The organism is Paraburkholderia sp. GW821-FHT02A12 (assembly GCF_059422005.1).
The window spans coordinates 913,642-971,312 of sequence record NZ_JBWKWA010000002.1 but is presented as its reverse complement, the minus strand read 5'-3'; the positions used below and the strand labels follow the sequence as shown (position 1 = coordinate 971,312).

At 61.0% G+C, this 57,671-nt stretch carries 47 protein-coding genes (1 of these 47 running past the window's edge); 33 read left to right on the top strand and 14 right to left on the bottom strand.

Features of this window, described 5'->3' with window-relative positions; genetic code table 11:
- Positions 1-41: 41 nt before the first annotated feature.
- The 3 genes from tssE to AC07WT_RS25705 form a co-directional block, all read right to left on the bottom strand.
- Positions 42-527 (bottom strand): type VI secretion system baseplate subunit TssE, encoded by a 486-nt coding sequence (tssE, locus tag AC07WT_RS25715; RefSeq protein ID WP_494949102.1) that lies wholly within the window; start codon positions 525-527, stop codon positions 42-44.
- Between the two features lie 94 nt (positions 528-621).
- Positions 622-1,488 carry a type VI secretion system accessory protein TagJ gene (locus tag AC07WT_RS25710; protein ID WP_494951043.1) on the bottom strand — a complete coding sequence of 289 codons (867 nt, stop codon included), beginning with the start codon at positions 1,486-1,488 and terminating at the stop codon, positions 622-624.
- 71 nt (positions 1,489-1,559) lie between these two features.
- Positions 1,560-2,276, bottom strand: a complete 717-nt coding sequence (locus AC07WT_RS25705) for a TagK domain-containing protein (protein ID WP_494949101.1) — start codon at positions 2,274-2,276, stop codon at positions 1,560-1,562.
- Between the two features lie 537 nt (positions 2,277-2,813).
- Between AC07WT_RS25705 and tssH the strand changes: the two genes are divergently transcribed.
- From tssH to AC07WT_RS25610, 19 genes are all read left to right on the top strand, one after another.
- Positions 2,814-5,501, top strand: a complete 2,688-nt coding sequence (gene tssH / locus AC07WT_RS25700; protein ID WP_494949100.1) for a type VI secretion system ATPase TssH — start codon at positions 2,814-2,816, stop codon at positions 5,499-5,501.
- Positions 5,502-5,594: 93 nt separating this feature from the next.
- Complete coding sequence (gene tssB, locus AC07WT_RS25695) at positions 5,595-6,143, top strand: type VI secretion system contractile sheath small subunit (protein WP_494949099.1); 549 nt, start codon at positions 5,595-5,597, stop codon at positions 6,141-6,143.
- A gap of 34 nt (positions 6,144-6,177) precedes the next feature.
- Positions 6,178-7,671 carry a type VI secretion system contractile sheath large subunit gene (gene tssC, locus AC07WT_RS25690; protein ID WP_494949098.1) on the top strand — a complete coding sequence of 498 codons (1,494 nt, stop codon included), beginning with the start codon at positions 6,178-6,180 and terminating at the stop codon, positions 7,669-7,671.
- Positions 7,672-7,767: 96 nt separating this feature from the next.
- Entirely contained in the window at positions 7,768-8,247 is a 480-nt protein-coding gene (locus AC07WT_RS25685; RefSeq protein ID WP_494949097.1) for an Hcp family type VI secretion system effector, read from the top strand.
- 100 nt (positions 8,248-8,347) lie between these two features.
- The gene (tssJ, locus tag AC07WT_RS25680; protein ID WP_494949096.1) at positions 8,348-8,851 is read left to right on the top strand and encodes a type VI secretion system lipoprotein TssJ; all 504 of its coding nucleotides are present in this window, start codon (positions 8,348-8,350) and stop codon (positions 8,849-8,851) included.
- Between the two features lie 43 nt (positions 8,852-8,894).
- On the top strand, positions 8,895-10,241 hold the full coding sequence (tssK, locus tag AC07WT_RS25675; RefSeq protein WP_494949095.1) for a type VI secretion system baseplate subunit TssK: 1,347 nt from the start codon (positions 8,895-8,897) through the stop codon (positions 10,239-10,241).
- Positions 10,242-10,320: 79 nt separating this feature from the next.
- Positions 10,321-10,572: a PAAR domain-containing protein gene (locus tag AC07WT_RS25670; RefSeq protein ID WP_494949094.1), complete on the top strand. Its 252-nt coding sequence runs from the start codon at positions 10,321-10,323 to the stop codon at positions 10,570-10,572.
- A 20-nt stretch (positions 10,573-10,592) separates the two neighbouring features.
- On the top strand, positions 10,593-13,106 hold the full coding sequence (locus tag AC07WT_RS25665) for a type VI secretion system Vgr family protein (protein WP_494949093.1): 2,514 nt from the start codon (positions 10,593-10,595) through the stop codon (positions 13,104-13,106).
- A 19-nt stretch (positions 13,107-13,125) separates the two neighbouring features.
- Positions 13,126-15,498: a hypothetical protein gene (locus AC07WT_RS25660; protein ID WP_494949092.1), complete on the top strand. Its 2,373-nt coding sequence runs from the start codon at positions 13,126-13,128 to the stop codon at positions 15,496-15,498.
- Positions 15,461-16,180, top strand: a complete 720-nt coding sequence (locus AC07WT_RS25655) for a hypothetical protein (protein ID WP_494949091.1) — start codon at positions 15,461-15,463, stop codon at positions 16,178-16,180. The genes AC07WT_RS25660 and AC07WT_RS25655 overlap by 38 nt, the downstream gene beginning before the upstream one ends.
- A 6-nt stretch (positions 16,181-16,186) precedes the next feature.
- Complete coding sequence (locus tag AC07WT_RS25650) at positions 16,187-16,843, top strand: hypothetical protein (RefSeq protein WP_494949090.1); 657 nt, start codon at positions 16,187-16,189, stop codon at positions 16,841-16,843.
- A gap of 190 nt (positions 16,844-17,033) precedes the next feature.
- The gene (locus AC07WT_RS25645; RefSeq protein ID WP_494949089.1) at positions 17,034-19,220 is read left to right on the top strand and encodes a M23 family metallopeptidase; all 2,187 of its coding nucleotides are present in this window, start codon (positions 17,034-17,036) and stop codon (positions 19,218-19,220) included.
- A gap of 583 nt (positions 19,221-19,803) precedes the next feature.
- On the top strand, positions 19,804-20,367 hold the full coding sequence (locus AC07WT_RS25640) for a hypothetical protein (protein ID WP_494949088.1): 564 nt from the start codon (positions 19,804-19,806) through the stop codon (positions 20,365-20,367).
- Positions 20,352-21,038 carry a hypothetical protein gene (locus tag AC07WT_RS25635; protein ID WP_494949087.1) on the top strand — a complete coding sequence of 229 codons (687 nt, stop codon included), beginning with the start codon at positions 20,352-20,354 and terminating at the stop codon, positions 21,036-21,038. Before AC07WT_RS25640 ends, AC07WT_RS25635 begins: the two co-directional genes overlap by 16 nt.
- A 125-nt stretch (positions 21,039-21,163) precedes the next feature.
- A complete protein-coding gene (gene tssL / locus AC07WT_RS25630) occupies positions 21,164-22,396 on the top strand; it encodes a type VI secretion system protein TssL, long form (protein ID WP_494949086.1) in 1,233 nt (410 codons plus the stop codon).
- 30 nt (positions 22,397-22,426) lie between these two features.
- Positions 22,427-26,545 carry a type VI secretion system membrane subunit TssM gene (tssM, locus tag AC07WT_RS25625; RefSeq protein ID WP_494949085.1) on the top strand — a complete coding sequence of 1,373 codons (4,119 nt, stop codon included), beginning with the start codon at positions 22,427-22,429 and terminating at the stop codon, positions 26,543-26,545.
- A 271-nt stretch (positions 26,546-26,816) separates the two neighbouring features.
- Complete coding sequence (locus AC07WT_RS25620; RefSeq protein WP_492592991.1) at positions 26,817-27,098, top strand: DUF3303 domain-containing protein; 282 nt, start codon at positions 26,817-26,819, stop codon at positions 27,096-27,098.
- A 33-nt stretch (positions 27,099-27,131) separates the two neighbouring features.
- Positions 27,132-27,866 carry a hypothetical protein gene (locus tag AC07WT_RS25615; RefSeq protein WP_494949084.1) on the top strand — a complete coding sequence of 245 codons (735 nt, stop codon included), beginning with the start codon at positions 27,132-27,134 and terminating at the stop codon, positions 27,864-27,866.
- Between the two features lie 190 nt (positions 27,867-28,056).
- Positions 28,057-28,935 carry a hypothetical protein gene (locus AC07WT_RS25610; protein WP_494949083.1) on the top strand — a complete coding sequence of 293 codons (879 nt, stop codon included), beginning with the start codon at positions 28,057-28,059 and terminating at the stop codon, positions 28,933-28,935.
- A 31-nt stretch (positions 28,936-28,966) separates the two neighbouring features.
- On the opposite strand, the gene prpF is transcribed toward AC07WT_RS25610, so the two are convergent.
- The 3 genes from prpF to prpC form a co-directional block, all read right to left on the bottom strand.
- The gene (gene prpF / locus AC07WT_RS25605) at positions 28,967-30,166 is read right to left on the bottom strand and encodes a 2-methylaconitate cis-trans isomerase PrpF (protein ID WP_494949082.1); all 1,200 of its coding nucleotides are present in this window, start codon (positions 30,164-30,166) and stop codon (positions 28,967-28,969) included.
- Positions 30,167-30,311: 145 nt separating this feature from the next.
- On the bottom strand, positions 30,312-32,909 hold the full coding sequence (gene acnD, locus AC07WT_RS25600) for a Fe/S-dependent 2-methylisocitrate dehydratase AcnD (RefSeq protein WP_494949081.1): 2,598 nt from the start codon (positions 32,907-32,909) through the stop codon (positions 30,312-30,314).
- 281 nt (positions 32,910-33,190) lie between these two features.
- Positions 33,191-34,360, bottom strand: coding sequence for a bifunctional 2-methylcitrate synthase/citrate synthase (gene prpC, locus AC07WT_RS25595; protein WP_494949080.1), 1,170 nt, complete (start codon positions 34,358-34,360; stop codon positions 33,191-33,193).
- A 351-nt stretch (positions 34,361-34,711) separates the two neighbouring features.
- Between prpC and prpR the strand changes: the two genes are divergently transcribed.
- The 7 genes from prpR to hpaB all read left to right on the top strand — a co-directional run bounded on the left by prpR (position 34,712) and on the right by hpaB (position 42,781).
- Positions 34,712-36,664: a propionate catabolism operon regulatory protein PrpR gene (prpR, locus tag AC07WT_RS25590; protein ID WP_494949079.1), complete on the top strand. Its 1,953-nt coding sequence runs from the start codon at positions 34,712-34,714 to the stop codon at positions 36,662-36,664.
- Positions 36,665-37,319: 655 nt separating this feature from the next.
- Entirely contained in the window at positions 37,320-38,015 is a 696-nt protein-coding gene (locus AC07WT_RS25585; protein ID WP_494949078.1) for a UCP032817 domain-containing protein, read from the top strand.
- Between the two features lie 85 nt (positions 38,016-38,100).
- Positions 38,101-39,780, top strand: a complete 1,680-nt coding sequence (locus tag AC07WT_RS25580) for an ATP-binding cassette domain-containing protein (protein WP_494949077.1) — start codon at positions 38,101-38,103, stop codon at positions 39,778-39,780.
- Positions 39,774-40,646 carry a JmjC domain-containing protein gene (locus AC07WT_RS25575; protein ID WP_494949076.1) on the top strand — a complete coding sequence of 291 codons (873 nt, stop codon included), beginning with the start codon at positions 39,774-39,776 and terminating at the stop codon, positions 40,644-40,646. The genes AC07WT_RS25580 and AC07WT_RS25575 overlap by 7 nt, the downstream gene beginning before the upstream one ends.
- A gap of 8 nt (positions 40,647-40,654) precedes the next feature.
- Positions 40,655-40,888, top strand: coding sequence for a DUF2164 family protein (locus tag AC07WT_RS25570; RefSeq protein ID WP_494949075.1), 234 nt, complete (start codon positions 40,655-40,657; stop codon positions 40,886-40,888).
- Entirely contained in the window at positions 40,881-41,279 is a 399-nt protein-coding gene (locus AC07WT_RS25565) for a hypothetical protein (protein ID WP_494949074.1), read from the top strand. The genes AC07WT_RS25570 and AC07WT_RS25565 overlap by 8 nt, the downstream gene beginning before the upstream one ends.
- Positions 41,276-42,781 carry a 4-hydroxyphenylacetate 3-monooxygenase, oxygenase component gene (gene hpaB, locus AC07WT_RS25560; protein ID WP_494949073.1) on the top strand — a complete coding sequence of 502 codons (1,506 nt, stop codon included), beginning with the start codon at positions 41,276-41,278 and terminating at the stop codon, positions 42,779-42,781. Before AC07WT_RS25565 ends, hpaB begins: the two co-directional genes overlap by 4 nt.
- Before the next feature lie 202 nt (positions 42,782-42,983).
- Here the strand turns inward: hpaB and glnA are convergent, their stop codons facing one another.
- The 6 genes from glnA to AC07WT_RS25530 all read right to left on the bottom strand — a co-directional run bounded on the left by glnA (position 42,984) and on the right by AC07WT_RS25530 (position 50,024).
- Entirely contained in the window at positions 42,984-44,489 is a 1,506-nt protein-coding gene (gene glnA / locus AC07WT_RS25555; RefSeq protein ID WP_494949072.1) for a type I glutamate--ammonia ligase, read from the bottom strand.
- 30 nt (positions 44,490-44,519) lie between these two features.
- Complete coding sequence (locus AC07WT_RS25550; protein ID WP_492592983.1) at positions 44,520-44,723, bottom strand: hypothetical protein; 204 nt, start codon at positions 44,721-44,723, stop codon at positions 44,520-44,522.
- A gap of 58 nt (positions 44,724-44,781) precedes the next feature.
- Complete coding sequence (locus tag AC07WT_RS25545; protein WP_494949071.1) at positions 44,782-45,075, bottom strand: GYD domain-containing protein; 294 nt, start codon at positions 45,073-45,075, stop codon at positions 44,782-44,784.
- 217 nt (positions 45,076-45,292) lie between these two features.
- Complete coding sequence (locus tag AC07WT_RS25540) at positions 45,293-45,601, bottom strand: hypothetical protein (protein ID WP_494951042.1); 309 nt, start codon at positions 45,599-45,601, stop codon at positions 45,293-45,295.
- 35 nt (positions 45,602-45,636) lie between these two features.
- On the bottom strand, positions 45,637-48,390 hold the full coding sequence (locus AC07WT_RS25535; RefSeq protein WP_494949070.1) for a UPF0182 family membrane protein: 2,754 nt from the start codon (positions 48,388-48,390) through the stop codon (positions 45,637-45,639).
- A 131-nt stretch (positions 48,391-48,521) separates the two neighbouring features.
- A complete protein-coding gene (locus AC07WT_RS25530) occupies positions 48,522-50,024 on the bottom strand; it encodes an MEDS domain-containing protein (RefSeq protein WP_494949069.1) in 1,503 nt (500 codons plus the stop codon).
- 435 nt (positions 50,025-50,459) lie between these two features.
- On the opposite strand from AC07WT_RS25530, the gene AC07WT_RS25525 reads away from it, so the two are divergent.
- The 3 genes from AC07WT_RS25525 (at position 50,460) to AC07WT_RS25515 (ending at position 53,577) form a co-directional block, all read left to right on the top strand.
- Positions 50,460-51,968 carry an MFS transporter gene (locus AC07WT_RS25525; protein ID WP_494951041.1) on the top strand — a complete coding sequence of 503 codons (1,509 nt, stop codon included), beginning with the start codon at positions 50,460-50,462 and terminating at the stop codon, positions 51,966-51,968.
- Between the two features lie 181 nt (positions 51,969-52,149).
- Positions 52,150-52,995 (top strand): alpha/beta hydrolase, encoded by an 846-nt coding sequence (locus AC07WT_RS25520; RefSeq protein ID WP_492592978.1) that lies wholly within the window; start codon positions 52,150-52,152, stop codon positions 52,993-52,995.
- A gap of 72 nt (positions 52,996-53,067) precedes the next feature.
- Positions 53,068-53,577, top strand: a complete 510-nt coding sequence (locus AC07WT_RS25515; protein ID WP_494949068.1) for a DUF1697 domain-containing protein — start codon at positions 53,068-53,070, stop codon at positions 53,575-53,577.
- A 30-nt stretch (positions 53,578-53,607) separates the two neighbouring features.
- Here the strand turns inward: AC07WT_RS25515 and AC07WT_RS25510 are convergent, their stop codons facing one another.
- Positions 53,608-53,970 carry a winged helix-turn-helix transcriptional regulator gene (locus tag AC07WT_RS25510; protein ID WP_494949067.1) on the bottom strand — a complete coding sequence of 121 codons (363 nt, stop codon included), beginning with the start codon at positions 53,968-53,970 and terminating at the stop codon, positions 53,608-53,610.
- Between the two features lie 164 nt (positions 53,971-54,134).
- Between AC07WT_RS25510 and gstA the strand changes: the two genes are divergently transcribed.
- The gene (gstA, locus tag AC07WT_RS25505; RefSeq protein WP_494949066.1) at positions 54,135-54,755 is read left to right on the top strand and encodes a glutathione transferase GstA; all 621 of its coding nucleotides are present in this window, start codon (positions 54,135-54,137) and stop codon (positions 54,753-54,755) included.
- A gap of 68 nt (positions 54,756-54,823) precedes the next feature.
- On the top strand, positions 54,824-55,225 hold the full coding sequence (locus AC07WT_RS25500; protein ID WP_494949065.1) for an OsmC family protein: 402 nt from the start codon (positions 54,824-54,826) through the stop codon (positions 55,223-55,225).
- 90 nt (positions 55,226-55,315) lie between these two features.
- Here the strand turns inward: AC07WT_RS25500 and AC07WT_RS25495 are convergent, their stop codons facing one another.
- The gene (locus AC07WT_RS25495) at positions 55,316-55,747 is read right to left on the bottom strand and encodes an Lrp/AsnC family transcriptional regulator (RefSeq protein WP_492592973.1); all 432 of its coding nucleotides are present in this window, start codon (positions 55,745-55,747) and stop codon (positions 55,316-55,318) included.
- A 193-nt stretch (positions 55,748-55,940) separates the two neighbouring features.
- Between AC07WT_RS25495 and ocd the strand changes: the two genes are divergently transcribed.
- Positions 55,941-57,026 carry an ornithine cyclodeaminase gene (ocd, locus tag AC07WT_RS25490; RefSeq protein WP_494949064.1) on the top strand — a complete coding sequence of 362 codons (1,086 nt, stop codon included), beginning with the start codon at positions 55,941-55,943 and terminating at the stop codon, positions 57,024-57,026.
- Positions 57,027-57,088: 62 nt separating this feature from the next.
- Positions 57,089-57,671, top strand: the 5' portion of a protein-coding gene (gene ctlX / locus AC07WT_RS25485) for a citrulline utilization hydrolase CtlX (protein ID WP_494949063.1). 356 nt of this gene lie beyond the right edge of the window; 583 of the gene's 939 nt are visible here — the first part of the coding sequence; the start codon lies at positions 57,089-57,091; its stop codon lies beyond the right edge, outside the window.

Genomic DNA, 57,671 nt, shown 5'->3' with positions numbered 1-57,671 from the left:
GTTGCTTTTCTTGCAGCTTTTTTGTTGTGCAGCGGCGGCCTTCAGCCGGTGCGCATCCCGGTGATGTTGACCTGACTGGTTTCCAGATCGAGCGAACTCTGCACCATGAACTCGAGCGGGTACGGATCCATGCGAATCATGCCGCGTACCTCGAACGACAGGATGTTGTAGTCGTTCGCATCGAGCGCTGTCAACGGCGATACGGTCAGTGAGTCAGGAATCAGGCGCGGCTCGAAATCCCCGATCGCGCGGCGGACGATCCGCTCGATCTCCGCCCACTTGCGCGACGCCATGAAAGCGCCGGCCAGCGGCGGCACCCCGAAGTTCACCGTTGACGCCGCAGCGTGCGGATTGCGTTCGCGGTCAATCTGGTCCTCGATGCTGGTCGTGTTGAGCAGGTACGCGAGATCGCGCTGGACGATGTCGCGCATCTGAGTACGTGTCACCGCGTACTCGCCGGGCGCTTCGGTTTGGCGTTGCGGCGCGTCGTCGCACAGGCGGTCAAGCAGCGTTGGCAGCAGATGCATGTTCGCGCGTCGAGGGGGCGTGGCACCGCCCACGCCATCATGGGCAGGACGTCTGTCGGGACGGTTGACCCGATGGTTATCCTGAGGGGCCGACTTAGACCGGTCCATCGCCGCCGTCCTGTTGCGCCGATGCGCCATGCGGCGCGGTCTGCGTCGCGCCGATGCCAAACTCGCACGCTTCCAGCTCGAACAGGCCGAAGTCCCCCGCACTGGTCATCCATGTTTTCTGGCCAAGCGCGATCACACCGGTCCGGCCCACTTCCTGCCAGAGCGTCTTTCGGCCAAGGCGCAACGCATCGCGTTCGTCACCGCGCTCGCCACCACCTGCCCCGGCTTCCCCGGAACCTGCGGCTTCGGAACCTGGATATCGCGCCGGCATGAAACCGCGCACTGCAGTGCCATCGACCAGCGTCAGCACACAGGGTGTCCACACGAGATCGATGAGCTTTGTTGGGGGCGCGACCTGCCACGCGGCAATATCGGAGAACGGCAGCCACCGGTAGTGCCCCGCTGTCACAATCTCGCACACCGGACCAAAACGCGAATCGCTGTCGGCAATCCAGTCGGACAGAAAGCGCGACGTGCGCGCATTGACGAACGGCGCCTGATCAAGCGCGCCCTCGCGCGCCAGATCGGCCTCGTTGACGTGGCCTTCGGCCGACAGGCGCAGCGCCTCGACGAGTCCTTCAATCCACAACGGCGGTTCGAATACAAACCCGGGCCGCTCACGGCCCGCGACTACCCTCGCGCGCCAGCGCTCGGCACGAATCAGGTCGCGGTATGCCTGAGCGGCCTTCGCCTGATCGGGGCTGAGCTGCGCGTACACCTGGAGCTGCTGGATGGCGCGTGCCCATTGCTCCATCGCGCACAGCACCTGAAACAATGCCCAGCGGTGAGCTGCCGTCGTGGGCTGCGCACGCACGCGTGCTTCGATGCGCGCAAGCCTTGCCTCGAGCGGCATGTCGTCCAGTGAACCGGCCGGAGCCTCCTGGGAGGCGTCTGACAGCGGCAGCGCGGCGGAAGAAGAGGCTGTCATGGTGCGTCGTGGCGTGGATTCGAATCGGGCGCAGGCATCGGGCTGTCGATGCCGAGCGCATGGTGCTCGCGCCGCGCAAGTGCGGGCGGCAAGGCGGTTGGGCGACGCGAAGCCGCGGCGTGGTATTCAGCGGGCGCAAAGAGCCGCAGTATTTCCGGGACCGGCTCGACATCGGCCAACCCGGCCATCCCGCCTTCGCCCAGTGGCCCGAAGACGTCTGTCAGGGCGCGTGCGCCCGACAGGAGCACTTCAATTGATTCCCCGTCTGTGAACTCCCTCCCCGTCGGCGGTTCGTGCCAGCCGGGGTGATCTTCATGCGCATCCATCGAAGAGTCTCCCGCGACCGGGGTAGCCCACTGTGCGGCCCAGTTACCGGCAAGCGATGCCTGCGGATCGTCAAGTGCCCGGCAATACTGCTCGTGCAGAATCTGGATCACGTCGTGCGCGCCAGTCATCGCAGCGTTGTCAGGGTCGTGCGCGCGCTGGGCTGCACCGTCGTCGTCCGTTACAGCCGAGCCGATCAGGCCGAATACGGCGTTGGCGCCGCGCAGATCTTCCCCGGCGTCGTAGCCCATTGCGATGTGCGATTCACCATCAACCGATACCTCTGCGCCGCGATCGTGGTCACCGGATTCATCCGCGTGCAACAGCCCCACTGGTTCGGAGTACGTCGCGATCGGCTGGCGGCGCCGGAGCAGCGTGAATGTGCACATGACCGTATGGGGTTAATCAGGAAAGGTGCATTTTAAACACGATTGGCGACCGTTCGTCCATCGACATCTTGGCTGATTGACGCATTAAGTTGACGGCAATAATTTTGAGATAAAAATCATTAACTATTTGCAATAGTAAAACTTCACAAATATTCACAAATCAACTTGTCCTGATTGCGGATTGTCATCGTAAATTTTGAGATTTATCCTATTGACATAATCAGCTGCATCACGCTAAACGCGTGCAATGCAAGGGCATACGACGAATTTCGTGCACTGTCGAGTGACTTGATGGCGGCCCCGACATTCTCTGATGATTTAGAGCAGGTTTACTAGTTGACGAATGCAGTCCATTCGTGAGATTAATTCGGTCCCGATCAGATTGCTTCGTTTAAAACGTCGAATGCGGCCGATGCCATGCATCGAACGACCGCTTACGATCTGACTTGGCATGAGAGGACTCCAAACCAGTAGCGACGGGCGATGGAAGCCAGCAGTGCAGTACCGCGGTGAACAACAAGACACAGGGTATTTTCAATGACGATTTCGCGCCAGGCGCTGTTCGGCAAGCTCGGGGCCACGCTCTACCGCAGCGTTGAGTCGGCCACGTCCTTTTGCAAGCTGCGTGGTAATCCCTACGTCGAGCTGGTCCACTGGTTGCACCAGCTGCTGCAGATAACCGACAGCGACCTGCACCGGATTATCCGGCACGCCGGCATTGAGCGTGACGCGCTCGATCGCGACGTGGCGCGCGCGCTCTCGGCGTTGCCGGCCGGCGCGAGTTCGATCAGCGATTTTTCGCATCACGTCGAACTGGCGATCGAGCGCGCCTGGGTACTCGCGACCCTGACCTACAACGACCGGCGCGTGCGCGGTGCGTGGCTCACGGCTGCGCTCGTGAAGACGCCGGAACTCAGGCGCGTACTGCTTTCGATCTCACCTTTGTTCGGCAAAATTCCTGTCGAGGCGCTCGACGACTCGCTGCCCGCGTGGATCGATGGCTCGCCTGAAGCGGCCGATGCACCGTACGACCACAGCGACTTCTATCCCGCCGTGCCGGGCGAAGCGTCGTCTGCCCTCCCCGCGACCGTGAAGGGCTCGTCGCTCGACCAGTTCTGCTCCGACCTGACCGCAAGGGCGCGCGACGGAGACATCGATCCGGTGGTCGGTCGGGAACTCGAAATCCGCACGATGATCGACGTGCTGCTGCGCCGGCGGCAGAACAATCCGTTGCTGACCGGTGAAGCGGGTGTCGGCAAGACCGCTGTCGTCGAGGGCCTGGCGCTCGCGATCGCCAACCGGGACGTGCCGCCGAGACTCACCGATGTGCGGCTCATGAGTCTCGATGTCGGGGCGCTCCTCGCCGGTGCGAGCATGAAGGGCGAGTTTGAAGCGCGCCTGAAAGGCGTGCTCGAAGCCGCGGCGAAGTCGCCGGTCCCGGTCATCCTGTTCGTCGACGAAATCCATACGCTGATCGGCGCGGGCGGCCAGGCCGGTACCGGCGACGCGGCGAACCTCCTGAAACCCGCGCTCGCGCGCGGCACGATCCGCACGATCGGTGCGACCACGTGGTCGGAGTACAAGCGACACATTGAAAAGGATCCGGCGTTGACCCGCCGGTTCCAGGTGCTGCAGGTACCGGAGCCGGAAGAACCCGCCGCGATCGACATGGTCCGCGGGCTCGCACAAACGTTCTCACGGCACCACGGCGTCGTTGTGCTGGACGAGGCGATCCGCGCTGCGGTCACGCTGTCGCACCGCTACATTCCGTCGCGCCAGTTGCCGGACAAGGCAATCAGCCTCCTCGATACCGCGTGCGCGCGCGTCGCGCTTTCGCAGCACGCCGCACCGCGCGAGTTGCAGGACGTACGCCAGCGCCTTCAGGCAAGCCGCGTCGAACTCGATCTGCTTGGGCAGGAAGCGCGTATCGGCCTCGATGCGGACAAGGCCCTGACTGCCGCGCACGCCCGGATTGATGCGCTGATGACCGAAGAAGCCGCCATTGAGGCGAGGTGGAAGGAACAGGTGGCCGCAGCCCACGCGCTGCTCAGTGCACGCGAAGCTGCTACAGCAGCAGACCCCGGCGCGGCGGACACCGACATCGCGGCATCGATCGATCGGTTGCGCGAACTTGAGCGTTCGCTCGCGAGCCTGCAAGGCGACCGGTCGCTCGTCTTTCCGGAAGTCAACGACGCGATTGTCGCGGACATCGTCTCCGACTGGACCGGTATTCCGGTCGGCCGCATGGTCACGGACGAAGTGGCAGCCGTGCGAACGCTCCCCGACACGCTTGAGGCACGCGTAATCGGTCAGTCCGATGCGCTGCGTCAGATCGGCGAGCGGGTGCAGACCGCACGCGCGGGTCTGACCGATCCGAAGAAACCCCTTGGCGTGTTTTTTCTTGCCGGCCCCTCGGGCGTGGGCAAGACCGAAACCGCGCTTGCGCTGGCAGAGGCGCTCTACGGCGGCGAACAGAACCTGATCACGATCAACATGAGCGAGTATCAGGAAGCCCACACGGTCTCGGGCCTTAAGGGTGCCCCGCCCGGCTATGTCGGTTACGGCGAAGGTGGGGTGCTCACCGAAGCCGTGCGGCGGCGTCCGTACTCGGTGGTGCTGCTTGACGAGATCGAGAAGGCGCACCGCGACGTCCACGAGATGTTCTTCCAGGTGTTCGACAAGGGCTACATGGAGGACGGCGATGGCCGCTACATCGATTTCCGCAACACGACGATCCTGCTCACCAGCAACGTCGGCTCGGAGCTGACCGCGAGCCTGTGTGCTGACGCGTCGCTCGCGCCGGACGCAGAAGGCCTGCGCGAGGCGCTCACGCCCGAACTGCTGAAAGTCTTCCCCGCCGCATTTCTCGGACGCGTCACCGTTGTGCCTTACCGGCCGCTCGCGTACGCGGCGCTTTCCCGCATCGTCCGCCTGCACCTCGATCGCGTCGTTCGACGCATGGCCGACGGCCATCAGATCGCGCTCGCCTACGACGAGGCCGTTGTGAACTACATCGTCGGGCGCTGCCTCGTGCAGGAAACCGGTGCCCGGGTGCTGATCGGCTTCATCGAACAGCATGTGCTGCCGCGCCTCTCGGCGCTGTGGCTCGATGCGTTTTCGTCGAAACAACCGCTCACGCACATCGGCATCGATGTCGTCGATGGAACCGCTCCACCCGCCGCGGCGCTCGCGTTCCGGGCAGTCCAGACGGATAACCCGGCATGAAACGGCATAAAGCGGCAGCAATCGCATGTCCCCTTCCCGTCGAGCAGGTTGACTGAACCCTGCCGACCTTCACCACCGTCCACGGAGCCATCCATGTCCGCTTCCAGCAGTTCGCAGAAATTCATCGCGCGCAATCGTGCGCCGCGTGTGCAGATCGAGTACGACGTCGAGGTCTACGGCTCGGAAAAGAAGGTCGAGCTGCCGTTCGTGATGGGCGTGCTCGCCGACCTGTCGGGCAAGTCCGTCGAGCCGCTGCCGGCAGTGGCGGACCGCAGCTTCCTTGATATTGATATTGACAATTTCGATGAACGAATGAAAGCCACCAGGCCGCGTGTCGCGTTCGCGGTAGCAAACACGCTGACGGGCGACGGCCAGATGATGGTCGACATGACTTTCGAGAGCATCGAGGACTTCTCGCCGGCGGCGATCGCCCGCAAGGTTGAACCGTTGCGGAAACTACTCGAAGCACGCACGCAGCTTGCGAACCTGCAGACCTACATGGACGGCAAGTCGGGCGCCGAAACGCTCGTGAACCAGTTGCTCCAGGACCCGGCGTTGCTCAAGTCGCTGGCGGCGGCGCCAAAGCCGAAGCTGCACGACGCAGCGGATGACGCATCTGACAATGAAGCCACCGCGAACTGACCGCCGAACAGTCCACACCCGAGGATAGCAGACCATGGCAAAACAGCAGACACAGACAGGCGCCCCGCAGGCGCAGACGCATTCCGACTTCACGCAACTGCTGACGCAGGAATTCCGGCCGAAGACCGAGCAGGCCCGCGAAGCCGTCGAGTTCGCGGTGCAGACCCTCGCCGAACAGGCCCTGCAGCAGTCGGCCACGATCAGCGACGACGCGTACAAGAGCATCGCCGCCATCATCTCGCAGATCGATCACAAGCTCTCCGAGCAGATCAACCTGATCCTGCATCACGAGGACTACCAGAAGCTCGAATCCGCATGGCGCGGGCTGCATCACCTCGTATCGAACACCGAGACCGACGAGCACCTCAAGATCCGCTTCATGGACGTGTCGAAGGACGAGCTGCGCCGCACGATGCGGCGCTACAAGGGCCAGGCCTGGGACCAGAGCCCGCTCTTCAAGCAGATCTACGAGGAAGAATATGGTCAGCTGGGTGGCGAGCCGTACGGGTGTCTCGTCGCCGACTATTACTTCGACCATACGCCGCCGGACGTGGACTTGCTCGCGTCGATCGCGAAGGTTTCCGCTGCCGCACACACGCCGTTTATCTCCGGTGCGGCGCCTTCGGTGCTGCAGATGGAGTCGTGGCAGGAACTGGCGAACCCGCGCGACCTCACGAAGATCTTCACGCAGAACCTCGAGTACGCGTCATGGAATTCGCTGCGTAATACCGACGATGCCCGCTACGTGGGTCTCGCGATGCCGCGCTTCCTGTCGCGTCTGCCGTATGGCGCGAAGACCAACCCGGTCGACGAGTTCGATTTCGAGGAAGACACGCAGGGTTCTGACCACCGCCGCTATGCGTGGGCCAACGCGGCCTTTGCGATGGGCGTGAACGTCAACCGCTCGTTCAAGCTGTACGGCTGGTGTTCGCTGATCCGCGGCGTCGAATCGGGCGGCACCGTCGAGAACCTGCCGTGTCATACCTTCCCGACCGATGACGGCGGTGTCGACATGAAGTGCCCGACCGAGATCGCGATTTCGGACCGGCGCGAGGCGGAACTCTCGAAGAACGGCTTCATTCCGCTGATTCATCGCAAGAACACCGACCACGCGACTTTCATCGGTGCGCAATCGCTGCAGAAGCCCGCCGAATATCACGATGCGGATGCAACGGCGAACGCGAACCTCTCTGCACGCCTGCCGTACCTGTTCGCCTGCTCACGCTTCGCGCACTACCTGAAGTGCATCGTGCGCGACAAGATCGGCGCGTTCAAGGAGCGCGAGGACATGCAGCGCTGGCTGAACGAATGGATCATGCATTACGTCGATGCGGACCCGGTCAATTCGTCGCAGGACACCAAGGCGCGCCGGCCGCTCGCGGCCGCCGAAGTCGTGGTCGAGGAAGTGGAAGGTAACCCCGGTTACTACCAGGCAAAGTTCTTCCTGCGTCCGCACTTCCAGCTCGAAGGCCTGACCGTGTCGCTGCGCCTCGTCGCGAAGCTGCCGTCGATCAAGGAAGCCGCCTAAGCCACTGCAGGCTGGCGTCCCCGTTTGGCCGGAGGCGCGGCGCACCGTGCTTCGCGCCCCCGGTTGTTTCATTCATCAACTGTAAGGAGCAGGTAGATGGCTCAGGATATTTTTCTGAAGATTGACGGCATCAACGGCGAGTCGCTGGACGACAAGCACAAGGACGAAATCGAAGTCCTGAACTGGGATTGGGAAATCAGCCAGGAGTCGTCGATGCACGCTGGCAGCGGCGGCGGCGCAGGCAAGGCAACCGTCGCGGATCTGACGTTTGAACACGGGATCGACCGCGCGAGCCCGAACCTGATGAAGTACGCATTGACCGGCAAGCACATCGACCAGGCCGTGCTCGTCATGCGCAAGGCTGGCGGCAACCCGCTCGAATACCTGAAGCTCACGATGAGCGACGTGATCGTCACCCGCGTGAAGCCGTCGGGCAGCAAGAACGACGCGGAGAAGAGCCGCGAGTTCGTCTCGCTGTCGTTCGCGAAGGTCAAGCAGGAATACGTCGTGCAGAACGCGCAGGGCGGCAGCGGCGGCGCCGTGACGGCCAGCTTCGACATCAAGGGTAACAAGTAAGCGTAAGGCCCTTTGTCGTCCAGCCCGGTGCAGGCGTGTTCGCGTGGCCACACCGGGCTTCCACAGTCTGCTAACCCTGCTCCCGTATTGCATGCTCCGAATGCGCCTCATCACCTCCGTCACTGCTGCCGCATTAGCGCTCGTGCTTGCTGCATGCGCGAGCGGCGATCCGAAGCCGAAGGAACCCCTCCGGCTCGGCCTGACGGTCAACGCGGCCACCACCGTCAACCCCGACGAGCAGAAGCGCTCGGCGCCGATCGTGGTGCGCATCTACGAACTGAAGACCGACGGCGCGTTCAACGCGGCCGACTTTTTCACGCTGCAGGACAAGGACAAGACCGTACTTGCCGATGACATCGTCAAACGCGACCAGTTCCAGTTGCGCCCCGGCGAACACGTGACGATCACCAGAAACACCGATCCGTCGACCACGATGCTGGGAATACTGGCTGCGTACCGGGATCTGCCGAATTCCGTGTGGCGCGCGGTCTACGCGCTGCCCGTCACGCCCGACAAGGCGTGGTATCGCTTCTCGACGCCGAAGCTGAAACTGACGATCACGCTTGACGCCAACGCGATCAAGGTCACCGAGACTCCCAAATGAAACAAAACGCGGAACAAACCGTGCAACTCATGGAAAAGCGCGCATGAGCTGGTATAACAAGGTCACGTGGTGCGATGGCGTGCTATTTCGCACGCCGCAGTTCCAGCAGCAGGAACGCTATCTGGAGCACTACGCACACAAGCGTGCGGCGCCGCTTTCGCCGTTCTTTTTCGGCTTCAGCCACTACGGCCTTGATATCGAGGCGCTCGCGCTCGGCAAGGTCATCGTGAAGTCGGTTGCCGGCGTCTTCGCCGACGGCACACCCTTCGATGCACCGGGCAGCACGCCCCCGCCGTCCCCGCTCACAATCCGGCCAGAACACCTGGACCAGGTGATCTATCTTGCGGTACCGGTGCGTGTGCCGAATGGCGAAGAGACGACCTTTGATGAGGCGTCGGACTCGCTGGCCCGCTATTCTGTTTTCGATGTCGAACTGCGTGACACGAACTCGATTGGCATCGGAGCGCAGGACATCCAGTTGTCGCGGCTGCGACTGCGGCTCGTTCCGGAGAAGGAACTGACAGGCGCCTGGATCGGGCTGGCGCTCACGCGCGTGAAGACGATCCGCGCCGACGGAAGCATCGAACTGGATGACACGCTGGTGCCGCCGGTGTCGGGGTATGGCGCGAGCGACCTGCTCGCGAGCTGGCTCGCGAAAATTCATGACCTCACCCGCCTGCGCGCGAATGCGCTCGCGCAGCGCCTGACCGGCGGCGATGGCACGGCCGGCATGGCAGCCGAAGTCTCCGACTACCTGCTGCTGCAGACGCTGAACCGCTACGAGCCGCTGCTTCAACACCTGCGCCAGGTACCGACCACCTCCCCTGCCGACGTGTACGCATTGCTCCTCAGCATGGCCGGGGAGCTGTCGACGTATGTACGCACCGATACGCGCCGGCCGCTCGAATCCCATCCCGTCTACCAGCACACGACACCCCATCTGTGCCTGAAGCCCGTGGTCGAGGACACGCACCGGCTGCTCAATGCGGTGCTCGTGCGCAGCGCGCAGAGCATCGCGTTCAACGATCTCGGGCACGGGATGCGCAACGCGGTGGTCGACCCGGTCGAGATGCAGGGCTTCACGGCCGTGGTTCTTGCAGTACATGCGGCAATGCCGCCCGACGTGCTGCAACAGCAGTTCGTGGCACAGGCGAAGGCGGGGCCTTCCGACAAGCTGCCGAACCTGGTGCGCGGCCATCTGCCTGGGCTTGCAATGCAAGCGCTGCCGGTACCGCCGCGGCAGATTCCGTTCAACGCGGGCTATGTCTATTACGAACTGACGCGCAGCGGCCCCCTGTGGGACGAGATCGCGCGGCACGGCGGCCTCGCCCTGCATGTGGCGGGTGAGTTTCCGTCGCTAAAGCTCGAGCTGTGGGGTGTGCGCGGATAACCGCCAGGTGTGCGGACTGACCGTGCGTCAGCATGAACCGAAGCCACTGACGATCGAACCACTGTATCCGGAGAAACTCATGATAGACGAACAGGGACGCGAAGCAGCAAAACTGGGCGATACCACCGACCACGGCGGCAGGGTGGTCGAGGCGGCGCCGACGCTGACCGTCACGGGGATTCCTGTTGCGCTCGACGGCCACATGGTCGAGTGCCCAAAGTGTGGTGGCAGGTATCCGATTATCGCGACTGGCCGGCGGACTCACCACGGCATTCGCGTCGGTTATCTCGGCGACAAAACCGCTTGCGGCGCAACGCTGATGCGCGGCTAATTCTCTGCAAGGACTCACTGATGCTTAACCCTCTCCAGTCCCGCACACTGGCCGTGGCCGGTGCCGCATTGCCGACCTTCAACGATGCGCCGGTTCTCGTCCCGGCACGTCTTTCCGGCGGCGAAAAGCTCGGTGAACTGTTCGAGTACACGCTTGAGCTGAAGACGGCCGACGCGTTGGCGTTCTCGCCGAGCATTGCGGCGAACGTTGAGCTCGACAAGCTGATCGGCACCGAAGTCACAGTCTCGATCGAGATCGAGGGTACCGGGCACTTCATTCCCGGGCTCGCCGGCGAAGCCGGTATGGCGAACGTCGGTGCCGGTACCCGCGAGATCACGGGGCTTGTTACGGCGGCATGCATCGCGCGTGAAGACGGCCGCTCGATCGTCTATGCGCTCACGTTGCGCCCGTGGCTGTGGCTTGCGACGAAGAACCGGAACTGTCGGAATTTCCAGGACATGTCGGTGGTGGAAATTACCGACGAAGTGCTTTCCGCGTACCCGTTTCCTGTCGACAAGCAGCTCACCACGCCGCGCCCGAACAGGGCGTGGCCGAAGCGTGACATCCAGCGCCAGCACTGGGAAAGCGACTGGACCTTCCTGCAGCGGCTTTGGGAAGAATGGGGCATTTTCTATTTCTTCGAGCATAGTGAGGGCAAGCACCGGCTCGTGCTGTGCGACTCGATGGGGGCGCTCAAGTCGCTTGGCGAGGCGTACAGCAAGATCCGCTACGAAGCTCCCACCGGCCGGCGCATCGACGAAGAACATATCCACGCGCTGTCGGTCACGAATGCGCTGACGACGGGCGCTGTATCGAGCGTCGACTACGACCACACCTGGCCGCGTGCCGATCTTTCGGCGAAACGCGAGGATCCGCGCAATACCGGTCTCGCGCATCAGGAGCATTACACGTGGGGTGACTACGCCCAGCCGCAGGCCGGCGCAGCAGGTTTGTCGGGCGACCACAACGAGCCACAGACTGAAGCCGAATATCTGACACTTGTGCAGATGCAGGCGCTGCGCAGTCAGGGGCTGAGGGCTACCGGCGAGGGTAGCCTGCGCGGACTCATCACTGGCCGGACGTTTGCGCTCACGCAATATCCGCAGACGGCCGCGAACCGCGAGTACGCGGTCATTTCCTGCAAGTTGACGATCGAGGAGGTCGGCGAAGCATCCGGTACCGGCCAGCGCTACCAGTGCAAGGCGGAGTTCGAAATCCAGCCGACCAACGAACCGTTCCGCCTGCTGCGCACGATCGAGAAGCCGCGCATCGGCGGGACCGAATATGCGGTCGTGGTGTGTCCCGAGAATCAGGAGATCTGGACCGATGCCTACGGGCGCGTGAAGGTGCAGTTCATCTGGGACCGGCTCGGCAATAACGACGAGCGCTCGAGCTGCTGGGTGCGCGTGGCCGGGGCGTGGCGCGGTGACCAGTTCGGCGGAATCTTCCTGCCGCGCCGGGATCACGAAGTCACGGTCAGCTTCGTCAACGGCGACCCGGATCTGCCGGTCATAACCGGCAGTGCTGCGAACGCGTACAACATGCCGCCGTTCCAGCTGCCGCAGAACCAGGCACTGGCGGGCTATCGCAGTCGTGAGGAGGGTGGCAGACGCGCCAATACCCTCGCCTTCGATGACACCAACGGCAAGATTCAGGCGCACCTATCGAGCGACGAAGGTGCCTCGCAGCTGAGTCTGGGCTACATCACGCGCATCGCCGGCAACGCCGGACGGCAGGACGAGCGCGGCAGGGGGTTTGACCTGCGTACTGATGGCGACGGCGTGGCACGTGCCGCGCGAGGAATGCTCATCACAACCGAGGCCCGCCCCAACGCGCAGTCCCACGCAAAGGACATGGGCGAAACGATCCAGCGTCTGACGCAGGCGCGTGATCTGCAGGAAAGCCTGACAGACCTTGCCCAGCAGCACAACGCACAGGACGCGAAGGCCGACCAGAGCGACGTGACGAAGGCCATCAAGGCGCAAAACGATGCCATCCGCGGTGGCGCGAAAACCGAGGGCAACCCGTTCCCCGAATTCTCGGAACCACATCTGACGCTGGCAAGTCCCGTGGGTATTCAGACCACCACTGCGGGCAGCACGCATATCGCGAGCGACGAGAATTTCGCGCTGACCACGGGCGGCAATGTCGGCGTCGCAACCGGCAAGTCGTTCCTCGCGAGCGTGCGCAACAGTTTTTCCGTGTTCGTACACAAGCTCGGCATCAAGCTCATTGCGGCTTCCGGCAAGGTCCGGGTCGAGGCACAGAGCGATAACGTGGAGATCGTCGCGCAGAAGGTGCTGGAACTGATGAGCACAACCGACTGGATCAACATCAAGGCGAAAAAGGGCGTCACGATCAACGGCGGGGGCACCGCTCTCATCATCAGCCCGGACGGCGTCACGGGCTTTACGGACGGCACGGTGCAGTTTCATTGCGCTTCGCTGGGCGAAGCTTCACCGCAGGCCAAGCCGCTTGATTTTCCGTCGTTCCCGACCGGGAAGATGAATGATGCATTTCCGTTTTCGCTGTGACCACTGAAGGACCTCACCGATGATCATCAGCCCCCCGTTCCTGCCATCGCAGCCGTCTCAGACGGGACACGAAATGGACTCCGCGGACGCCGGCAATACCGTCGTCCCGGATCACGACGTCTGCGCGGCCGGCATGCAGGAATGCGCGCCGGGCAACGGCGCGTATCCGGTCAGCTACAGTCTCGGCTGGCACGGCGGACCACACCTCATTGCGCCGACGGCCGCAAATGGCCACACCGAACCGGTGCGTGCGATCGCCGACGGCAAGGTGGTGTATGTGCGTCATACGTCGCCCGACGGGACGGTCGCGCTGCAGTACCGCAATGTGCGCACCGACGATGGCTGCGTCGTGATCAGGCACACCACCGCGATTGGCGAGGGCGACAGTGCAAAGGTCACCTTCTTCTCGATCTACATGCATCTGCAAAGCGTTGTTGGCGCGATCGTGGTCGGGAAGGACGTCTATCGCAAGGATCAGCTCGGCACGGCTGGACAGATTTATGGGCAACCGGGACAGATCCATTTCGAGATCGTATGTAACGCCGCCAACCTGGAGAAGCTTGTCGGTCGGCGCACCGGGACGCTGACGGCCGCCCAGGGGCGCACCGACGCAATCTACGGGGATATCTGGTTCAAGGTGCCGAAGGGCACGAAGATTTTTGCGAACGAACCCCACCCGTACCGGCGCGACGACAGTGAGCCACCCCTCGGCCCCCATCCATCGGTTCAGTCGCAGCAGCCTGTCGGCGTGACCGCTTCCGATCTGGTGATCCGCATGCACTTTGGGCCCAAAAATGGCGAATGTACGCTGACGACGTTCAGGCTGGAAAATGACGGCCGCTGCACCCAGGTGGGCGAACCGCAGTCCGCTCACGATTACGAATACGATCTGTACAAGCAGGCCACGCGCCTGAACGCGAAGTACACCGACGGCAGTACCGCGCCAGCCAACCCGTCACCGCGTACGCCATCACCCAGCCTGATCTATGAAATGCTGCGCTTCGGTCGGCCGGTCGGTGAAACGATGCCATCAGACGTGAAGTTCGGTCACTGGCGCAGAATTGCGACCCCGGAGGGTACCGGCTGGGTCAACCTGAACCAGCCGACGACAGGCGTGTATAGCGACGCAGATTTCCCGCATTGGGCAGGCTGGTGCGTAATCGATGACGACAGCACGCCGGAAAGCCTGTGCAATTCGTCAACCATCAGGAAGTGGCTCGACCTCGATGGAGACGGTCATGTTACGCATGCCGAAGCAGTACAGGCGCTGCATAACGAGGATGTGAAAAAGCGGACGGCCAAGGCCATCTGCAGGTTTCCGCTCGAATGGAGCAAACAGGGTATAGACACTCGTTGGGGTTGGCTGAAAACACCGCACGAAGCCTTGTCCGTGCCGCTCTCAGGCGACGACTTCACGAAACTTGAAGCTCACATCAAGGCGATCGCCTTCTGGGAGGATGTGCAGAGCGATCCAGACTTGCCTTCCGTTGACGAATGCTGGCATTTCCCGCCAAAAGCGTTTATCGAGAATTTCAGAAAGTGCGGATGGCTCAACCTCGACGAAATCACACAACTCATACCTCGTCGATATGGCCTTAATCATGCCGGCACCACGCTTAGTTGGGACATCGCGCGCGGAAGACTAAATGGCGGGACGATTCAATACTCTGATCTGTGTAAGGTTTTTCGGAAGTATGGCTTTTCAACCGCAGAGAGGCAGATCGCACTCTTGTCACAAAGCTATATTGAAACAGGCCTCTTGAGAACTGCCATTGAGGATGGCAAAGGACAAGGCTCAACGGGGAACGCACCATACTACACTGCGTTTTATGGTCGAGGTCTTATGCAATTGACGTGGCCCACGCTATATGACGGCTACGGGAAATTCAGGGCTTTTCCGAGAAACGGATCGGGTCACTACAACGATCCTCGAATTACAGCGACGTCTCGTCACCATTGGTCGGGCCCGCCCACGGTTGACGCTCATGGTCACCAGCACTCAGACGTGAGACAGTGGGCTCCGCGGTACGATCCAGACATCGTTGGATCGATCAGTTGGAATGCGTGCGATAGCGCTGGTTTCTTTTGGTTCTGGAAGCATTTCATGGGAACCACAAACATCCTACGCATCGCCGATGAGGGAATTACGACTACGACGATAGGAAGAATATCAGTGTTAGTCAATGGCGGCGGAAACGGATACGACGACAGGCAGCAGTACGCCGCGTTTCTCCAGCGATACAGGGGAGATTCCATCGAGACGGCCGCGAATGCTACGTTGACATATGCCCGACAGAGGATCATCTCACATCCGCATCATCCGCCTGAGTGGGGTGAGGCGACAGCAGTGTCCCATGTATACGTTGATTTCACACCTCAGCGCAGATCATAAAGAGAACAACTTAATCATGAAACGTATCCTGGCGTTCCTGTTTTTCGGCATATTGGTGACCTCAGCTGCTCAGGCTTCGCCCGATTCAGTCCGAATCGGACCGGCACCTGTTCTACAAGGCACGTCTCCAACTTTACAAAGATCGCTTCGCACTCTGCGAACGCAAGTTGAGCGAGACGCACGGGAATGCATGGAGAACGCCCGATGGATGGATTCCAATGGAACATATAAGGCCGTGCTGAAGAAGGCAATCGAAACGCCCAAAGCTGTAGTCATCCTAGTCTCAGGAACCAAGATGTGTGACGGCGTGCACTCGTCTTCCTACAAATATGCGGTCGCGTACGAGGCGACTAGTGGAAAGCGTATCGATCTCAACAGCATCTATAACATTGGTGTTCGCCAAGACGACCACGTATTCCTTCGACCTGAGTTGGCTGATTCGGCTAAGGAGAGCTACCAGCGGGTAAATGTAAATAACAAGTCGTGTCTCGATGGAGCCGATTGGCAGGATGGTTTAACAAGCTTTCCCATTACGTTCTCTCCGCAATCCGACGGCAGTGTTGCACTGTATTACGCGACACCAGATGTATCCGCAGCTTGCTTTCCGACGCTCAGGATATCGCCGCAGTACGTTGCTCCATATCGGGACACAAAACGTGCAGCGGAATACGCTTTGCCTTGAGGCGCTATGCGACGCAGTCTAAAACTGATCACTGTTCTCGCGTGCGTTGTCAGTCGGGCTGACGCGGCGCAGGAATGCAATGACGAGCAACAAGCCGATGCACGCCTTTCTGAAGTTCTTAGCGGAAGCGTCCATGCGACCGCATGCAGCCAGTCTGACACGGCTGGCACCGTCACGATTGATGTTTCGCGTGGTGACACGCAAATCGCGCGATTGACGACAGATTATGAAAGTTCTGCGTATGTGCTGACACTTGATACATCGGTCTCGTTCGACTCGGGCACTACGCAAGGGCTTGGCGTGTCGACCGGAAAAGGCCGTGACGGCACCGGCATGCATTACTGGAAGATCCCGAAAACTAACGAGCCAATTGTCGATCTTGGTGATGCACCAAATTTATCACCAGATCGGTTCATGAGAGGGACCTTCTCTACACTGGTGACAAGCTCAGGACGCTATCAATCCATTCGGTATTTTTACGAAGTGAAGCATGATCATCTCGTGGTTGCGAAGGCCGTGGGGTTTGAAGTTGCAGACTCAGGCAACTTTGTAGCTACGCTGATGAACGTGTCGCCCGGTGGGGAACTTGTCGACGTGCGAAAGCGAAAGATACCCGTTAAGACTGCAAACGAATGTATGAACGGGAAGGTCAAATGTTGGTGAGACAAGTCGAGCGAAAAGTGGGTTCGAGTGCTCGCGAGAGAAAGCTCACATGCGGGCATATCGAAGGGCGGGCCACGACAATCGAACTTCACGCTTTCCCTTCGATGGGCGCTGTGACCACTGAAGGGTTTAACCGATGATCATCAGCCCACCGTTTCTGCCGTCCCGACCGTCCGGAGCCGGACACGAAATGGACTCCGCGGACGCCGGCAATACCGTCGTCCCGGATCACGACGTCTGCGCGGCCGGCATGCAGGAATGCACGCCGGGCAACGGAGCGTATCCGGTCAGCTACAGTCTCGGCTGGCACGGCGGTCCCCATCTCATCGCGCCGATGGCTGCAAACGGCCATACTGAACCGGTCCGTGCCATCGCCGACGGCAAGGTCGTTTACGTGCGCCACACGTCGCCTGACGGGACGGTCGCGCTGCAATACCGCAATGTGCGCACCGACGACGGCTGTGTGGTGATCAAACATGCGACCGAGATCGGCGAAGGCGATAACGCGAAAGTCACGTTCTTCTCGATCTACATGCATCTGCAAAGCGTCACCGGATCGGTCGCGCCCGGCAAGCCTGTCTACCGCAAGGACCTCCTTGGCATGCCCGGACAGATCTATGGCCAGCGCGGCCAGATGCATTTCGAAATCGTCTGCGACACGGCGAACCTGAAGAAGCTGGCCGGACGTGCGACCGGGCCACTGACCGCGAGGCAGGGACGCACCGACGCGATCTACGGGGATATCTGGTTCAAGGTGCCGAAGGGGCTCAAGTTTTTTACGAACCAGCCGCACCCGTACCGGCGCGACGACAGCGAGCCGCCTCTCGGGCCACACCCATCGGTGCAGTTGCAGGCCGCTGCCGGAACGACTGCGGTCGATCTGCTCATCCAGATGCATTACGAAAAAGGGAGTTGCACGCTGACGACGTTCAGGCCGGACAGCGATGGCAGTTGCGTCCAGGTCGGTGAGCCGGTGAAGACGAACGACTACGAGTACGGCCTGTATGCGGAAGCCATGCGCCTGAACAGACAATATCGCGACGGCAGCACGGCCCCGGCCGTGCACGCGCCCACCGCACCGTCGCCCAGCGTGATTTACGAAATACTGCGCTTTGGCCGTGTGGTCGGCGAGCCCATCCCGGCAGATGTGAAGTTCGGGCACTGGCGCAAGGTCGCCACGCCTGACGGCATCGGCTGGATCAACCTGAATGCGCCAAAGAACGAGGGCTACTACGGCGCCACACCGTATGCGGGAATCAGCATCTACAGCGACGCGGATTTTCCGCACTGGGCGGGCTGGAGCCTGATCGACGACGATGCGACACCCGACAGCCTGTGCGAGTCGCCAACGATCAGACTCTGGCTCGACCTGGACGGCGACGGCCACGTTACCCATTCGGAAGCGAAAGACGCGCTGCGTAACGGTGACGTGCAGAAACGCATGGCGCGGGCGATCTGCCGCTTCCCGATCGAGTGGAGCAAACAGAATATCGGGGAGCGCTGGGGATGGCTAATGGCTCAGCACGAGGCGCTGTCAGCGCCCCTGTCACAGGAAGACTTCGCTGCCCTGAAGACGCACATCGAGGCGCTGGCGTTCTGGGAGGACATCGACGATGCCAATATGCCACCTGCCGCCGAGTGCTGGCATTTTCCGCCGAAGGCATTTGTCGAGCATTTCAGAAAGTGCAAGTGGCTTGCAAAAGAGGAATTTGCGCGGGTCTATCCGAATACATACGTCCAGAGTTCCGCAGGACAACTGCATCAAGCCGCTAACGCGTTGTCTGAACAGGTTCGAGAACGATACCGATCAATACTGAATCGATCAATGGAATTGCATTCAATTACCCAGGACGCAATCCGAATGTCTCATTTTTTAGGGCAAGGCGCGGAGGAGTCTCGGACACTTACGTGGCTTGATGAACGAAGGGGCGAAGCTGCTTGTAATAGCGCATACGGCGGCCGTCTTGGGAATGACCTCCCCGGGGACGGTTACAGATTTCGTGGACGCGGGCTTAAGCAACTTACCGGGAAATATAACTACACCGAGTACTGGGTCTATCGCGGCTGGATATCACGCAATAGCTTTACCGCGTCTTGGTGGACAAGGCCAAATCCGACTCGACCAAGCATCGCTGAACCCGACAGCCTGATCCGAGTTCCGTACAACGTTGTCGACGCGGGCGCATGGTATTGGGAAGCGTCACCCCATCGCGGATTGCCGCATGCGCGCAGCACCATAAACGTCACCGCCAGTGACGGAATGACGGCTGAAATTGTCGAGAACGTGACAAGAGCGATTAACGGATCAGTCAATGGCCTCGAAAACCGACGCTACCACTCATTCCGGATCTACGGCCTTCTTGGGGACGCGATATGAATATACTGATGCGCTTCACAGTCCTAACCTTGTACGTGTGTATTTCCGCGTCGGGTGCGGTGGGTAAGACGGCTGATCCCGTCACCCTCTATCGCGATGCGTACATTAGCTTTAGGTATCCGTCCGACCTATACAAAAAGGTTAAGTCGCCCAGCGACTCCACTTCTGTCGGAAAGTTGCGTTTTTACGATTTGCCGCGGCGTGGTAACGACATTGTCGATTCGATAACCGTCTGCGGAGAATCGCTGTCTACCTGTGCTAGCACTGAAAATCAGACTAGGCCTTATTGGCTCGACGCCGACACCGGTAGCTTAGCCATATTTGACACAACCTCGGCGGTAACGCATCGAAAAGTCCAGGACGGAGACGTTTATGAAGCCTTCCCGCTCTGTCCATCAACGGGCAAGGATGGCAGATCCGACCCATATGGCGGGGAATGCTACGTAGCAGTTAAGGCAGCTTGGAATAAAACTTACTCACTTACGTATTGGCTGGGCGCGAGTGGGAACGCCAGGACTGGGCAGGTACGTATACAAGCGATCGATCGCGCTCGGAAGATTCTCGATTCACTTGGCCAGTCGAAATGAACGAGTCGCAGCCCCTCAGATTCTTCAGTGGCGTGCATGGGCGCGGTTTCCTGCAACTGACCGCGCCCAACGGTAACCTTAATCAGGGAAACAACAACTATTACAACTACTTCCGATGGCGTGGACGCTTACCAGAATCTGCGGGAGCGGCTCAGATTCTTCAATGGCGTGACGATGTGGCTGCAAAGCCTGATGACGCCGCGCAAAGCGCAGGCTTTTACTGGATCAAGCTTCAGTTCGGCTCGTCCTCGCCCCATGCGAGGGAAACTGCGTTGCAGTATGCGGACGAACTGAACCCTAACGTGCGCCACAGCGTGTCGGTGGTACATGGTCAACAGGTGTACTACAGCAACGAAACCGCACGTAGGACGGCCGCGATGGTTAACATTCCGGGTGCGGTCTATGGCAACTACTCTGTCAACGGACTTACCGAGCGTTACAGCGCCTATGCGAACGCGCTCGTGGTGCTAACCGATACGCCATCATTCGAAGACGATCACGGCGTCGCAAAAGAATGGCCGGATAACTTCCAAAGGAGAGCACCGTGGCCAATGGATTGAAACTACTTGTATTCGTTGGTGCCCTCGTTGTCACTGCTCTATCGGCCGCTCAGCCAGAACAGCAGATGCGATCGTCGCGCGAGCAGACTGCAAAAGTAGCTATTTGCGAATTCAGGCTTACGGACTTTAGTGGTAGTGGCCGCTTTACTGAGGATAGTGATGAACCTCCTCCGGTTATGCCTTTCATTTACTACAAGATTGCCTTGAATAGGGCCATCAACCCGAAAACGGTTTCTATTGCATTCTATTGTGCCGATTCAGGCAGTGATCCTGTACAGGTATGTCGCAATATGATCGGAGTTGACCGGACGCCTAGCGGCTGGCGCGCATGGAATAATCTTCTTGAAACGAAGCCACAAAAAACGGAGCTGGTGAAAGTTGCAGGGCTACAAAGTGTGAATGGATCGGGGGCGGTTCGTCTACAGAACCATACTTACACGTTTCAGGGGGTTCCCTACTTTCATAGGGACTTAGGGTTTTGCTTAACGTCACCCCATGGAGTTACTTTGTACGGAGGTGGTTCAGTAGATGACCTCTATGGTGCGCATAAAAGCGCCGAACCTGAAGTCATGCAACTGCTACGTAGTATTGAATTTATCGACACCCCTGACGACGCCGTTAGAACGGCGCCGGCTGAGGGGGCATCACCGGCAGTCATCCCGCGTCAATGACCATCGGGCAAACGCGGCCTGCGTCGCGCTTCTTCCGGAGCGTTTCAACAAACCGTAACGGTCGCCCGCGCTGCGTGCCTGACCGCACCCGGCGCGGTTTCTTTAACTGAAAAATTTCCCTGCCCATGATTGACCAATCCAGCGCTAACCTGGAACCGCAGCACGTACCGAAGCGGACTCCTCCCCCCGAGCCTTTCAGCGAGCGCCTGGCGGCGGTTCGCGCCCACCGGAATCCGCTCATGGAAGCCGCCCGCCCTCTCCTGCGTGCACTGACCGACATGCCGGAATACCTCGAGGCGGACGCCATTGTTCTGCTGCGCTCAATGCTCGAGCAGGAATTGCGCATGTTCCAGAAACTGTGCGAACAGGCGAACATCCGCCGCGACCACATGATCGGCGCACGCTACTGCCTGTGTACGGCGCTGGACGAAGCGGCCATGCAGACCGCCTGGGGCAAGGGCGGCGACAGCGGCGTGGAATGGATCACCAACGGCCTCGCGACGATCTTCCATGAGGACCGCCAGGGCGGCGACAAGGTCTATCTGCTGATCGGCCGGTTGATGACCGAGCCACAGGAACACCTCAACCTGCTCGAGGTAATCTACCGGATCCTGAGCCTTGGCTTCGAGGGCCGCTACCGGTACGAAACCGGCGGTTCCCGAAAACACGAAACCGTGCGCCAGCGACTCTACAACGAGATCACGTCGCAGCGCGGGCCCGTGCCGGTTGTCCTGTCGCCCCACTGGCAATCCGACGTGAAGGGCAAGCGCGCATCGTTCTATGACTTCCCCGTCTGGATCACGGTCGTCGTGCTCTCGCTGATCCTGCTCGGCCAGTTCAGTTACTACAAGTACGAACTGCTAAACCGCAGCGCGGCAGTCCAGAAGCAGATCGCCGACATCGCACACATGACGCCGCCCCCTGCTCCGCCGGTCCTGCACCTCAAGGAACTGCTGAAAAGCGAAATCGCCGCCGGCACCGTCAGCGTCGACGAGGATGCACACCACAGTTCGGTCACGTTCCGCGGCGATGCGATGTTCCCGCCGGGTGGCGCGTCAGCGAAGAAGACGATGGGTCCGCTGATCACGAAGATCGCCGGTGAAGTCGCAAAGGTGCCGGGCAAGGTGACGGTACTGGGATACACGGATAACGTGCCGATCCGAAGCCGCCAGTTTGCCTCGAACGAGGCGCTGTCTGAGGAGCGCGCCACCCAGGTCATGCAGATGCTGCAGTCCGCCGGTGTGCCGGCGAGCCGCCTTGAGGCCGTCGGCAAGGGCGACGCCGATCCGGTTGGCGACAACAACACCATACAGGGCCGTGCGCAGAACCGGCGTGTCGAAATCACGGTCGCGCAGTAACGGACGAACCAGACCCATCGGGATTAAAGCATGAAGAAGTTGTCATTTCTGGTGTCGCGCCAGTTCCTCGCCCTCCTCGCGTTGGTGGTTATTGCGCTCGTTATCTGGTTTGTCGGACCACTAGTTGCGTTCGGCGGCCTGAAGCCGCTCGCGGGTGTCGGCATGCGGGTCCTCGTCATCGCGTTGCTGCTCGCCGGGGTGCTGCTAAGGCTCTCAGGCTGGTCGACGAGCGTCGTGTTCGTCGCGTTGCTGTGCCTGCTGATCTGGTACGCGGCGCCGCTTATCGCCTTTGGCTACGACGAACCTTTCGCGCCGACGTCTGCCCGGCTGACCGCGATCGCGGTCGTGCTGACCGTGTTCATCATCTACTGGGTTATCCAGCTCTGGCTGCGGATGCGAAGCGACGAGCAGTTCCTCAACAACCTGCTCGAATTCGGCGGCAAAAAAGAGGAATCGCCCGCGGCCAGCCAGTTGAAGAAAGTCAACGCGGTTGTCATTGGCGCACTGGCGCGCCTGAAGGCGATGCGCACAGGCGCGCACGGGCTGGGCAAGCTGTTTCAGGGCAAGCGCTACCTGTATGAACTGCCGTGGTACATCACACTCGGCTCGAAAGCGTCGGGCAAGACCAGCGCGCTGCTGAACGCGGGGCTGTCCTTTCCCGTGGCCGAGCAGATGCAACGGGCGACCAGCGCGCTGGCAGGCGAAGCCGGGTCCGTCGACTGGTGGATGACCAATGATGCCGTGCTGATCGACACGGCAGGCCATTACACGCGTCACGGGACGTCGCAGCACGAGTTGCCCGCACCGGTTGATGCTGCGACCGGAAAATCGCCAGCCGGCGAGTCGCAGGCAGACGGAAATCGCGATGAGTCGAAGCAGGAGCCAGGCGACAGTGTCGGTACCGCTGACGCAGCAGAATCGAAGGCGACCGCGTCGACGGGCGCGGTCACGGCGACTGTCGTTCCCCTTCGTCGCGCTGGGGACGAAAAGCGGGACGGGCAACGCAAGGTCGTTGACGAAGCCGAATGGCTTGGCTTTCTGGGGATCTTGCGCCAGCACCGACCGCGCGCGCCGATCAACGGCGCGCTGCTCACGGTCGATCTCGCTGAACTGACGCGTTTTGACGAGAACGCGCGCATCGCTGAGGCCGCGGCGCTACGCGCACGCCTGGCCGAACTGCGCACGGAGCTGGGCATCCGCTTCCCGGTCTACCTGCTGGTCACGAAGATGGACCGGCTGACGGGTTTCACCGAATACTTCGGTTCCCTGACCGCCGAAGGCCGCGCGCAAACCTGGGGCTTTACCCTCCCGTACGGCAAGGAAACGATCGCGAAGGAAGGTGTCCGCGCCCGCTGCAACCAGGAACTGGGCCAACTGGCCGCGCGTCTTGCCGATGGTGTCGACACACGCCTGCAGGACGAGTACGACGCGGGCAAACGCCGCCGGCTTGCCGCGCTTTCGGAAGAATTCGCCGCCCTCACCCGCCCGCTCGGCGACCTGATCGAGCGCGTGTTCCTCGATTCGCGCTATGACGACACGCAGCTCCACGCGACCCTGCGCGGCGTGTACTTCACGAGCGCCACGCAGGCCGGCGACGAAATCGTGGCCGAACGGCGCACGGTTGTGCAGCGTCTCGCGGCTACCCTAGGACGCACGCCGGGTGCGCGCACACCACCGCAGGAAGGCAACCAGGGCTTCTTCCTGCATGACCTGCTGACCAAGGTGGTGTTTCCTGAGGCGCACCTGGTGCGGCCTAACCTTCGGTGGGAATACCGTTTCCGCCTGCTGCGCCTGATCGGCCACGCGCTCGCGCTGCTGCTCTTCGTGTGGCTGGCGATCAGTTGGCGCATCAGCTTCGGCAACAATGGCGACTATCTCGATGCGATCGGACACAAGGCACAGGCGCTCGCGGCAAAGGTGGCCCAGCTGTACAGGGAGCCCAGGCCCGAGGCCGTGCCCGATACGCTGACCGATGCGCGGTATCTGCCGACGTACCGGGGTCTCGACCTGTCGGATCCTGACAGCGCCTGGCGCTTCGGCCTGTACACGGCGCCCGACATCGTGACGGAAAGCCATCATTCGTACGATGCGCTGGAGGACAACCTGCTGTTGCCGCAGATCGTGCGCCGGATGGAAGATGTCATCTCGCAGGCGATCGCGAACAAGGACTCAAAGACGGCCTACGATGCGTTGCGGGTGTACCTGATGCTCTACGACAAGGCGAAATTCGACGCCAACGACGTCAAGGCATGGGTGCTCGACGACTGGGCAAAGACGGACAGCGCCGCAGTATTCGGCGGACGGGCGTCGATGATCGATCACGTCCAGCAGCTCTTTTCTGGCGATCGCGTGGTGCAGTCGCCGCTGATCCGCAACGACGCACTGATCCAGCAGGCCCGTTCGTTTCTCGATGGCAGCAACGCCACCGACCGGCTCTATCAGCGCGCCAAGGCAGCCATGCAGAAGGAAGCGCCCGACGAGTTCACGCTGATCCGCGCGGTCGGCCCGCAGGCCGGCACCGTCTTCACGCGGGCGAGCGGCGCACCGCTTTCGCGTGGCGTGCCGGGCCTGTTCACGTTCGATGGATACCGGAACCTGTTCGACAAGCGCCTGCCTGAGTTCGTGCAGGCTGCGCGCGATGATGACGCGTGGGTGATGGGCCGTTCGTACCTCGCCGGTCTGGCCGATGCAGCTCAAAAAAAAACGGCTGACATTGTGAGTACCGCGACCGGCGCCGACGATCCGCTGACCGAAGCGATCCGCCGCGAATACCTGATGGAATACGCACAGCAGTGGGATGCGTTTCTCGGCGACATCCGCACGGTGACGGGCACGAGCCTGCAGTTCAACCTGCAGGTGCTGCGCAACTTTGCGGCGCCGGATTCGCCGCTTGCACGCCTCGCGAGTGCGGCGGTGCACGAAACGACGCTGACGCAACCCATGGCAGCCGCAGACGGTTCCTTCCTGCAGAAGGCGACCGACCAGCTCAGCCAGAAGGCCGATAAGGCACTCGGCATCCGTGCATCGGAACGTGTCGAGCGTGAACTCGTCGACAGCCACTTCGCGGCGTTGCGCGAGGTGGTGACCGGCAGCACCGAGGTACAGGCAGGCGTACAACCAGCTGCTGCCCAACAAGGCAAGACAGGTCTCGACGGGGTGACGAACCTGCTGAACGACTATTACACGGCGCTCACTGTCGCCGACAACGCGCTCTCTAACAACAGCATGCCGCCAGCGAGCGACACGGCGGCGAAAATCAAGATGACCGCCGACACAATGCCCGCCCCATTCCGCGCGGTGCTCCTGGCGCTCGGCGCCGACGGCTCGCGCGAGGTCAATCAGGGCATCGGACAGTTGCTGTCGCGGCAGATGCATGCCGTGGTCGGCGACACCTGCCGGCTCACTATCGAAGGCAACTATCCGTTCACGCCCGACAGCCAGCGCGGCGTGAGCATCGACGATTTCACTCGGGTATTCGCCCAGGGTGGTGTGATTGATGACTTCTTCACGAAGACGCTCGCGCCGTTCGTCGACACATCGGCGAAGCCGTGGCGCTACCGGACGCTACCCGGCGCGACCGAACCGGTACAGGGACCCGATCTCGAGCCGTTCCAGCACGCGAAGGCGATCCGCGATGTGTTCTTCGGTGACCCCGGACAGAAGCAGCTCACGTGGAAGGCAGATATCCGCATACCCGAACTGGACCCGACCATTACCGGGCTGACGATCGACATCGACGGGCAGACGACGCTTTACCAGCACGGCCCCGTTGCTCCGTTTGCGGTGAGCTGGCCGGGCCCGCGCGGCGGTGTCCACGCCGAGATCACGGCGAACCCGCGCATCCGGCCCGACACGTCCACAATCGCGACGGACGGTCCGTGGGCGCTGATGCGCCTGCTGCAGAAAGGCCACGTGGTCGAGACCGCGACGCCCGGACGTACACGTGTCGCATTCGACTTCGACGGCCGCAAGGCGGTGCTCGATATCGCGAGTACCGGCAGTGTCGCCAATCCGCTGACGAGCGACGTATTGAAAACCTTCAGGTGTCCCAGTTCGATGCCCATGTTCAACCTGACGGACAGCGGACCGCCACCGGGTTTGCCATCGGCAAATCCGCCCACGTTGCCCGCTACCAGCATTGCCCGATAAGCCGTTCCTGAAACTGTCCCGGCACCTCGTTTGCCAGAAAGGATTCGGTGTCGCAGCCCGCAGCCGATTTGTTACCGCGCGCTTTCCTGACCCGGTGCAATACCGTTGTCCGTAAGCGCTAGTTGCCGCTTCCCCGGGCGAGGTAAGCCGTCGTCCCGATCTGCCTCCTGCGTCGACGGGCGTTGCAGGGCACACGCTCAACTGCATCCGAATGCCGCCATCTAGCGTATAAATGAAGCAGGTGGGCGAGCCACCGTCAGGAGACACAGCCATGAAATTCATGATGACCTTCCACTGGGCACCGGATACCCAACAGCGTGCCGAAGCCATTGCGCGCTTTCAGCGAACCGGCGGGCTCCCGCCGGACGGCGTCCGGTTGGTGGGCCGGTGGACGCGAGCCGATCTGGGCGCAGGGTTCGATCTGCTCGAAACAGATGATATGAAGAAACTCACCGAGTTCGCCTATCAATGGAGCGATCTGATGGAGCTGGAAATCACCCCGGTGCTTGACGACGCCGAGCTGGGCGAAGTGCTGGGGCGCGTAGTCAAGTAGTTCAACGCATGTTCGACATCGACACTATTCGACATGAACACCACCGGGCGCGCCCGCAGCCACGACCTGCGGCACCACGTGACCCTTGCAGCTGGGCCGGGACGCTGGCGACGAGCGATCCTGGCGATGCTTGTCGTGCTGATCGGCTATGCCGCCGCCGATCTCTTCTGGCCGTTGCACCGTGACCTGAGCCGCTTTGATCCCATTGCGACGGGGACACTCGAAACAAAAATATGGCGCTCTTACTATGACCGCCAGCACGTGAAGCTCTTTCTTGAACTGGCGCAGACCCTGCGCACGCAGTATCGCTTTCCGTGGCTAAGGTCGTACGTCGGCGCTTACTACGGCGCATCGGCCGCCTTCACCTTCAAGGAAGGCCAGCAGCGCAGCGATTACGAAAAAGCGTTGCCGGCGCTGCACACCTATTTCAGCCTGATCCGCAATACGGGGAACCGCGACTTCGATGTCCGGCGCACCGCCACGCTCGAACTGGAATGGTGGATCGTGCACCGGCAGCGTGAGCGCTATCCGCCCGGCGCGTTGGCCAGCGCGTGTGCTGAAGCTGCCGCAGCGCTGTACATGGTGCCCGCGAACTCGACACTCGAACACGGGCGCTTGCGTGCGCAAGCGATGCTGCTTCGCGACGCCCGTGAAGAAGCCGGCAGCGTCACCGACGCCGATTGGGCAACCATCGAATCGCTATTGCACCGGAGCTACCTGTCGCTTGGCCATGCCGTTTCATCGACGCCAGGGACATCTACGAACTGATCGAGGCGCTGGTCTATGACAAGGCCACCGTCGTGCGGCACGTCGTCGGCGATGAGCTGATTCACTGCCTGCTCCACTGCCTCAGCGGTAAGCGGCTGAGACGAAACAGATCGACCTCGACCTGTCTCACCCCGACGCCGCGCAGACAGTCGTTGATTGTGTTCGCGAACGGTAGCGCACCGAGAGAGCCTTGGCACACCAATCCCCCGATGATTGTGCCGCAACAGCGAGCGCGCTCGAGAAATGGAATAGTCCTCCGCATCTGGCCGTTTACACCTCGTACCAGAACCTGGGGCATATTTCGATGAACACCTGGCCGAAGTACATCATTCGCTCCAGTGGCTGCGTGCTGCTGGCCACCTTCTCCGCGTTGCTCGCTGCCTGTGGCGGAGGTGGCGGCAGTAGTGGCGCGAACAACATGCCCACGACGATCGCGTTTTCCGGTACGACGGCAACCGGCAAGGCGCTCGCGAACGCTGCGATCAGGATCGATTGCGTGCAAGGCTCGATGTCCGTGGCTGCTGATTCGAACGGGAACTACCGCGCGACGCTTGGCGCGGTGCCACCTTGCCTGATCACTTCGACGTCGGGTGCGACCGTGCTGCTTTCGACGGCATTTGCCGGCGGCACCTACAACGTCACGCCGGAAACGGATCTTTTGCTGTCGTATCTGGCCGCGCAGCTGGGCACGACCGAAAGCGGACTCGTCGCCGGCATCGCGACAAACACGCGAATTCAGCAATCACTGGCGAATCAGAACAATGTGCTGACTGCTGAGAACGCTGTTGTACAAAATCTGCAGCAAAGATATGGCTTGACGCTGACCGCTCCGAATTTCCTGACCGCTTCGTTCGCCGTCGGTCAACCGGGCGTGGACAGCGATCTCGAAGCACTCCGCGCCAGCGGCGCAATCGACGCTAACGGCGAGCCAGACCCTGCCGCCGTCACGCTCATGACGACGACCGGAGCCGCGCATCCGATCGCGACATCGCCAGCCTCCGGCACGGGCGGAAGCGGCGGAAGTAGCGGTAGCGGGGCGGGTACCGGAAGCATGGGCGGCATGATGTGACGCGACGGGACACGACGGAATGCCGCGAGCGTCACTTCACGCCTGAAGCATCTCCAGGCACGCGCACCCACCCTTCCATCAACACACGAGCGCTGCGGCTCATGACGGCCTTGGTGACGGTCCACTCGCCGTCGCTCTGGCGAGCTTCTGCACCCACGCGCAAAGTTCCCGACGGATGGCCGAAGCGCACCGCGTCGCGCTCGCCGCCACCGGCCGCGAGATTCACCAGCGTGCCCGGGATCGCCGCGGCCGTGCCGATCGCGACCGCGGCCGTCCCCATCATCGCGTGGTGCAACTTGCCCATCGACATCGCCCGCACCAGCAGATCGACCTCGCCGGCAGCAATGCGCTTGCCGCTCGACGCGACGTAATCGGCCGGCCTGGCGACGAACGCGATCTTCGGCGTGTGCTGCCGCGTCGCGATCTCGTCGAGATGCCCGATGAGGCCCATGCGCAGCGCGCCATGCGCACGAATGGTCTCGAACCTCGCGAGCGCTTTGTCGTCGCTATTGATGGCGTCCTGCAACTCGGTACCCGTGTAGCCGAGCGCTTGCGCGTTCACAAAGATGGTCGGAATGCCGGCGTTGATCATCGTCGCCTTCAGCGTGCCGACGCCCGGCACTTCGAGGTCGTCGACCACGTTGCCGGTCGGGAACATCGCGCCGCCGGCGCCCTCTTCTTCGGCGGCCGGATCCATGAACTCCAGTTGCACTTCCGCCGCGGGGAACGTCACGCCGTCAAGCTCGAAGTCGCCGGTTTCCTGCACGGCGCCATCCTTAATGGGCACGTGGCCGATGATGGTCTTGCCGATGTTGGCTTGCCAGATACGCACGGTGGCCACGCCGTTTTGCGGAATGCGGTTCGCGTCGACCAGGCCGGCGCTGATCGCAAACGGACCCACGGCGGCGGAGAGATTGCCGCAGTTGCCGCTCCAGTCGACAAAGGCCTTGTCGATGGAGACCTGGCCGAACAGGTAGTCGACATCGTGATCGGGCCGGCTGCTCTTCGCGATGATGACCGTCTTGCTGGTGCTCGAGGTCGCGCCGCCCATGCCGTCAATCTGCTTGCCGTACGGGTCCGGGCTGCCGATCACACGCATCAGCAGCGCATCGCGCGCCGCGCCCGGCGCCTGCGCGGCTTCGGGCAAATCCTGCAAGCGGAAGAACACGCCTTTGCTGGTGCCCCCGCGCATATAAGTCGCCGGAATCTTGATCTGAGGTTGGTGAGCCATGAAATTGTTGTCCTGATGTGAGTGGGCGGCACGTCGCCGTACCGCCCGAACGCGGTGAGAGAAACGCGTTCTTACATGCCGTCTTCAGGCTTGTCTTTTACTTTCGTCTTTAAGTACGTCTTTAAGCACGTCCGTAAGCACGTCCTTAAGCAGCCGCCTTCGACGATTCCAGAAAATCCTGCGCAAAGCGTTGCAACACGCCGCCGGCCTCGTAGATGGACACTTCTTCCGCGGTATCGAGCCGGCAGGTCACCGGCACCTCCACGCGCTCGCCGTTCCTGCGATGGATCACGAGCGTGAGGTCGGTGCGCGGCTTGCGCTCGCCGATCACGTCGAAGGTCTCGGTGCCGTCGATACCAAGCGTGTGACGGTTCACGCCGGGTTTGAACTCCAGCGGCAACACGCCCATGCCGACCAGATTGGTACGGTGAATACGCTCGAAACCTTCGGCGACGATCGCTTCCACGCCGGCGAGACGCACGCCCTTGGCCGCCCAGTCTCGCGACGAACCCTGGCCGTAGTCGGCTCCGGCAATCACGATCAGCGGCTGCTTGCGCTCCATGTAGGTTTCGATGGCTTCCCACATGCGCGTCACCTTGCCTTCGGGCTCGATGCGGGCCAGCGAGCCGGCCTTCACCTTGCCGTTTTCCAGCACCATCTCGTTCTTCAGCGTGGGGTTCGCAAAGGTGGCGCGCTGTGCGGTGAGGTGATCGCCGCGATGGGTTGCATAGGAGTTGAAGTCCTCCTCCGGCAGGCCCATCTTCGCCAGGTATTCGCCGGAAGCGCTGTCGGCGAGGATCGCGTTGGACGGCGACAGGTGGTCGGTGGTGATGTTGTCGCCCAGCACGGCCAGCGGGCGCATGCTCTTGAGCGTGCGCTCGCCGGCCAGCGCGCCTTCCCAATACGGCGGGCGGCGGATGTAGGTGCTCATCGGACGCCAGTCGTACAGCGGGTTGGCCTTCTCGCCGGTATCGACGGAGACGGCGAACATCGGCTCATACACCTTGCGGAACTGTTCCGGCTTCACGCTGGCAGCGAAGATCGCGTCGATCTCTTCATCGGACGGCCAGATGTCCTTCAGCGTCACGGCCTTGCCGTCGGCGTCGATCCCCAGCACATCTTTCTCGATGTCGAAGCGGATGGTGCCGGCGATCGCGTAAGCCACCACCAGCGGCGGCGACGCGAGGAAGGCCTGCTTCGCGTACGGATGGATGCGGCCGTCGAAGTTGCGGTTGCCGGACAGTACGGCGGTGGCATACAGATCGCGCTCGACGATTTCCTTCTGGATCACCGGATCCAGCGCGCCCGACATGCCGTTGCACGAAGTGCAGGCATACGCGACGACGCCAAAGCCCAGCCGTTCCAGTTCCGGCAGCAGCCCGGCCTCTTCCAGATACAGCGTGACCGCTTTCGAACCCGGCGCCAGCGAGCTCTTCACCCACGGCTTGCGGATCAGTCCGCGCCGGTTCGCGTTGCGGGCGAGGAGGCCCGCGGCGATCATGTTGCGCGGGTTGTTGGTGTTCGTACAGCTGGTGATCGCAGCGATGATCACCGCGCCGTCCGGCATCAGGCCAGGCTCGTTCTCCACCTTGCCGCTGATGCCGCGCGCGGCCAGCTCCGAAGTCGGCACGCGCTTGTGAGGATTGGACGGCCCGGCAATATTACGCACCACCGAAGACAAGTCGAAGCGGATCACCCGCTCGTACCCGGCGTTCTTCAGGCTGTCCGCCCAGAGGCCTGTTTCCTTCGCATAGGTTTCCACCAGCTTGACCAGTTCGTCGTCGCGGCCGGTGAGCTTCAGGTACTTGATGGTCTGCTCGTCGATGTAGAACATCGCGGCGGTGGAGCCGAACTCGGGCGCCATGTTGGCAATGGTTGCGCGGTCGCCCAGCGTCAAATGGGCAGCGCCTTCGCCGTAGAACTCCAGGTACGAGGACACCACCTTCTCTTTACGCAGGAACTCGGTCAAGGCCAGCACGATATCCGTCGCGGTGATGCCCGGCTGCGGCTTGCCGGTCAGCTCCACGCCGATGATGTCCGGCAGACGCATCCACGAAGCGCGGCCCAGCATGACGCTTTCTGCTTCGAGGCCGCCCACGCCGATCGCGAGCACGCCCAGCGCGTCCACCATCGGCGTATGCGAGTCGGTGCCCACCAGTGTGTCGGGGAACGCCACGCCGTCTTTCACCTGCACCACCGGGCTCATGCGCTCGAGGTTGATCTGATGCAGGATGCCGTTGCCCGGCGGAATGACGTCGACGTTCCTGAACGCGAGCCTGGTCCAGTTGATGAAGTCGAAGCGGTCTTCGTTGCGACGGTCCTCGATTGCACGGTTCTTCACAAACGCGTCCGGATCGAAGCCGCCGCACTCGACGGCAAGCGAGTGGTCCACCACCAGTTGCGTCGGCACGACCGGGTTGACCATCGCCGGGTCGCCGCCTTGAGCCGCAATCGCATCGCGCAGACCCGCGAGATCGACCAGCGCCGTTTGGCCAAGAATGTCATGACACACCACGCGCGCCGGGAACCACGGAAAATCCAGCTCGCGCTTGCGTTCGACGATCTGCTCGAGCGATGCGTTCAGCGTGGCCGGGTCGCAGCGCCGCACGAGGTTTTCGGCCAGCACGCGCGACGTGTACGGCAGCTTGTCATAAGCGCCTGGCTTGATCGCATCGACGGCGGCGCGCGTGTCGAAGAAATCCAGCTCGGTGCCGGGAAGGCGTTTGCGGTTTGCAGTATTCATGGCTTAGAGGACAACTCTGGGGACAAAACAGTAATGATCCGGGGACGGTGTGGCGGCCGGGCTTCAGTTTAGCTCGCCGGCTTGCCGCCGGTCTCGCGAACAAGCTGCAAAACGCACCGCAAAAAACAGCCTTGGCTCGGGGTTCCAGCGAGCCAAGGCCCAACTTCATTGCATCGCTCTCACGAGACGCAATGGAGGAGAAACGCTTGCGGCTTTGCCCGTACGCGTTCATGGCGCCTTAAAACACACCTCGAGACACCTGAAGACGCCTTGAAACGCTTTCACACGCGTTTGGCGAGCGGCACGAACGGCAGATCGTCCGGGCCGGTGTAATTCGCGCTCGGCCGGATGATCTTGTTGTCGATCCGCTGCTCGATGACGTGCGCGCTCCAGCCAGCGGTGCGGGCGATCACGAAAAGCGGCGTGAACATCGCCGTCGGCACGCCCATCATGTGATACGACACCGCGCTGAACCAGTCGAGATTCGGGAACATCTTCTTCGCTTCCCACATCACCGATTCCAGCCGCTCGGCGATATTGAACAGCTTCATGTTGCCCGCTTCCTTCGAAAGCTTCTTCGCGACTTCCTTGATGACCTTGTTGCGCGGGTCGGCAATCGTGTACACCGGGTGGCCGAAACCGATCACCACTTCCTTGTTCCCGACGCGCTTCCTGATGTCGGCTTCGGCTTCATCCGGCGTCTGGTAGCGCGACTGGGTCTCGAACGCGACCTCGTTGGCGCCGCCGTGTTTCGGACCGCGCAGCGCGCCGATCGCGCCGGTGATCGCCGAGTAGAGGTCCGAACCCGTGCCCGCGATCACGCGGCCAGTGAAGGTCGAGGCGTTGAATTCATGCTCGGCGTACAGGTTCAGCGACACGTGCATCGCGTCGACCCACGCCTTCGACGGCTCCACGCCGTGCAGCAGATGCAGGAAGTGGCCGCCGATCGAATCGTCGTCGGTTTCGACCTCGATGCGCTTGCCGTTATGCGAGTAGTGGTACCAGTACAGCAGCATCGAACCGAGCGAGGCCATCAGCTTGTCGGCGATATCGCGCGCGCCCGGCAGGTTGTGGTCGTCCTTCTCGGGCAGCACCGCGCCGAGCACCGACACGCCGGTGCGCATCACGTCCATCGGATGCGCGGCGGCCGGAATCCATTCAAGCGCGGCTTTGACGTTCGCGGGCAGCCCGCGCAGCGCCTTGAGCTTCGTCTTGTAGGCGGTCAGTTCGGCCTGCGTCGGCAGCTTTTCGTGGACCAGCAGATACGCGATCTCTTCGAATTCGCAGGCGCCGGCGATGTCGAGAATGTCGTAGCCGCGATAGTGCAGGTCGTTGCCGGTCTTGCCGACCGTGCACAGCGCCGTGTTGCCCGCGGTCACGCCGGACAGCGCGACGGATTTCTTCGGTTTGAATGCGCCGGCGTTCGGCGTGCTGTTGTCTGCTTCGCTCATGATCTTGTCTCCAACTGCGGGGTGACTTTTCGCGGCCTGCCACGTGGCGAGCCTGTTTTCGCACGCGTGACAGCCAGGGTATCGGGTTCAGGCCGGCGCGCGGCCTCATGGTGTCCAGTGAAACGGGTGCTTATAACGCAAAGAACGGGCCATGCGCTGCCGTTCAAGCTAAGTGCCTGATTTAACTAAAAATCGCGCACAGATCACGAGCGCATAACATTTCACAAATGAAATCCTGATTTCGAATTCGAAACTGCTGCGCGCATAATAGGCGGACTTCTGAACCTTTTCCGACCTGTCCCCGACCTCTCGCTCCCCCCTAACTCCTAACCCATTACCGAGCCGCCCGCCGTGAGCACCCCAGCCTTTGACCCCGCCCAGCGCCCCCGCATCTGGGCGGTCAGCATCAGCCGCCTGCGCGATCTGTTTTTCGACATCGCCGGCGAGTACGTCGAACGCGCCGACCTGCGCATCGTCTCGCACGGCTTCGAGGACGCCGTCCACGAAATCGACGCCGTGGGCGCGGGACGTCCGGATGTCGTGATCGCCGGCGGCTCGAACGGCGCGTACCTGAAAACGCGCGTCTCGGTTCCGGTCGTGCTGATCAACCCAACCGGTTTCGACGTGATGCACGCGCTCGCGCGAGCACGGCGCGACGGCGCGTCGGTCGCACTCGTCACGCACGGCGACACGCCTGACGAAGTACGGCGCTTCACCGCCGCTTACGGCATCGACGTCGTGTTCGCTTCATATCAGTCCGCGCAGGACGCGGAGAGTGTCGTCCTCGATCTGCGCGATCGAGGGATCGACGTGGTCGTCGGCCCCGGACTCGTGACCGATCTTGCCGCGCACGCCGGCATGGGCGCGGTGTTTCTTTACTCTCGTGCGTCGGTGCGCGCCGCGTTCGACACGGCGCTCGAAGTCGCGCAGGCCACCCGCCGCGAAACCGTTCGGCGTCAACGGCTCGACAATCTGCTGCAACATCTGCGCGACGGTGTCGTCGCGCTGGACGCGCAAGGGCGAGTCGAGGCGATGAACCAGCGCCTCGCCGCCGTGCTCGGCATCGACGCGGCGAACGCCGTGGGCCGCTCCCTGCTCGAGATTGCACCCGATCTCGCGGGCGCACTGCCGGACGCGGACGGCGACACGTTCAGCTCGGTACGCGGCGTGAGCTACGTCGTGCATCGCGGGCCGCTTGCGGGCAGCGGCGCGGCGGCCGGCACCGTGCTGACGTTTCAGGAATCGCGTGCGGTCGAACGGCTCGACCGCACGTTGCGCTCGCGGCAGCGCGTGCAGCAGTTCACCGCGCGTTACCGGCTCGACGATATCGTCGGCGCCTGCGCGTCGATCGAACGGGTGCGTACGCTCGTGCAGCGCTATTCCAGATCGGACGCCACCGTGCTGATTCTCGGCGAGAGCGGAACCGGCAAGGAAATGGTCGCGCAGAGCATGCATCAGTTGAGTGCGCGGCGCGACTTTGCGTTCGTCGCGATCAATTGCGGCGCGTTTCCCGAGGCCTTGCTCGAAAGCGAACTGTTCGGCTACGAGGAAGGCGCGTTCACCGGCGCGCGCAAAGGCGGCAAGGCGGGGCTGATCGAAGTGGCGCATCGCGGCACGCTGTTTCTCGACGAAATCGCCGAAATGCCGTTGTCGTTGCAGAGCCGTCTGCTGCGTGTATTGCAGGAGCGCGAAGTCGTGCGGCTCGGCTCGACTGAGCCGACGCGAGTCGACATTCGCGTCGTCGCGGCGACGCATCGCGCGTTGACCGAGGCCATCGAGGCGGGCCGCTTCCGCGCAGACCTCTACTATCGCCTCAACATCCTGAGCATTGCCCTGCCCCCGCTGCGTGAGCGGCCAGGCGACCTGCAGCCGCTCGCCGTCGAGCTGCTGCTTCAGGCCGCGACGCGCGAGCCGCGGCTTGCCGCTCGCCTGCCCGACGCGGCGGCGGCGGCCCGCGCTCTTGACGGCATCGGCGAGCCGTTGCGGCGTTACGCATGGCCCGGCAATGTGCGCGAATTGCAGAACGTGGTCGAACGGATCGCGGTTGAACTCGCCGACACGGATCCTGATGAGGCAGGAGAAATCCTCCTCACGCGCGACGAGCTGCGCACGGTTGCGCCTGAAATCCTCGAGTCGTCCGCGCGCACCGGGAAGGCCGCATTGACGTTGCGCGAGCGTAGCCGTCACGTGGAAGCGGACGAAATCCGGGCGGCGCTGGCTGCGTGCGACGGCGATCGCGACGCGGTCTGCACGGCGCTCGGCATCAGCAAGACGACGTTGTGGCGCAAGCTGAATACGGTCTGACTACGGTCTGATCGCGTCGCGACCTCGCCGGTCGTGATGCGCACGCCGCCGCTTATGACCAGTGCGCCGGTACCCAGATGTTTCCGACCCGGTGGCCCGGAATCCACACGATGGGACGCGGCGCCGGCGCGAGGTAGACGGTGTGCGGCGCGACATACACGGCAGGAGGCGGCGGCGCATAGATGACCGGAGGCGGCGGAGCGTAGACAACCGGGGGCGGCGGCGCAACCACGACCGGCTTCGGCGCGACGCGCGTCGCTGCGCCGGAGTGATTGACGGTCCCGCCGTCCTGGATGCCATAGCGGACTATTTCTCGAACGGTAAGAAACCGTTTCTCGAGCAGCCGATTGAGCGAGCTCTTTAGGGTATCGCGAGATAAATGGTGGTCCGCGTCCTCGCATGCGCAATGTATTGGCACAACGTTCGCATTGTTCGCAGATAGAGGATGCTTGCCTCACGACAGCATGCAACAACTCCGTGCAGCGTTGCTAATTCTGATTTAACTCAAATCAGGGCTTCATATTCTGAATTTCAAATTCGGAATCGTCCTATTTTTTCTGGAACGCACGGGCTATAAGCTTCGTTGCCATACATAGCGGACATGAATTAACCAACATCTCATTTTTTGCGAATCAATCAGTGAACAGGAGGATAAATGAGCGCAGTCTTGGATCGCCAGAGTAATGCCGCCAATTTCTTGTATCCATCGGAATTGGCGCGATACCAGCACGAAGGTGTCATTGGTAAATTCAGGGACGAATGGGATGTGGAAGAGGCGGAGGCCCTTGATATCTTTTCTGAGATGAAAAAGTTTCTCTTCGTATCAGAGCACGGACAGAAACAATGCATCGAATTTGAAGTCGACGAGCCCATTTTTATGATCGACAAAATGTGGCATCATTTCATCCTCTTTACCAACGATTACGAGAAATTCTGTCATCGCTTTTTTGGGAAGATGCTCCATCACATACCATTCTGTTCGGCGCACCTGACCCAGAAGATCAAGATGCTATCCCAGAATGGCATCACGTTGAGCGATCACAAGCGCGATAGGCTTGAGAAACAGCTTCAGGTCATCAGCTCGACGTTCGGCAATGAAACGCTGATGAAATGGTATGTGCAATACGGCAACAAGTACTCACCCGAAAAGGTGAACATGTTGCAAAGGCCAGCCTATCATGGGGAACTGAAAAAGCTGGGAATGCCAATCGATCCTAAAGCCGCTGACAGAATGACGGACGGCGAACTGATCCAGGGCATCATTCAGCGGGTATCCCCGTCAATGTATTGCGGCGGTCATAGCTGCGGCATGTATTGCACTTGCAACTCCTCCGGCAATCTGTATAGCTAAGACACCAACAATAACAAGGTATAACACCCCCGTTCACGTCAATGCCTGAGTCGATCCGGGGTGAAGCTAGTCATGGAGGCGATAATTGGATCAAGGAACGGACGTGTCCCATTATGTTGCACAGTTACTGGCTCGTTATAAGTACCACTTTGCGGGAGTAGTGGTTCTCGCATGTCTGAGTGCATTGCTGAACACATCATTTGGCGCCATGCTGAAATGGCTGACAGACGGACTGCAGCATGGAAAATCAGATGTTCTTTTCCCTTTTATTGCGTTGTTCGCATTGCAAAGATTCCTGCTCCCGATTACGGGCGCCAGCGGCATGATGATTTCGAACAGACTCGCGAACCGGATCGAAAGCGATATCCGCAAGAGCTGGTATGAGTACGTTGTCAGCCTGGATTATGGAAGCGCCAGACTGAAGAATTCCGGAGAATACCAGAAGAAAATACAGGAAGCCGTTGTTTCAGTACGCACGCTGCTGAACAATACTCTGAGATCTCTGCTTTCCATCGTCCTTGATATTTTCTCAATTGCCATTTTTTCGATTGTTTTCGTAAGCTTGGAGGCAGGACTGGTTCTGCTGCTCTTCGCTGCCTTCTACTCCGCATTCGTTATCTATGTCACAAAGAAGCGCGTGCCAGTGATGAGGGAAATTGCGCAATCCGATGCCGAATGCTCGGCGTTTATGCATGATAGCTTTATCAACTCCGGATCGATCTCCCCCGATATTCGCAATAGCCGGGTGAATCAGCACGAAATCCTGCTTACTAAACTGGAAGACAAGAAGAACCATAACTCCAGAAAGCTGTTTCTTGATAGTGCCGTTTCGTCTCTAATCTGTCTGGCAGCCTGTTTCCTGACACTCATGGCATATTATGGGCAAGGTGCAGGATCGACTGGCGCCATCATCTTGCTGGCAACCGGGCTGGCTCAACTTATCATTCAGATCAATACACTCGGATTCAATTATCGCAACATCCTCAGTGCAAGGATCGATATTTTTCGAATCTCAGAGGGACTAAAGATCAGAGAAGACATCAACGTCGGCGCTGCGTCTCCGGTCTTTGGTGCCAGTCGATATGACTTTTCCTTTCAGGGTTTCAAGGCTGCTGGCGTCGCTTCAAATGACACACCACCAATATATGGTGCGATCAGTATCAATTCCGGAGTCTTGAACACGTTGCACGGTGCCAGCGGCATTGGCAAAAGTACTGTCGCACGTGCGATGCGCGGGGAAATCCGGACGTCGGCCAGGCAACTGCTCGTCAATGGCACGGACGTCAGCAACATGGAGTCCGATCTTCTACTGGGAAAGATTGGCTATGTTTCCCAGGACAACATCATCTTCAATGAATCCATCATCCAGAATCTTCGGTATGGGAAACGTGACGCCACGCACAAGGAAATCGTCGACTCGCTCTCAAAGGTGGGGCTGCAGAAATTCCGCGATAACCTCGAATACGTCGTCGGGGAGAAAGGCGGGCGGCTTTCTGGTGGAGAGCGCCAACGACTGGCTATCGCTCGCGGGCTACTGCAGGACTGTGAAATCCTGATTCTGGACGAACCGTTTGCAGGACTCGATGAAGAGAGGGCTTATGAACTCGCCGGCACCATAGCGAGCCTGGCAAGTGGCACGTGCATGTTTGTGATTATGCATCAGCGTCCCGAATCACTATTCGGCCGAGACTCCATAATCAACCAGCACATCATGGATGAACATGGTGGCAAGATTCAAATTGCAAACCGGAGGGCGACATGCTGAATTCCCCCGATTTCCTGACTGACGGTTTGCATTTCAGACCTTATATCTTTGATTCCATCCGGGTCGAAAAAATCGCCACTTGGGACGAAGTCAATTCGCTCCTGTCCAGCGGACTGATCGATTACCCCAGAATCCGCGTTGCCTCCGCGGGCAACGAATACAGCCGAAGTTATAACGGATTCCTGCGCTATTCACTCTCCGAGCGAGGCGAGAGGCGGCCCAGACTTGTCCCTGGAGTCCTGCACAAGGCAATGCGAAACGGCTGCGCGATCATCATCGATCATTGCGAAGCCTTCTTCCCAGGGATCAGGGCATTGACCGGCGAAATCAGTGTCACGCTAGGCTGCCGGGCATGGGCCAACCTGTACGTTTCCCCCAAGGGCCCAAGCGGATTTGGTTGCCATTTTGACGATCACGATATCTTCGCCATACAGATTCACGGCAGCAAGCGTTGGTCAATACATGCTCCTACATACCACTCGCCAAACCGGGGGGATAAGAGCTTCCACTTACCATCTCCCAAAGGCAAGCCGCTGAAGGAGCACGTGCTATCCGCAGGGGATGCCCTGTACTTGCCGTTTGGCTATTGGCACGATGTGGAAGCGGTGAGCGATATTTCCATGCATGTCACGATCGGCCTGGACTTCGCGAGAAAACTGGACGCCCTGAAGCTGATTTCGGAAGAACTCGCCAAGGACCGGTTTTTCCGCAATAAGATCAATTATTCGATGACTGAGTTTGAAGCGCGCGAACTGAAGGAACGACTGGTTGAGGCGATACGTGATCTGGATATGGAAAAATTTCTTGCGAGACTGTGTGAGCAGCGGCTCGAAAAGGGAACAAAATTCAATTTTCCAACATTCTAGAATGCATAATGAATAACGATAAGTTAGATCTGGTCAAATTCTCCTCGCAAGTACGAGATTTACTCGATAGCGAACTTCAGATTTCGGTTGGCAACATGGAGGTTGTGCCGTTTGCCGAGAAGCTGTACAAGCTGACGCGCACCCGGGCTTACAACGAAGGCGTGCTCGACGCAAAGCGGGTGACGGACCGCAAACTGTCCGACATTTCCGAGCAGCTCGATATCTTGTTGCAATATGAGTAAGAAGTATTCTCTACAGCAGATAAGAGAGGTCTGGATAAATGCCTATCTGAATGGGGAAGTGGACTGGCTCTCCTATCTGGAAGCCCCTTCTTTCTTTGTAAAGAAAAATTCCGAGCTGATATCCAAAGCCGATCAGATAGCATACGTTGAACGAAGCCGCACCATATTTCCGAACAAGAGAGCCGGTGATGTGGAGTTCAGGGAAACAGTCAAGGAGATGCAAGAACACAAGAACTGGGCCACCGTTTCAGGTTCGGCCTCGTTCAAGAGAAACGGAGAGATCGTCAGCCAATGTGAATTTTTCGAGTTGTGGCTGATTGTCGAAGACCGGTGGCAGATCGCATCGCTACGTATCGAAGATACCGATCGGGCCGAGGAGGGGCAACGATGATGGATATGCGCCAAGGCGATAACAGGACTATGTCAAAAGCACTGGCTCTTGACGGTGAATACCAAGGTGCCAGAAGGGGCGCGGATTTTCTGCAGCGCCTTGAGAGTTGTCCGCCCGAACTCTGGTATCAAGGCAAACGTGTCGAGAATGTTCGAAATTTCGCACCGCTCAAGAACGGGGTGGGGACCCTTGCGGCGCTCTATGACTATCAATGGGATCACAGTTTACTGATGCTGGAGACTGTTGATGGCAGGAAGGTAAGCAGATCGTTCGCCATCACAAAGGATAGGAGCGATCTGCTTGCCGTTGGCAAGGCGCTTCTCACTGGCGCAAAGTTCAGTCATGGTATGCTCGGTCGCGACCCTGCCTACCTGAGCAGGTCAGTCGCCTCGTTTGCGGGAAGTGCCGACTTCTTCGATATTGGAGGCAGGACTTTTTCGCACAACGTCAAGGAATATTTCAGGTTCGTTCGCGACAACGATCTTGCCCTGACGCATACTATATTGAATCCACGGGCCAACCGGCGCATCGGACCGGCGTTTCAGGATGACCCAACGGTATCGGCCCATGTCACCCGGGAAACGGATGCCGGCATCTATATCACTGGCGCCCGGTTGGTCGCAACACTTCCTTTTGCCGATGAGATAGCAGTCTTCCCGGCGCGGCTGCTGGACGTCTCGGATGCTTCGAAAGATTACGCATTTGCATTCGTCCTGCCAACCAGTACTGCGGGATTGAAGTTCATCTGTCGCGATTCCGTTGATTACGGAATGGGCCCCAGGAATCATCCACTTGGTGCGCGATACGAGGAAATGGATGCGGTAGCGCTGTTTGATAACGTATTCGTTCCATGGGAAAGAGTATTCTGTTATCGAGACATAGATATCTGCAATCGGTTCTATGACGCTACCGGCGCAACGGCGCACATCACCTATCAGGTGGTCTGCAAGAACATAGTCAAGATCGAATTCTTTCTCGGCCTGATTTCGCTCATGATCCGAGGGTCGGGGCTGGAGGTATTTCAGCACATTCATGAAAAGATGGCCGACGTCTGGGCGGGGTGGCAGGCAATGAAGGCGTTCAAGTCGGCGTCCGAATCCGGGGCAAGACTCAATGATTTCGGCATGCTGGTTCCGGACTGGCCTCCGCTGGAGGCCGCCAGATTCATGTTTCCCCGCTTGTATCCGAGGATTGTGGAAATCGTTCAGCAAATCGGCGCCAGTGGCTTGGTGACATTACCCACGGGCGAGGATCTCGACGGGCCATTACGTGCCGAGATTGATAAATGCTTCCAGAGTATGAGGCTGGAGGCTGCGGACAAGATTGATTTGTACCGGCTTGCGTGGGATGCCTCAGTTTCCGCATTCGCAGGACGACAGGTACTTTATGAGAGATTCTTCTTCGGCGACCCTGTGCACATGGCAACACGTATATTCCGGAACAATCCATGCTCTGACCTGATGGACCGAGTGAATGATTTCATCCGCGCTAAGTATGCTTAACGCGCCCGAGGAACCGCACAATGCCACTGAGCGAACCGGGGCAGCGACGCCAGCTGGAGGGACACCTTTTTGAGAATTTTGTAGGCTGCGGTCGCGCTTTCTGAGAATTCTCACTCGCCGAATTCTCAGAAAATGCGCCTAACCCATAGATTTATATAGGGCGTCACACTCACCTTATAAGAGAACCTACACGACACGCCTCTCAAGTGTCGAAGTACAGATAAAACTCCCATGGATGCGGCCGCAGTTTGATCGTGTCGATTTCGCGTTTGCGCTTGAATTCGATCCAGGTCTCGATCACGTCTTCGGTGAAAACGTCGCCTTTGCGCAGAAAGGCATTGTCGGTTTCGAGCGCCGCCAGCGCCGCGTCGAGCGAGCCCGGCACCCGCCGTATGTTCTTTGTTTCTTCGGGCGGAAGGTCGTAGATGTTGCGGTCGAGCGGCTCGCCCGGATCGGTCCTGTTTTCGATGCCGTCGAGGCCGGCCATCAGCATGGCCGCAAAAGCGAGGTACGCATTGGCCGACGGGTCCGGACAACGGAACTCGACGCGCCGCGCGTTCGGCGAATCCGAATACATCGGGATGCGTGCCGCCGCCGAGCGGTTGCGTTGCGACATCGCCAGATTGACGGGCGCCTCGTAGCCTGGGACCAGACGCTTGTAGGAATTGGTGGTTGGCGCGCAAAACGCCATCAGCGCGGGGGCGTGTTGCAGCAAGCCGCCGATGTACCAGCGGCACATGTCGGAAGTCAGCGCCCAACCGTTTGCGTCGTAAAAGAGATTCTGTTCGTCGTTCCACAGGCTCTGGTGACAGTGCATGCCGCTCGCGTTGTCGGCAAACAGCGGCTTCGGCATGAAAGTGGCCACTTTCCCGTGGCGGCGCGCGATGTTCTTGCACACGTACTTGTAGATCATCACGTTGTCGGCCATGCGCGTGAGCGTGGCAAAGCGCATGTCGATTTCGTTCTGGCCCGCGGTCGCCACTTCATGGTGATGCACTTCGATCTGTACGCCAGCCAGCTGCAACGTCAGCGCGATCTCCGAGCGGATCTCCTGCAGCGTGTCGTGAGGCGGTACCGGGAAATAGCCCTCCTTGTAGCGCTGTTTGTAGCCGAGATTGCCGCCGCCGTACGCGCCCTCGTCGCGTCCTGTGGTCCAGTCGCCCTCGGCCGACTCGACGTAGTAGTAGCCGCAGTGCTGGTCCTGGCCGAAGCGGATCGAGTCGAAGATGAAGAACTCCAGTTCAGGCCCGAAATAGCAGGTCGTCGCCATACCGGTCTGGCGCAAATAGTTCTCGGCCTTTTTCGCCACAAAGCGCGGGTCGCGCGAATACGGTTGCTGCGATACCGGATCGACCACGTCGCAGATGATCGACAGGGTCGGCGTCTCGCAAACCGGATCGACGAAGGCGCTCGCCGGATCGGGTCTGAGCAGCATGTCCGATTCATGGATCTCCTGAAAGCCGCGGATCGACGAACCGTCGAAGCCGATTCCGGCGTCGAACAGGCCGGTGTGAACTTCAGGAAGCGTGATCGAGAAGTGCTGCCAAAGCCCAGGCAAGTCGGTGAACTTCAAATCGACGATCTGGATATTGTTGGTCCGCAGCAGGTCGATGACATCGCTCGCGCTTGCCGGTCGCGCGACGCGGTAGCTGCCTGCTTCGACGGATACCTCGAAAGGCAACCCGGAAGCTCCTTGCGTACTGGACATTGGCGTTCTCCTCGTCCGGCTCCGGCGCCGCTAGCGGTCTTCCGCCAGCGCTTTTAGATGAGCGTCGCCGGCGTCTTGCGCAGCGAGGCGCGTGACGTACGTTTCGTCTGAAACGAGCGAGCGTTTGATCTCCTGAGCGCCGAAGTCGACCAGCGTGATGACCCAGACATAGGCGCCGGACTGCTCGGCCGTTTGTACGAAAGCGCGCACTGCGCCGCTATCGTTCGCTTTCATGGTGATCTCCTGAGAAAGAGTCGCGCAACGAAAACGGTTCGCGCGTCAGATACCTGCTTTAGGGCAACTTGCCGATAATCCCGCCGATTTCACTCTTTGTGAAAGCGCGCAATGACTGCGTACGGACATTGCCTGCGGAGCCGAGCGCGAGGCCGAATGCGGTGAAGCTCGGATCGTCCGGTGCGTCGACGATCGCGACGATGTCATATTGGCCCAGCGTCCAGAAGACCTGTTTCATTTCACAGCCAAAACCCTTGGCCATTTCCGCCACTTGACCAGCCCGTTGCGGGCTGTTCTTGATGGTGCGAATTCCCTGATCGGTGAATTGCGCAAGAACCACATAAGTCGCCATGATGATTCCTATTACGATAGAAACGTGTCGTGACTCGAGCGCGCATGCGGCGGCGCAGATGTCACTACCCGTGTCGCCGGAACCGTACTGCGCGCACCTTTGATTTTAGGCAATGGAATAGCCTGCAACGAGTTGTTTGCCCGCACCCCGGACTGCGCGTCCGCTCGCGTCCCGGGGTGCATGCCCGTCATCTCTATTATTTATCTGGCTCATTCATTCAGACGGCGGGCAGGTCATCGATACATTTTTCGATATGTCCGTCTGGAACATCGGTGTCGATGCCGTCATCGCCGGTGGTATGCGGCACCACCTTGATTTTCGGCCCCAGAAACCGCATTCCGCCCAGCGTAAACAGGGACCAAACGACTTCGCCTGCATGAATTGCGCCAATGACATGCGTTACCTCGACGACCTCGAGCGGAGACAGCCATTCGTTTGTCTTCGGGTTGACGAGAGCCCAGCGCACGTGCGTGACACGGTCGGTGGTCGGACTAATGCGTATGCCATCGATAGCGTAGGTACCCATATCTGCCTCCATCATTCTCGCAACGAAATCGTAGCTCACTTCCGACGCTCGGGATGGCCAGCCCCAAGCGCCTCCAGCAAAGGCCGAAGCGCGTCGAGTTCCGCGCCGAAGCCGGCCCAGTCTCCCGCCTTCAGTCTCTCGATCGCGCGGTCATAACGGGTCAGCGCCTCGCCGGCGCGCGCGTCCGCCGTGCCCCGAGCCGGCGACGCCGCCGGAGCGCTTTCCTTGAAGAGCGCCGCCAGGGCTTCGCCCAAGGTCTCCTCCATCACCACACGGTCACCATAGGCGGCGATTACCCGCTTCAATTCGGGCAACTGACCGGACGCCGCGCGCAAGTAAAGCGGAGAAATGTAGAGGATCGAGTTCTCGATCGGCACGACCAGAAGATGGCCGCGGATGACGCGCGATCCCATCTGGTTCCACAGCGAGATCTGCTGCGATATCTCCGTATTCTGCTGGATGCGTGCTTCGATCTGGAACGGCCCATAAACCAGCTTGTCCTTGGGGAAAGCGTAGACGATAAGTTTGCCGTATGCGGGTGGATCGCAACGCGCCGCCAACCAGGCGATCATATTCTCGCGCTGGCTGGGCACCATCGGCAACATGAGAACGAACTCGGCGCGCGGCTCGCCGGGCAGCCGCATGATCATGTAGTAAGGCGCCATCGGCGCAGGGGCATTGCCGCCGTCGATGCCGCCCAATCCCCGCGGAAATTGCCAGAGATCCTCGCGGTTGTAGAAGACCTCCGGCGCATCCATGTGATACGCGCGGTAGAGCTGCGCCTGAATCAGGAACAGATCTTCAGGATAGCGAATATGCTGCTGCAAGTCCTGCGGCATCGCTTTCAGCGGCTTGAATAGCCCAGGGAAGATGCGCTGGTAGGTTCGAAGGATCGGATCGTCAGGATCGCTGACATAAAAGTCGACCGTGCCGTTGTACGCGTCGACCACCACCTTGACCGCATTGCGGATGTAATTGGCGCCGTCGCCAAATCCGGGCTGGGCGTAAGGGAACCAGCGGCTGGTGGTATAGGCGTCCTGCATCCAGAACAGCCGCCCGTTGCTCGCGACGATATACGGGTCGTGGTCGAGGCTAAGGAACGGGGCGATCGTGCGCACCCGGTCCCGAATGTTTCGGTGCAGCAGGATCCGGCTCTCGTCCGTGATGTAGCCGGTCAGCAGGATGTTCGGATCGTCGAGCTGCCAGGCGAACAGACTGCGCCGCGTCGTGCTGCCGATAGCGACGCCGTCGCGCCCGCTGTAAGCGGCGTAGACGTTGTCCTTTCCCTTGGGATAGTCGAATTCGGGCACGCTGCCGTTCACGATGACGTAGTCCTGCCCGCCTTCGCCGAAATAGAGGCGCGGCTCGTGGATGGCCGGGCCGCCATTGGCGGCGGGCGGAATATCCTGCAGATAGAAAAAAGGCAAGCCTTCCGTGGATTTCTCGGTCACCGGCGACATCACGAGCCCGTTGCCGTGAGTGAACAGCAGATGCAGGTTCACCCAGGTCTGCGCGTTGGCCGGGAGCATCGCCGGCTCCAGTTCGCGCGCCGATAGCATCACCTGCCGATAACCGGTGTCGAGCCGGTAGCGGTCGATGTCCACCGCGAAGAATTTGTAGTAAGTCCTGATCTCTTGCAACTGCGCGTAGGTATCCATCAGCGGCTGCACATCCCACAGACGGATGTTGTCGATGGTCGCGCGATTGGCCTGCAACGAGGCAAGATTCAGCCCCTGCTCGGCCGCGAACGGTTTGACTTCGATCCGCGCGAGACCGTAGGCCTGCCGGGTCAGCGCGATATTGTTCTCGATATAGCGCGTCTCCAGCTGCAGCTCGCTCGGCTTGACGTAGAAGCGCTGGAACAGCGCCGGGTAGATCACCGCGAATACGAACGAACTGCCGAACACCAGCACCGCCGACGCAGCCGGAATTCGATAGCTGCGCCAGCGCAAATTGATCCACAAGACGACGGCCGCGGCAGCAGCGAGCCCGACGAGAACCCACAAGACCGGCAGTTCGACGTGGACATCGGTATAGCCGGCGCCGACCACGACGCCGTTATCGCCGTACAGCAGCAGAAAGCGATCGAGCCAATAGGACCAGGCCTTCAGCAGAAAGAACACGCCGAGCAAGGCCGAGCCATGAGCGATCGCGACGGGCGAAAGTCCCCGCGGCGGAGGTTCAAACACGATGTCGCCGCGCACGCCGTAAACGAGGCCGGCAACAACCGCGCTGGCGAACAGCACCCGCAGCAGCCAGCTCTTGAGCGCGGCATAAGCGGGCAGCGAGAAGAGATAGAAGCCGATGTCCTTGCCGAAGAGCGGATCGCGCTCGCCGAAAGGCACCTGACGAAGGAAGCGAAGTGCAATATCCCAGTTCGACATTTCGCTGGCGGCAATCACCAGCCCAACGAGGACGGCGGCGCCGGCGATACTGGCGCGCCAGGGAACACGCGGCGTGGCGTGGCCGGTCAGTTCGCTTATCACGTCGCGCGCATCCGGCGCATAGGTTGCTACCACGAGGGAGGGTCCGAGACGCCTGGCGTAACGATGCGCAATGAACCCCGACACCCCGATCGCGCCCGCCGAGACAGCGAACACGGCCACAAACAGCAGCGCCTTGGTGGAGAGGACCGTCCAGAAAACGTCGAGATAGCCGATCGAAGAAAACCACAGTCCGTCGACCACGATGCCCGTGATCCGTCCGATCACAATCAGGCTGGCGATAACGGCCACAGCCGTGATTGCGTAGCGTCTGAAGCGCACGCCGGATCGCACTTGCGAGCGCATCGATCCTCCTTTGCCGGCTCGTCGCACGTCGCCAGTTCCGGCCGGATCATTGTGCTCCGCCGATCGCAACCGGTACAGCCGGGCATACGCGCACGGACTGCACGGACTGCACGGCCAATATGCGAAGAGCGCTACCCGGGCACGCCCTGCCCGGCCGGCGCCGCACAAACCGTGCGGTCCGCCTCTGTTTCCGGCGTGTCCGCCGCCGGTTGCGTGCTCGCGGCCACGCTCGCGAGCGGCAAGCGAACCACGAATTCAGAGCCAGTGCCCGGACCGCCGGAGAACGCTTCCACTGTGCCGCCATGGTCCGTGACGATATCGCGGACCACCGACAAGCCGAGCCCGAGACCATTGGCAGCCAGCGCGCGGCCCGCGAGACCGCGTGCATACCGCTTGAAGATCGTCGCGAGTTCGCCGGGCGCGATGCCGACGCCATTGTCGCGCACGCTGATGTAGCAGTAACGGCCGGTGCGGGCCGCCATCACCTTCACGGAATCCGTGGCCGCGGAATATTTGAGCGCGTTCAGCATCAGGTTGACGAACACCTGGGTCAGCTTGCCGAAGTCGCCCTGCACCCGCAGCGGCATGCTGCTTTCCGTCAGACGAATCGGCGCATGCGCGGGAACGCCCGCTTCGGCGACCTGGATGCAATGCGCGAGCAGGTCGTCGATATCCACGCAGTCCGGATGCGCGGCTCGCCTATCCGGCGTATCCGGCGTATCCGGCAACGGACACGGCGGCGCCTCGACAGCGGGTTCATCCGGACTCGCGCGCTGAGCGTGGACCGGCGGCTCCATCAATTGCTGGGCCAATTGACCCAGCAGGCTCGCTTGCCGCGATAGCAGAAGCGCGTATCGCGCAAGCTGGTCGTCGTGGCCGTACTGAGCGTTCAGCAGACGAGCGATCAGACCGAGCGGCGTGAGCGCGTTGCGAATCTCATGGCCGATCATCGGCCCGATGGCGGGTTGCTTCGCTTCGTCGTCGGTCTGGTCGTGAGCGGTCGCGATCCGGGGACGTGGCGCGTCCGCGGTCTGCGAGCCACCTTGTGCGCGCGGCCGTTCCGCCGGTTCGGCTTGCGGCGGCTCGATCATCGCATCGTGCAAGCGTTCGATTTCGCGGGTCTGCGCCGCGCGAAGCTGCTGCACGCAGTACGTGCACAAACCGATGATCGGGCGAGCGGCCAGCCGCTGCTTCAGGGTCACTTCGTAGTCGAGCAAGGCCGCCCAATCGGTGGTTTCGTTGCAGACGGCGTCGCCCGCGACTCGCAGCCCTTCGAAGCCGCGCCCGAGCGCCTCGTTGATCGCCGCCGACCACAAGCCGACGGTGGCGCCGCCGTCGAAGCCGCTTTTAGGGCGCGCATAGCGTTGCGCGCCATCGATAATCCGCAACTGCCCGGAGTCGACGTATTCGGTGAGCGCAGGCGCTGTCCGCGTGAGGATATAGCGGGCTTTGTCGGGTCCGAGCAACGCCGGCGCGACCCACACGGCTGCTTCGCGATTGGCGAGTCCCGCGTGCAGGAATTCCGCCGTGACGCTGAGTAGTTCGCTACGCGATTCGTATAAATGACAAAGATGGGTGCCCCAGGAGATTGGGCCAAGCGCGGCAAAGCCGCTTTTACGAGATCCGGTGGTCATCGTTTCCCTGAAAGAGCGTGGGTCAAGAACCACAGTCGCGCTAGACGGCACCTTGGCCTGCGCGCTCGAATATGAATATCGCGGCGCCTCGCGCGCTAATTCGTCAGTCCTGAAGACAGGAGACCGAACAAGCCCGGTTGGTGCGCTCTATATGGGATTCAGCAGGAAAATAAGGTACGTGAGGGGAATATTTAAAAAAATGGTTGTTTTCCCTAGCCGTATCCTGACTGCCACAACGCATATTTGTCACACGCACGTAATGGTGGCGACGCGTGGCGATGGGTTGCGACGGGTGGCAAGGCAGTGGGCGACGGCAGCTGCATGCCCGATCGACTCTAACGCGGCTTGTATAATCTGCCGCGCCCGCCGACTGTACGATCCCTATCCGTGACCCTCACCCCGCCTGCCCTCACTTTCCGCAATGCCCTGTTCGCGATGCTCGGCATCGGCCTCGTCAACATGCTGGTCGCACTCGACCAGACCGTCGTCAGCACGGCGCTGCCGTCGATCGTCGCGGAACTGCATGGCTTCGAGTACTACGCATGGATTGCCAGCGCGTACCTGCTGGCCTCGGTCGTGACGGTGCCCGTGTTCGGCCGGCTCGGCGACTATTTCGGCCGTAAGCGCTTCGTCATCGCGGCGGTCGTCACGTTCACCGCCGCATCCGTGCTGTGCGGCCTTGCCAGCAACATGCTGTTCCTCGCGATCGCGCGAGGTCTGCAAGGCATCGGCGGCGGAATGATGGTGGGCACCGCATTCGCCTCGATCCCCGACCTCTTTCCCGATCCCCGCGCGCGGGTTCGATGGCAGGTGGTGATGGCGGCGGCGTACGGGATCGGCACCGCAGCGGGACCGTCGCTGGGCGGCTGGATGAGCGAGCATTGGGGTTGGCGCTCCACCTTCCTGATCAACCTGCCGGTGGGTGCCGCCGCGTTCTATTTCATCTGGGCGCATCTGCCGAACTTTCATCGTCCTCGCGAAGGCGAGGTGCGTATCGACTGGCTCGGCACCGGACTTGTCGCGCTCGCGCTGGGCGGCCTGCAGACGTTCATCGAGGCGGTGCCGAAAGATGGCTTGACGACCGGCAACCTCGTGCTGGCATCGTGCGTGGCGGCCGCCGCGGTTGCGCTGCTGGTCTGCGAAAAGCGCGCCACGCATCCGATCATTCCGCTCGACCTGTTCAGGGATGCGCAACTGGTCACACTATTCGCGCTGTCGCTGCTGTCCGGCTTCGTGATGTTTTCGCTGATTTTTTTCGCGCCGCTTCTATTGCAGGGCGGGTTCGGCTTGTCACCGCAACAAGCCGGTCTGCTCGCCACACCGATTGCAGCGTGTATCGCGATCGGCAGCCTGGTGAATACGCGCATCGTCATTTATCTGCGCCGGCCAACGAAAATACTGTCGACCGGGTTTGCTCTGCTGCTGTTCGCCTCCATCAGCCTGGCGTTTGCCAATGCATCGACCCGGCATCTCTGGATCGAGCTGCCGATGGCTGCGGTAGGCATCGGACTCGGATTTATCCTCAACAACCTGAACGTGTTTGCGCAGGAAATTGCCGGACGCGAACGCTTCGGTATCACAACAGCGCTATTGCAGTCCACCCGCATGGTGGGCGGGATGCTCGGCACGAGCATCGTGGCCACGGTCGTCTCACATCACTATCGCGACGTGGTGACGCACACCATGAGCGTGCTTGGCGAACCGGTGGCCGCGCAGTGGCTGCCGCGCTTCGCCGATTTGCGAATCCTCATCGACGAAGCGTTGAGAGCAAAGCTGGTCGCCGATATGAAGCCGTCTGGACTGAACCCGTTGGTCTTCATCGACACCGCACGCGATGCGCTGGTTCAGTCGATTCATATCGGCGTCTGGCTGACCGCGGTGGCGTCGCTGGCGGCGGCGCTCCTTGTGCAAAGGATTTCGCACGTCGTGTTTCGCCGCAGTTGAGCACTTAGGTCTGGGCGTCAGACAACTTTTGGCCTCTCGCGCGCCGCCCCAGGCTGACGAGACCGTATGTTTCGCTGAAATTTGGTTGTAAGTCGCCGTTGCTACAGTCTTCGAAGATTTTTGCCGCCGGATGCCGGACGTTTTTCTTGCGGGCAAGCAGAAAGGACAGGAGCGACAACCCATGAATATAGCTCGTGCATTCTGGCTCATTCTGACGCTGCTTTTCACGAACCCGGTCTGGGCGTTTCAGTCCAGGGTTGTGGCCATTCCCAGCGCCGTGATGCATAAGTCGCTCGAAGCGACCGTCGTGCTGCCCGACCAGTACGCGCGCGGCAAAGAGGCCCGCCGCTTCCCCGTTGTCTACTTGCTGCATGGCTCCGGCGGCGACTACACCGACTGGGCCGCGAATTCGCAAATCGGCAAGCTCGCGGACCGCTATCACGTGATCCTCGTGATGCCGGACGGCGGCCACGAGAGCTGGTACATCGACAGCCCCGTCGATCCGCACAGCCGTTACGAAACTTATGTGGGCGCGGAAGTCGTCGCTTATGTCGACGCGCATTTCCGCACGATTGCCACGCGACAGGCTCGCGCGATCACCGGGTTGAGCATGGGCGGCTTCGGGGCCTTGCACATCGCGCTGGACCGGCCGGACGCCTTCGGCGCAGCGGGGAGCATCAGCGGCGCGGTCGATCCGCGCGCATGCGATGACGAGCCCGGCATCAGCGATGTATTCGGCGACCCTACTCGACACGCTTCCTATTGGAACAGCAAGGCCATCGTCGAAAACGCCCGCAGCTTTGAAAATGCCCATATCGCGCTGACCATCGATTGCGGCGTCAACGACTCGTTTGTCAAATCGAATCGCACGCTGCACGAGCGGCTCGTCGAGCTCGGCGTGCCGCATGATTACGCGGAGCGTCCCGGCGGGCATACCTGGAAGTACTGGGCCAATGCGATCCAGTATCAGGTGCTCTTCTTTGCGACTTCATTCAAGCGCAACGGCGCGTATGAGCAGACCGCGTAGAGGCGATGGGCGGCCTCGGGGCGCCAGCTGACCGCTAACTGACAATACGCAGCGGTGAAATAGAATACCTGGATGAAAACATACGCCGCTTTCCTGCGGGCCGTGAATGTGGGCGGCACCGGCAAACTTCCCATGGCCGAACTTCGCGCGATGTGCGAATCCGTCGGCTTTGCCAACGTGCGTACGTATATCGCCAGCGGTAACGTCGTATTCGAAAGCAAGCTTCCTGAACGTTCTGTGAAGGCGGCGCTCGAGCGTTGCCTGGAGACGTATGCCGGCAAGCCCGTAGGGGTTCTCGTCCGGACGGGCGCTGAACTCGCCGCGATTCTCGCCGGGAATCCCTTCAGGTCGGCGGCACCGAATCGAACCGTCGCAATTTTTCTCGATGCACCGCCGCCCGCCGATACCCTGGATCGTGTAAGTGGCCAGCAGACAGAAGAAATCGCGCTCGGAACGCGCGAGATTTACGTGTACTACGGGCAAGGCATGGCGCATTCCAAACTGAACATCCCGGCCGCGAAAACCGGAACCGCCCGCAACATGAACACCGTCGCCAAACTCGTCGAGTGGACGGCGGCGTAGTTCGATGGCCACTTGACGCGCAGACTCCGGTCAAGCCTCGGGGCGATGCGTTCCCCAAGCCGTAATCAATTTCTGGCCTACCGAGGCAAAGACGTCGATGGCCGGCAGCAGCTCACGGCCCAGATCCGTCAGTTCGTATTCTGCGGAAGGCGGCGAACTGTCGAGCGCGCGCCGTCTTACCAGTCCACGCGATTCGAGTTCGTGCAGGCGTGCGCTGAGTACGCGCGCGGAAATCCGCGGGATGTCGTGACGCAGTTCACCGAAACGGCGAGCCTGATCACGCAATTGCCATATGACGTTGAGCGCCCAGGCGCCGCGCAGAAATCCAAGCGCGTCGGTGACCTGGCAGGCAGGCGGCGAGTTTGCCTTGCTTTTGCGTACAGGCAGGCCCATGGTCTTTGCTTCCCGGAACAGTCGGTAACTTTGGAGTTACCGGATTATATCGACGCTATGCAGCCACCGAGCGATGCCCCCGGCTACCATGCGATTCGCGCGCTGCGAGCCAAGATGTGTTTCGGAACGCAGCGCGATCGTTCACGTCATTCAAGGAAAACTCGATGAAGCTCTATTACTCTCCGGGGGCCTGCTCACTCTCGCCGCATATCGTGGCGCGAGAAGCGGGTATCGCATTGCAACTCGAAAAGGTGGACATCGACGTCAAGCGCACGGAAAGCGGCGCGGATTTCTGCCAGATCAACCCGAAGGGTGCGGTCCCCGCTCTCGTGCTGGACAACGGCGAAGTGCTGACAGAAGGCCCGGCGATCGTGCAGTACCTGGCCGACCTGAAACCCGAGTGCGGACTGGCGCCTGCAAACGGCACACTGGCACGCTACCGTTTGCAGGAGATGCTCGGCTACCTCAACTCCGAGTTGCATAAGAGCTATTCACCGCTTTTCAATCCCGCAACACCCGAGGCCGTGCAGGTGGAACGTAGAAATGCCTTGCGCAGGCATTACGCGTTGTTGGAGCGGCATCTCGTGACGCAGCCGTGGCTGCTGGGCGATCGCTTCACGGCGGCGGACGCTTACTTGTTCACCGTGACTAACTGGGCCAGCTATGTAGATCTGGATCTCTCCGAGTTCACCGCGCTGGCGGCATTCCAGAAGCGCGTCGCCGAACGGCCGCACGTTCAGACCGCTTTGGCGGCGGAAGGATTGATCGATCGAGCCACAGTCTAAGGCTCGCCAATCGCCAACGAACTCGCGGCGCAGAAGGCCGCCATCCATACCGGCAAATGAGGATTCTTATGACCTTGGCAACCGCAACCGCCGTATCGGACGCAGACGCGCCCGACTATCTCGTCAAACTCGAAGCGGGCACCCACAGTCTGGTCGGCGATGAAGCGCCGCACGAGGGTGGGCAGAACCGCGGCCCGGCGCCCTTCGAGTTCGTGCTCTCGGGCCTCGCCGCCTGCACCACGGCAACGCTCAAGATGTACATGCAGAGGAAAGCCTGGCCGGACGGCCGAATCGCAGTCAGCGCCGAATTACACAGCGACCATAACGGCGGCCAATACATCCGGCGCACCGTATCCGTCGATGCACCCCTCGACGATGCCCAGCGGGCCCGCCTCGCCGAAATCTGCGAGAAAACGCCGGTCACGCTGTTCATCAAGCGGGGAACACGTATCGACACGACAATGCAGTGACGCATCGCGCGGAAGCCGCAGGAGCGTTGAATTTCAAGAGAGCGGCGAGCGCGGCCAACGTGAACGCGGCGCATGCCCCGACCCGCCGCCTCACATCTTGTGCGTCGAAAGAAAAATGCTCGTCTCGGTGCTCGCAATCCCGTCGATCAGGCGGATCGCGCCGAGCACGCGATCGAAGTTCTCCAGCGAATCCGCCCGCAGCTCCGCGACGAGATCCCAGCGCCCGTTGGTGCTGTGGATCGTCGCGACATTGGGGTGTCCGCGCAGCACCTTCACCACGTCGGCCGCGCGGTTGCCTTCGACCGCGATCGACATCAGCGCGCGAATCCGGTGTGCCTCCGCCGCCGGCTTCAGCCGCACCGTGTAGCCCACGATCACCCCGCTCGCCTCCAGACGCGTCAGCCGGTTCTGCACCGTGGCCCGCGCGACGCGCAGCTGCTTCGCCAGCGCTACAACCGGCATGCGCGCGTTGTCGCGCAGCAGCGCGATGAGCTGCCGGTCGATGTCATCGAGATTGATCATTTTCGTTGCCCGTTTTTGCCGCTCGCGCGGATTGCCCGTGCGGGCGATGTACAAAACGCTATTTTGCCGAAGCATTTTGCTATTCAGACAGGAAATTTTGCAAGGTTTGCCATCTTTTTGTTGGCTGGGCTCACGGGAATAATGACGTCATCGCTCCCGTGCCGGAGCCCATTTCAACATTGGAGGCATGACCATGACCCGCTTTCTCGACGTACCCGCCACGTATCGACTCGTTGCCGGGATCGGCGTGCCGCGCTTCCTGAGCGAGCTCGCCGAAGCCATCCGCGCGGACTATCTTCGCTGGAGCGATTTCGACAAGTCGCCGCGCGTCGCCTGTCACTCGCGGGTGGGCGTGATCGAATTGATGCCCATCGCCGACGCGAACCTGTTCGCCTTCAAGTATGTGAACGGGCATCCGGTCAACGCCGAGCGCGGCATTCACACGGTGATGGCCTTCGGTGCACTCGCCTCGGTCGATACCGGCTACCCGCTGTTCCTCTCCGAACTCACGCTGACCACCGCCCTGCGCACCGCGGCGACTTCCGCGCTCGCTGCGCGAAACCTTGCGCGCCCCGATTCGCGACGAATGGCCCTGATCGGCAACGGCGCGCAAAGCGAATTCCAGGCGATCGCCTTCCACACGCTCCTCGGCATCGATGAGATTCGCGTGTTCGATATCGATGCGCGCGCAACCGATAAGCTGGTGCGCAACCTGGCCGCGTGGCCGGCGTTGCGGATCGTTCGCGCAACGTCTACCGCCGACGCGGTGCGAGGCGCCGATATCGTCACGACCGTGACGGCCGACAAAGCCTACGCGACGATCACCACACCCGACATGATCGAGCCCGGCATGCACCTGAACGCCGTCGGCGGCGATTGCCCCGGCAAGACCGAATTGCATGCGGACGTGCTGCGCATGAGCCGCGTGATCGTCGAATACGAGCCGCAGACCCGCATCGAAGGCGACATTCAGCAGCTCCCCGCCGACTCGCCCGTCGTCGAACTGTGGCGCGTGCTGCGCGGCGAGACAGCCGGCCGGGAGAGCGCCGCTCAGGTCACCGTATTCGACTCCGTGGGCTTCGCGCTCGAAGACTATTCCGCGCTCCGCTATCTCCACGCGCTCGCGCAGGAGCAGGACGCCGGCATCGAAGTCGCGCTGATCCCGCCGCCGGCCGATCCGAGAGACCTGTTCGGCGCACTGGCCACGGCTGTGCCCGCGCCTGCAACAAACGCAGCTGCAACGCCGGCGCTGGCCGACGCATTCGCATTCGCTCGATAAACCGATCGGACCCGGGGCCGTTCCAGCCCCGTATGTACCCACTGCCCACCATCAGAAATTCCATGAGCCTCCTGTCAATCCAGGCGCCGGCCGCCGTCGTGATGATCCGCCCGCACTGTTTTCATCCGAACCCCGAAACAGCGGCCGACAACGCATTCCAGCGTTCAGGCGAGGTCCGGAGCCGGAGCGGAGCGGCATCGCTTGCCGCGGCGGCGCGCGATGAAGTCAGCGCCGCCGTCGAAACGCTGGAGGCGGCGGGCGTACGCGTGCACGTATTCGACGACAGAGGCGAAAAGCAGACACCGGATTCGGTGTTCCCCAACAACTGGTTCTCGACACATCCCGGCGGCCACGTCGCGGTCTATCCGATGCATTCGGTCAACCGGCGGCGCGAACGCAGAACCGATGTAATCGATATGCTCAAGGCGACCTACCGCGTGCAGGACGTCATCGACTACTCGGGTCTGGAACACGACGACATGTTTCTGGAAGGCACGGGCGCCATGGTGCTGGATCACATCGCCCGCATTGCCTACACCGCGCGCTCACGCCGCGCGGACCCCGTGGCGCTCGAACGTTTTTGCACGCATTTCAATTTCGAACCGATGTGCTTCGATACCGCCGACGCCGCCGGCCGCCCGGTGT

What these genes read in the sequence shown, in the direction of transcription:
- tssE (WP_494949102.1), bottom strand. Translation starts at nt 527, where the DNA reads ATGCATCTGCTGCCAACGCTGCTTGACCGCCTGTGCGACGACGCGCCG.
- AC07WT_RS25710 (WP_494951043.1), bottom strand. Translation starts at nt 1,488, where the DNA reads ATGCCGCTCGAGGCAAGGCTTGCGCGCATCGAAGCACGCGTGCGTGCG.
- AC07WT_RS25705 (WP_494949101.1), bottom strand. Translation starts at nt 2,276, where the DNA reads ATGTGCACATTCACGCTGCTCCGGCGCCGCCAGCCGATCGCGACGTAC.
- tssH (WP_494949100.1), top strand. Translation starts at nt 2,814, where the DNA reads ATGACGATTTCGCGCCAGGCGCTGTTCGGCAAGCTCGGGGCCACGCTC.
- tssB (WP_494949099.1), top strand. Translation starts at nt 5,595, where the DNA reads ATGTCCGCTTCCAGCAGTTCGCAGAAATTCATCGCGCGCAATCGTGCG.
- tssC (WP_494949098.1), top strand. Translation starts at nt 6,178, where the DNA reads ATGGCAAAACAGCAGACACAGACAGGCGCCCCGCAGGCGCAGACGCAT.
- AC07WT_RS25685 (WP_494949097.1), top strand. Translation starts at nt 7,768, where the DNA reads ATGGCTCAGGATATTTTTCTGAAGATTGACGGCATCAACGGCGAGTCG.
- tssJ (WP_494949096.1), top strand. Translation starts at nt 8,348, where the DNA reads ATGCGCCTCATCACCTCCGTCACTGCTGCCGCATTAGCGCTCGTGCTT.
- tssK (WP_494949095.1), top strand. Translation starts at nt 8,895, where the DNA reads ATGAGCTGGTATAACAAGGTCACGTGGTGCGATGGCGTGCTATTTCGC.
- AC07WT_RS25670 (WP_494949094.1), top strand. Translation starts at nt 10,321, where the DNA reads ATGATAGACGAACAGGGACGCGAAGCAGCAAAACTGGGCGATACCACC.
- AC07WT_RS25665 (WP_494949093.1), top strand. Translation starts at nt 10,593, where the DNA reads ATGCTTAACCCTCTCCAGTCCCGCACACTGGCCGTGGCCGGTGCCGCA.
- AC07WT_RS25660 (WP_494949092.1), top strand. Translation starts at nt 13,126, where the DNA reads ATGATCATCAGCCCCCCGTTCCTGCCATCGCAGCCGTCTCAGACGGGA.
- AC07WT_RS25655 (WP_494949091.1), top strand. Translation starts at nt 15,461, where the DNA reads ATGTATACGTTGATTTCACACCTCAGCGCAGATCATAAAGAGAACAAC.
- AC07WT_RS25650 (WP_494949090.1), top strand. Translation starts at nt 16,187, where the DNA reads ATGCGACGCAGTCTAAAACTGATCACTGTTCTCGCGTGCGTTGTCAGT.
- AC07WT_RS25645 (WP_494949089.1), top strand. Translation starts at nt 17,034, where the DNA reads ATGGACTCCGCGGACGCCGGCAATACCGTCGTCCCGGATCACGACGTC.
- AC07WT_RS25640 (WP_494949088.1), top strand. Translation starts at nt 19,804, where the DNA reads ATGAACGAGTCGCAGCCCCTCAGATTCTTCAGTGGCGTGCATGGGCGC.
- tssL (WP_494949086.1), top strand. Translation starts at nt 21,164, where the DNA reads ATGATTGACCAATCCAGCGCTAACCTGGAACCGCAGCACGTACCGAAG.
- tssM (WP_494949085.1), top strand. Translation starts at nt 22,427, where the DNA reads ATGAAGAAGTTGTCATTTCTGGTGTCGCGCCAGTTCCTCGCCCTCCTC.
- AC07WT_RS25620 (WP_492592991.1), top strand. Translation starts at nt 26,817, where the DNA reads ATGAAATTCATGATGACCTTCCACTGGGCACCGGATACCCAACAGCGT.
- AC07WT_RS25615 (WP_494949084.1), top strand. Translation starts at nt 27,132, where the DNA reads ATGAACACCACCGGGCGCGCCCGCAGCCACGACCTGCGGCACCACGTG.
- prpF (WP_494949082.1), bottom strand. Translation starts at nt 30,166, where the DNA reads ATGGCTCACCAACCTCAGATCAAGATTCCGGCGACTTATATGCGCGGG.
- acnD (WP_494949081.1), bottom strand. Translation starts at nt 32,909, where the DNA reads ATGAATACTGCAAACCGCAAACGCCTTCCCGGCACCGAGCTGGATTTC.
- prpC (WP_494949080.1), bottom strand. Translation starts at nt 34,360, where the DNA reads ATGAGCGAAGCAGACAACAGCACGCCGAACGCCGGCGCATTCAAACCG.
- AC07WT_RS25585 (WP_494949078.1), top strand. Translation starts at nt 37,320, where the DNA reads ATGAGCGCAGTCTTGGATCGCCAGAGTAATGCCGCCAATTTCTTGTAT.
- AC07WT_RS25575 (WP_494949076.1), top strand. Translation starts at nt 39,774, where the DNA reads ATGCTGAATTCCCCCGATTTCCTGACTGACGGTTTGCATTTCAGACCT.
- AC07WT_RS25570 (WP_494949075.1), top strand. Translation starts at nt 40,655, where the DNA reads ATGAATAACGATAAGTTAGATCTGGTCAAATTCTCCTCGCAAGTACGA.
- AC07WT_RS25565 (WP_494949074.1), top strand. Translation starts at nt 40,881, where the DNA reads ATGAGTAAGAAGTATTCTCTACAGCAGATAAGAGAGGTCTGGATAAAT.
- hpaB (WP_494949073.1), top strand. Translation starts at nt 41,276, where the DNA reads ATGATGGATATGCGCCAAGGCGATAACAGGACTATGTCAAAAGCACTG.
- glnA (WP_494949072.1), bottom strand. Translation starts at nt 44,489, where the DNA reads ATGTCCAGTACGCAAGGAGCTTCCGGGTTGCCTTTCGAGGTATCCGTC.
- AC07WT_RS25550 (WP_492592983.1), bottom strand. Translation starts at nt 44,723, where the DNA reads ATGAAAGCGAACGATAGCGGCGCAGTGCGCGCTTTCGTACAAACGGCC.
- AC07WT_RS25545 (WP_494949071.1), bottom strand. Translation starts at nt 45,075, where the DNA reads ATGGCGACTTATGTGGTTCTTGCGCAATTCACCGATCAGGGAATTCGC.
- AC07WT_RS25540 (WP_494951042.1), bottom strand. Translation starts at nt 45,601, where the DNA reads ATGGGTACCTACGCTATCGATGGCATACGCATTAGTCCGACCACCGAC.
- AC07WT_RS25535 (WP_494949070.1), bottom strand. Translation starts at nt 48,390, where the DNA reads ATGCGCTCGCAAGTGCGATCCGGCGTGCGCTTCAGACGCTACGCAATC.
- AC07WT_RS25530 (WP_494949069.1), bottom strand. Translation starts at nt 50,024, where the DNA reads ATGACCACCGGATCTCGTAAAAGCGGCTTTGCCGCGCTTGGCCCAATC.
- AC07WT_RS25525 (WP_494951041.1), top strand. Translation starts at nt 50,460, where the DNA reads ATGCTCGGCATCGGCCTCGTCAACATGCTGGTCGCACTCGACCAGACC.
- AC07WT_RS25520 (WP_492592978.1), top strand. Translation starts at nt 52,150, where the DNA reads ATGAATATAGCTCGTGCATTCTGGCTCATTCTGACGCTGCTTTTCACG.
- AC07WT_RS25515 (WP_494949068.1), top strand. Translation starts at nt 53,068, where the DNA reads ATGAAAACATACGCCGCTTTCCTGCGGGCCGTGAATGTGGGCGGCACC.
- AC07WT_RS25510 (WP_494949067.1), bottom strand. Translation starts at nt 53,970, where the DNA reads ATGGGCCTGCCTGTACGCAAAAGCAAGGCAAACTCGCCGCCTGCCTGC.
- gstA (WP_494949066.1), top strand. Translation starts at nt 54,135, where the DNA reads ATGAAGCTCTATTACTCTCCGGGGGCCTGCTCACTCTCGCCGCATATC.
- AC07WT_RS25500 (WP_494949065.1), top strand. Translation starts at nt 54,824, where the DNA reads ATGACCTTGGCAACCGCAACCGCCGTATCGGACGCAGACGCGCCCGAC.
- AC07WT_RS25495 (WP_492592973.1), bottom strand. Translation starts at nt 55,747, where the DNA reads ATGATCAATCTCGATGACATCGACCGGCAGCTCATCGCGCTGCTGCGC.
- ocd (WP_494949064.1), top strand. Translation starts at nt 55,941, where the DNA reads ATGACCCGCTTTCTCGACGTACCCGCCACGTATCGACTCGTTGCCGGG.